Source organism: Peribacillus deserti (assembly GCF_002863585.1).
GTDB lineage: Bacteria > Bacillota > Bacilli > Bacillales > DSM-1321 > Paraperibacillus > Paraperibacillus deserti_A.
Genome location: NZ_PGUY01000065.1, coordinates 1 through 50,527, shown reverse-complemented (window position 1 = coordinate 50,527; position 50,527 = coordinate 1). Strand labels below are relative to the sequence as shown.

The following is a 50,527-nucleotide window of genomic DNA, read 5'->3' as shown; positions in this document are numbered from 1 at the left end:
GTTTTAAACCACCACTCCTCAAAGTGGGTGTTTGCAAAGACGATCCTGCATGTCCTCCCTGTCATGTAGACGAAGGCTTGTCATTCCTGCCTCGATATAAAACTCCCTATTACAGCTTAAAGGTTAAAACTTAATTATTCACAACGTACAAAGCAGCGTGTTTTTATATATTACTGCATTTCACAATAAAAGACAATGGAAAAATCATACTAATGAATGAATAAAGATCAGCCGCTGATAGCAGACTGATCTTTATTTGCCGCATATGCCGTATCATATAAGAAAGTTTTAAACCACCACTCCTCAAAGTGGGTGTTTGCAAAGACGATCCTGCATGTCCTCCCTGTCGTATAGACGGAGGCTTGTCATTTCTGCCTCGATATAAAACTCCCTATTACAGCTTAAAGGTTAAAACTTAATTATTCACAACGTACAAAGCAGCGTATACATATATCATACCCATATCGGGGAAAAAAATCAATGGCAATTTTTTTCTTTGCTCCTGCCTTCAATAGAAGGTGTGTCTACATAATAACCGATAAAATCATCTTCCGGCAATACTCATTTTTTACCATCATTTTTTCCGAAGAATAGATAATGTTCTGATCATTGATCCTGCAAACATAATCCCCGCACCTGAAAATAAAAGAATAAGAAATTGGTTTTTATTAATCATATCAAGCGGGTACAATATACTTAGCAGTATGAAAATCATCCCTGCAATTGATAAAGCCCATCCTAATTTTTTCATGCTGTTTGTTCCTTCCTTTTTTTAAAATATGTCTCGCAAAAAATACGGAGGGAAGTTATTATGAATTATTTGTCTGAACCTACTAGATCTCTATGTTCAAGAAACAGCCTAAGCCATTGCGAAGGTCTTTTGTAGGATTCTTGCTGATTTTCCCGGCTTGGAGTTAAATATAAGTACCAGCTTAGTGCCCTTTGAACACAGGCTAGCTGATCAGATATCCGTAGTGCCTTCTCGAGCTCTTCCATAGGCGCAAATCTTGTCCAAGGTTCTAAGTAATACGGTCTAAACTCATCCACTATCCCTAACCACTCCGCTTCTGTATCAATTAGCTCGTCCAGTGCATGCCAGAAGACTCTCGTGCTGAAAAAAGGGTGTGTAACGGAAGCGTCTCCCCAATCAAAGAAAACAAAGTTTTCATTTTTAGTCCGGATATTTCCAGAATGAAGATCACCATGGTCAATGGAAGCTGGCAAGAAATCCAATTGATCACACATGTCGAGAATGATAGGCTGCAGCTCTATGATTTTTTCTGTTTCTTTAATATCCAAGCCAGTATCACACATACTTCTCAAATACATCTCTATTTCTTTTTTAAGTTTTGGAATTCTCCTATCAGGAACCCCTATTGCGAGAAGATCATCAGTGGTGTCTGCTTCAGATGCCTGCAATTCAGAATACTCCTGAATTGCCCGCTGCCAGATTTTCTTATTCCTATTCCCTCGCAAAGGTTCTCCGCCAATATCTCTCATTAACAACCAGCCCGAGCTGTTATCCACAGATACACAGTCCGCTGTAAGGTCCGGATGCCGCCTGTGTAAATACTCTGTTAGTGCTGCTTCATGACAGGAGGCTTTGCTAACTGCCTTAAAGAATAAGTCCCCGTCAGTTGTGGGGATCCGTTCAATCAGGCAAAAGTCCGATGCCTTGACCTGGTCTAACTTGCCGCACGTTCGAATGTTTGCCGCGTTCATTTCTTTAAAAATCCACTCTCTAGATTGAGTGGAAAAATTCGGATGGAACCACTTTGCTCTATTTCGGGGAATATCTTTCTGTTCAGCTATCCAGCTTTCCAAGATATGTTTGGAGGCTTCACTTGGCAGAAGAATCCGCTGAATATCTTTAGCATCAGACCATTGACCCTTTCCTGCATCATAATCTATCAGCCTAGCCTCAAATATGGCCTGGGGATAGTCATTATCCCTCTTAAATAGCTGCCTGCCTATAGAGGTTTCGTATCCAAGCTGGGTGCGGACAGCACTTTGTAAAGGACCCACCATCTCTGCTTGAAGGAGTTCCGCATCCACTATAGGCAATACAAATCCGTTTTCAGTTGGTAAAACCAGCAATTTTGAATGTGAAGGATGAGAAATGAAAAGCATGATTTTCATAGTGCTTCCTCCTAAAAAGAGCGTAAAAAGATGTTAAACGAGCCATCTTCTAAGTATATGTATAAACAAGGGACGAAGCTGATATATGATTCATTTTACCAGCGGCAGACGGTAAAAGATACAAATGGCTTTAAGAAAATAATTGATTCTGTAGCTGCAAAGCTCCCAGGAAATTGAATAATCAGACAGTTGGCTCAGACATAATGGTCCAATAAAAAACGGAATCATAATCACCTGGATAAGAGGTATGATTCCGTTTTTTGTACTTATATTGAATTTTTTGTATATAGTCTTTTTTAGTTTGAGTCATTTTGGTGACCGGGTGGATTCCATTCCAGCTGCCCCGGCCCACTTCAGGATTTCTCAAGCCTTCCCGAACCAATTTATCCCGTTTCTTTTTCGCACGGCTTTTTGCCATCATCCTTCACTCCTTAGTGCTTTTATCCTGTATTATATATCACCAGTTAAAAGTTGTGTATGCGGAGAGAAGATTTTTTATCTAATGCACGGACTTAGGAGGAACTCCAGCAATCAGCCGTTCCCGAAATTTCCTGTATTGCATGAACATAGCTATTCTCCAAGGAACAATCATGCCGAACGCCAGGATCCAGAACATGCCGCTCAATTGTCCTAAGTCAATGGAAGCACTGAGAATAAATTTGGCGACAATCCGAATAATCAGCAATCCGATTAAGATAAACGCAAATGCTTTGGAACGCTTTAAGTAAATTTCATTATCTCGAATTTCAAAAGCCGACGTTTTAATCAGCAAAATGGAAAACAGCAATCCTACTGTTATTGCCTCCAGACATTCAGATGAGGTTACCCTGAACTCCGGGATAAAAAACATAAGTGCCCCTGTGCTCATAAAAATAGGCGGCAATATTATTTTTTTTGCAGACACGGGCCGTTTAGCAGCCTTCATTCTTATGAAGATGAAGAAAGAAGCCATTACTGCAGCTAATATGGAAGAAATGTAAATCATCAAGGTCTTTGTCACCCTTTACTTAAATATGCTTACTTCTTATATTATATTTCTATCTAAAAAAAGCAAGTGAACTTTAACTCATGGACATCAAAATCCCCTTCAGCCTTCTGAAGGGGGAGCCAAATGAATTAATTTAGCACACGATTAACGGCTTCCAGCACACGGGACTCGTCGAACGGCTTAACAATAAAGTCCTTAGCTCCAGCTTCAATAGACTCAACAACCATTTTTTGCTGTCCCATGGCGGAGCACATAATAATTTTTGACCCAGACTGGTTTTTCTTCAATTCCTTGACTGCCTCTAGCCCGCTCATTTCGGGCATGGTTATATCCATAATCACTAAGTCCGGAGACAAGTCTTTAGACAGTCTGACAGCCTCTCTTCCATTTTCAGCTTCTCCCACAATTTCATGGTTTGCCTTCGTAAGGATATTCGATAGAGTTATTCTCATAAATTTCGCATCATCCACAATAAGTATTCTGGCCAACGTAGTATCCCCCTCAAAACACCAAAGGATGTAAAGATTACATGATTCTGGTAATAAAGATATACTATTACTATATCGGACTTTTATACCATTTTCAATTAATTGTCAGCCTATTATTGAAATCGTTTTAAAACCCTTGAAAACCGCCAAATAGCGACGAAAGAGCGGAAGTCAGCCTAACCATCCAATTGAAAAATAGAATAATACCCATAGCAATCATGATAAAGCCGCCTGCTTTTACCATAGTATGGCTATGCCGTTTTATCCATTTCAATCTTCCTATGAAAAAAGATAAAATAAAAAACGGTATAGCAAATCCGAGGGTATAGGCAGTCATATACATCACTCCGGATCCTGGATTAGTACCAGCCAAACCAATGACAGCCATTAGGATCGGGCCCGTGCAGGGTGTCCAGCCGGCAGCAAAAGCAAGACCGATTAGAATTGAACCGAAGTATCCCCCGGGTCTGTTTTTAAATTCAAATTTCTTCTCTCTCATTAAGAAATCAAAATTGAATACTCCCATAATTACTAGTCCAAAAAACACCATTAAAATGGCTCCGATTTGCCTGATTAAATCATTATAATCGTAAAACCAGGTACCAATTATCGAGGATCCGAAACCCAGTGCAATAAATATGACGGAGAAACCGATTAAAAAAAAGATTGTATGTAAGAAGCTTCTCTTCCGCAGCATTGATTTTTCTGTTTTAATGTCACTGACACTCATCCCGGTTATATAGGACAAAAACGCCGGATACAATGGTAAGCAGCAAGGCGAGATAAAACTCAGAAACCCTGCCCCCAGCGCTATAAATATATTGATATCATTCATATCCACAACCCCTAATCATCTCTATCTTCCTATATTCTATCAAACTATGCATGGGACATTCTTGCTAAAATATGAAATTTATTTGTATTCCTTCGATATTGTATGAAGCCTTTGTATCCATTAGACTTAGTTACCCTCATTCTCTGACAGCATTTATCATTTGTACTTTTTTCCAACATGTTTTATACTACTATACATCATGAGTTTACAAATTTTTGGAAACCATACATAGATGGCTGATTAGAAAGGAATTTTTATCCGTGACTAAAGAAGACTTATTGTCCCTCATAGAAAATAAGAGATCGGAATTGATTCTCATCGGTTCGAAGTATGGTTTAAGTTCTCCTCTAGCTCTGGAGCGAAGCCAGGAACTGGACATGCTGCTCAATCAATACGATCGATATTCTGTACCAGAAGAACTTGTGAACAGCTAACACTTATTAACTTTCATAGAAGAAGCCTTTTCCGAAACCGGAAAAGGCTTTTATTATATTCAAACGCTGCTACGTATATAACGGTCCAGCCATAAGCTTAAGACCGACTGTTCTTTAGCCTGGCACCCTCTCCGGAGAACACCACTCCACAAAGGCTCCAAATAGTTAGACAGGCACTGCTTTCTGCTTTCTTCTTAATTTACTGCGTTTTCAATTTTATCTGCTAAGCCGTTTTGAAGCAGATACATCTTATAATAAAGCTTTTGCTGGGCAAGGAGTTCCTGGTGGGTACCCCTTTCTACTATTTCACCTTGATGAAGGACTAATATCTGATCTGCATCCTGTATGGTAGAAAGACGATGTGCTATAGCAATGGTCGTTCGGCCTTTCCGCATTTTTTCTAAGGCGAATTGGATTGCTTCTTCTGTTTCGGTATCAATATTGGCTGTTGCTTCATCCAGAACCAATATCTTTGGATTTGCAGCAATCGTCCTGGCAAAGGCAATGAGCTGCCTCTGGCCGCTCGAGAAGGTCGATCCACGTTCGACTACTTCATGGTCATACGTTCCCGGCAGCTTATCAATAAACGTATGTGCCTGGACAAATTGGGCGGCTTCCCTAATGTCCTGATCGGTAATGGCCGGATTATGCAGCCGTATATTATCTTTAACCGTTCCATAGAACAAGAATGCATCTTGGAGCACTAACCCCATTTGCTTTCTTAATTCTGTATCTGTGTAATCTTTTATCGAAACTCCGTCGATCAAAATTTCGCCCCGGTCAAATTCATAAAAACGCATCATGAGATTAATGATGGAGCTTTTACCACTTCCCGTATGACCGACCAGGGCCACCGTTTCTCCTCTGCGTGCTGTAAAGCTGATATTTTTTAAGACATCTCTTTTTCCGTCATAAGAAAAGCTTACATTTTTAAATTCTACTGCCCCGTCTTCAATGCTATGAAACCCTTGAACGTTTTGTCCTGGTGCCAGCTCTGTATCATCCATAATCTTAAAAACCCTGTGGCCGGCAATTATAGCCTGCTGAAAAAGAGACAGCCTCATCATTACCTGATTAAGTGGTTCGAAAAAACGGTCAATATAATTTATAAAGGCATAAATGACACCAATCTCTACTGGACTATTGAATGAAGTGATCCCGAAAAAGCTTAAAACAATAATCAATGCCAGTGCATAAATTAAATCAATAGCTGGGCGCAGCAGGAGTCCATCGACTTTGATATTCTTCATGCCGGCGTTAAAGTGTTTATCATTAACCTCTTCAAATTCTTTGCGAAGCCTTCTTTCCTGCCTGAGTACTTGGATAATCGACATACCCTGTAAGGTTTCATTGATCTTTGCATTCAGCTGGCTCAGCCTCTCCCGCATGTCGAGATAGTAAATGGAGCTGTATTTTCGGTATGCCTTCATTACCAGGAAAATGACAGGGAGAATCACCAGACAAAAGAAAGCCAGTTTCACATTTAATGCAAACATGGCAATGAAAATGCCAGTAAGCTGGAAAGCACTTTGAATGAATGTACTGATCACGCTGACAAACATATCCTTAATCGCTTCTGTATCATTGGTAATGCGGGAAACAAGACTTCCTCCAGGTGTTTTATCAAAGAATTTCATTCCCAGCGTTTGTACTTTTGAGAAAATATCTATTCTCAGCTGCTGAATGATGCTTAATGCAATCTGCTGAAACTTAAGAAGCTGAAAGTACAAAAAGAAAACCATGGCAGCCTGTATTCCCAAGTAAGCTGCTCCAAGCCCGATGAGACTCGAACGGTCCAAGTTTTTCGGAGTTAAATAATCATCAATGAAAATTTTAATGATAATGGGACTGAAAATATTTCCTAAAGTCATCATCAACAAGCAGAAAAATGCGATGAAAATTATTTTTTTATGCGGTTTTGCATAACTGAGCAAACGCATGAGAACTTTACGCTGCTCTTTTCCATTCAAGGAATAGCTCTCTGTATCCATCTTCACCCTCCATGCTCAACAAGCTCTTCAAGCTGCTGCTGTAAGTACATTGTTTTATACCAGCCGTCTGTTTGCATGAGCTCCTCATGAGTGCCCTGCTGGATCATTTCTCCCTCGTCTAGAACAAGGATTAAATTCGCATGCTGAATCGCACTTAGACGGTGTGCGGTAATGATGGTCGTTTTTCCTTCCCTGTTTTCTTTCAGGTTTTTCAGTATCGTTTCTTCTGTCTTGGCATCAACTGCTGACAAGGAATCATCCAATATTAAGACTTCAGGCTGCATAATCAAAGCACGCGCAATGGAAATCCTCTGTTTTTGCCCTCCAGACAGCGAAACGCCTCTTTCCCCTACAATTGTTTCATATCCATCGGTAAATTGCAGGATATCGTCATGTATATAGGCACTCTTAGCTGAATCTATAATTTCCTGATAGGAAGCCTGTGGAACAGCAAATGCAATATTGTCTGCGACTGTCGCGGAAAAAAGAAAATGATCCTGCGGAACATAACCAATTGAACTTCTTAGGTTTTCCAGCGAATAGTCATCAATGCTATGCCCGCCAAAGCTTATCTCGCCTGTATACCCATCAAATTCTCTGATTAAAAGCTTTAGGAGAGTTGTTTTACCAGATCCCGTTTTACCTACAATGCCTAAGGTCTGTCCGGGATATAAAGTAAAATGAATATTTTTAAGTACTGGCTGAAATTCATTGGGGTATGTAAATTTCTTTATATTAAACTGGATAGCGCCTTCTGCCTTTACTTGCAAGGAAGCTTCTTTTTCCGTTATATCCACTTTCTCATTAAGCAGGGCCATAACTCTGTCATAAGAGGCCCGCCCTCTTTCTACTATATTAAACAGCCAGCCAAACGCCAGCATCGGCCAGATCAGCAGTCCCAAATACGTTGTAAAAGAAACAAGCTGCCCAATCGTCAACTCTCCTTCAAGAACATATTTAGCACCAAATGCAACGGAAAGAAAGAATGAAATTGCAACGATTATGGAAATGGTGGGATCAAATAGTGCATCAATCTTCGCTACCGTCATATTCTTCTTCACGACATCTTCCGATTGCTTTTTAAACGATTCTATATCTTCCTTCTCCTGGCCAAACGTTTTTATCACCTTAATGCCATTGATGCTTTCCTGGGTTTTATCATTTAAATCAGAAAAGGCTTCCTGTGCTTTATGAAAACTCTTATGAAGCAGCGTACCATAATAGCTGGTAAGATAAGCCATAATCGGCATTGGAATCAAACAGATCAGTGTAAGCTTCCAATTGATAAAAGCCATAGCGACAATCACTGTACCACCCGTGGTTAATGAATCCACGAGCGTTAATACCCCTGACCCGGCTGTCTGCTGGATGGCCTGTAAGTCATTGGTAGCATGGGCCATCAGATCCCCGATTCTCCTTCTCTGATAAAAGGCTTGAGACATTCTCGTAAAATGGCTGTACAAACGATTTCTCATCTGCCGAGCCAGCTTTACAGCTGATCCGAAAATCATTATTCTCCAATAATATCGGAGAACATACATCCCCAAAGCTGAAGCTGCCAGAATACCAAGCCATTTAAAAAGACCCTGCATACTCAAAGTATCATTCTGAACTAAATCAACCACCACACCGATGATCCGTGGAGGAATCAGCTGCAAAAGTGCAACAAAAACCAGCAGAATAACCCCTGAAGCATAGGCCTTTCTTTCCTGTTTGAAGAACCATTGTAAATCCAGGAATATCTTCATCAATTGATTCCCCCAAACTACTCTATATGTTAAAAATAAACGCTTAACTAGTTTACCAAATTTCGGGATTTAGAGAAAGATAATTATGAATATTTCATGTATTTGGATCATACCGGTTGGAGGAGTCCGGCCTAATATGGAAGGGTTAATTTAAGTCGTTGAGCTTGTTAGTTGTAGTTAGAGTGGACTTCCTGGAAAATTAATAAGATCTCGTATCTGGGTGAAGGAGGAATGGATTAGCTTAGGCGCTTGGAATGCTATGGGGTCAGCTTATCGTCTATGGGTGGGATAAGTATAATAGGCGGGAGATCAATTAGTACCGGAACCGACCTAGATGTTGAATCCGTATAACTGCTGGGGACAGCAAAGAAGCGGTTGGATCTGCGCAGGTTTAGCTGCAGGCAGAATAATAGCTGTGGGATCCGCATAACAGAAAAAGAATCAGCATATAGCCTTTGGAATCAGCATAAGGCCCAGCAGATAAGCATATCGCTTTAGGAATCAGCATAATCCCCTCTGTATAAGCATAGGAAAGATAGACATAAGCATAAACCACCAAAAGATAAGCATAAATCAATAAAACATAATCATAAACCTGTGAAACATAAGCGTAAACCACTAAAACCAAAGCATAAATCTTTACAGAATACACTCTATCTACTATTTAGAGTCGGTTTTTCACCTCAAATTAGTACCAAATACCCCATCTGAACCATACAAAAGTGAATTATTAACTCACATATAACCCTTATAGTAACAAAAAAGCTGCCTGACATCACAATTATATCCAAAAGAATCATTGTCCCCACTCCATCAACAAACCGATTGTTAATTAATGGAGCAACAAAGAAATAAGAATCAAAATATTTAAAAAAAGGTGAATAATTTTCATTTTAAGTGTTGCAAACATTTGTTCTTATATGTTAAGATTAAATCAACAAATAAAGAGACAAGATCGTTTTGAATAACGGTCAAGCTATAATATAATCGAACCAAATCTACGCCGCAGGTTGTATTGCCGCGCCTATAGAAAAGGTTGTAGCGGCAAGCCTAGCAGGTATCTGGCTCGACTTAACGCATATGCTTACGTACTTTAGCTATGCTAATGAATGCTGATGACGCTATTTTGACACTTTGTGTCTGTTCTATATTCCGTAAAGGCTGAGGCACTCTATTCATTCTAGCTAGGGCAATTAACTTATACCCCGCCCCAGTACTTCAATTTTAATTCAACGTGAACATACACATATATATATCGAGCCCGTCTGCTGCCAGACGGGCTTTTTTTTGGCTAAACAGCTGTAACTTTACGGTTCCACAATATTGCGTAGTCTTTCAAGATGATCCCAGCTTTTCACTGGAATATTTATTATAGCCAAGTGGATTACAAAAAAAAATCAGCCTTTTCCATTTGTTTTGGAAAAGGCTTTTAATTTAGGGGGTATTCTTTGGTATAATACCCCTTCTTTCTTATTTTATCCTTAATTTTAAGATTTTTTTGTTTTTTATTCTATAGAAATTTCTAAAACTTTAGAAGGTTTAATATGATATGTTCGATCCATCCATTTTAAGTATACCTTTAATCATTATCTAAACTCTTTGATATATACATTCTAATGAATGTATTTGATGAGAGATTTCGATTACTGTATTTACCAAACCACCAGTAAAATTTACCGCATGACGGCCTGCCACAACACGCAAAAAAGCCACCAACTCCTGTCTTATAATAGGAGATAGTGGCTTTTATGATAATTTAGCATGCATTAGTAATACATAATGGTGATAGTAAAAGGGGTAAGGTTCATTGTTTTGGAACCTAAAATGCCTTTTATCTGCCATTTATGTCTAAGCTCTTGCTAAGCTCTTACATAGTCTTGGTATTACTTCCCAGTCTGCTTGTTCATTGCGCTCATCATCTGGTTGATTTTCTTCTGGGATGGTTTCATTCCCATTTGCATCATCATCATTTTGAGCATTTGTTCATTAATTGGCGGATTTTTCTTTAGGTAAGTCATCATATAGCGACGAGCAATGAAAAATCCTAGTGCTATCCCGGCAAGGAGTGCCACGATACCAACTAGTATTTCCGTCCACATACTATTTCCTCCTTCGTGTTGTCTATCAACAGTGTACTAGACCAAGGGTTATTATACAATATCCGAATAATAATTTCCTTCTTTTAAGCCGAATTTTCTTTCTTTGATTGGCTTAAGCCAGCCGAACTTCCGATTGGCCAGATCTAAGGCCAGGAAACTAGATTCCATTTTTCGTAAACATTCAAAGAATTCTGTTTCAGCTTCAAGAGAACCCTTTGCCTCTATTAACAATTGGTTATCATGCACACTCAGTGTGGCTGAGCTAAGGCCATTGTTCTTTTTTATACAATATACCCTTTTATTCTCACTAAAATCCCTCTTCTTTTTTAGCTGCTGATCTAGCGTTTTCTGCAGTCGAAGCAGCGGAAGAGGTTTTGTAATATATTGAATCTGTTTTCCTATAATTTCACGTAAATCACCTGAAGACTTGGAGTAATCCAAAAACAAATTATATAACTTAATTTCACGGCCGAAATAATGTCTGGCAACTTCATCGTCTATTAAATATAAGTCGTAAATTCGCACTCCAAACACTCCAATCACATTCTCTTTTATCTAGTATATATGCCAGGGAACAAAAGATATGTTGATTACCGGAGAAAAAACAATAAAACTTTGTCGAATTCTTACAATTCTGAAACTTTCTTTCATTATAAACGATTCTTTGACATTTTCCAATTCCAGACTAAAAAAGCCTGCTTCCCGAAACAGGAAGCAGGCAGGAGATATCTTAGTTATTTTGAATTAAAGCTTTCACTTTTGAAACTACATTTTCTACAGTGAAGCCATATTCCTGGATTACCTTATTACCAGGTGCAGAAGCTCCAAAGCGGTCAATGCCCAGGACATCGCCTTCATCGCCGGCATATTTATGCCAGCCAAAGCTTGAACCCATTTCAATGGCTAAACGTTTTCTTACAGCAGGAGAAATGACACTTTGTCTATATTCTTTTGGCTGTTCTTCAAAACGATCCATTGAAGGCATGCTGACTACTGATACATTGATGCCCTCTTCAGCCAATGCCTTTTGTGCGTCGATTGCAAGATTAACTTCAGATCCTGAAGCAATCAGCATTGCATCTGCCGTTTCCTTACCGGATGGCGAAATGACATATGCACCTTTCTTGACACCTTCATAGGCATTTTTATCTGTATCCTTGATGGTTGGAAGATTTTGTCTAGTAAGCACAAGAGCATGTGGCTTATCTGTGCTTTCCATGGACACTTTCCATGCAGCAGCTGTTTCATTTCCATCAGCAGGTCTGATAATAGAAAGACCTGGCATTGAACGAAGGGAAGCCAGCTGTTCTACAGGTTCATGCGTTGGGCCATCCTCACCGACGGCAACACTGTCATGTGTGAATACATAAGTTACCGGAAGTTGCATAAGTGCAGCTAATCGGATCGCAGGACGAAGGTAATCGGAGAATACAAAGAACGTTCCTCCAAATACTCTAACTCCGCCGTGAAGGGCAATACCGTTCATGGCAGCTCCCATACCAAATTCCCGGACACCGAACCAGATATTTCGACCTTCGTATGCACTTGGGAAGAAATCACCAGCGCCCTTGATCATTGTATTGTTAGACCCAGCTAAGTCAGCGGATCCGCCAATTAATGTCGGCATATTCTGTGCAATCGAATTTAGTACTTCTCCGCTTGAAGCACGGCTTGCAAGGCTCTTGCCTTCCTCGTACACTGGGATGGCCTGATCCCAATTTTCCGGAAGGTCACCTTTAATTGCATTTTCAAGCTGTGCAGCTAATTCAGGATGAGCATTTTTGTATTCAGTAAATTTCTGATTCCATTGTTCTTCTTTTTGTGAACCAGCTTCCACAATTGTCTTTTCGAAGTGAGAATATACTTCATCAGGAACATAGAAGTCTTCTTCGAATGTCCATTTATAGTATTCTTTAGTTAACTTCATTTCGTCTTCACCAAGCGGAGCGCCGTGAACTTTTGAAGTTCCTGATTTATTAGGAGAACCATACCCAATGACCGTCTTAACTTCAATTAGAGTTGGTCGTGAAAGATCACTTTGAGCTTCTTTAATAGCTCTTGCAATTTCATCAAGGTCATTGCCGTCGTTCACACGTATGTACTGCCAGCCATATCCCTTATAGCGTTGTTCAACACTCTCTGTCATTGATTTATCAAGTTCGCCATCAAGAGAGATATCATTTGAATCGTATAAAACAACAAGTCTGCCTAGCTGTAAATGGGCAGCCAGTGAAGAAGCTTCAGCGGAAACCCCCTCCATTAAATCTCCATCCCCACAAATGCTGTAAGTGAAATGGTCAATTACCTCGAAATTGTCCTTATTATAGGTAGCAGCCAAATGTCGTTCAGCCATCGCCATACCAACTGCCATGGCAATACCCTGGCCAAGAGGTCCAGTGGTAGCTTCTACTCCTGGTGTATGTTTGTATTCAGGATGCCCAGGTGTTTTGCTTCCCCATTGGCGGAATCCTTTTATATCGTCCATGCTTAAATCATATCCAGACAGGTGAAGCAGGCTGTATAGGAGCATCGAGCCATGGCCGGCAGATAATACGAATCGGTCTCTATTAAACCATTCCGGATTTTTAGGGTTATGATTCATGAATTGTGTCCAAAGGGTATAAGCCATTGGAGCGGCCCCCATCGGCAAGCCTGGGTGACCTGAATTAGCTTTTTCAATTGCATCAATTGATAATGTACGAATCGTATTGATGGAAAGTGCATCAATTTTTTCTATCATCTTCTAAGACTTCCTTTCCTATGTAAAACATTGTTTATTGTTTAATATTATAGTTCAGATAGGAGAAACACAACTAATAATACCTGAAACATAATGTAAGTCAAACAAAAAGACACCGCACCTATTTTATGTAAAAAAAAAGAATACATGCGGCCCTGTATCCTTTTTCTTTCTCTATTTTACAAGATTAGTGTAAATTTTTCTTATCTGCTTTAATCTGTTTAAGTTTTTCAGGTGTAACATCATTTCCTTCTGGGTCAATAACGGTCACATTTTCTAGCGTATTGGCCATAGATGCCCTGAAAGTCTCGAGATATTCCCGTCGCAGTGTAGATTGTTCCTTCGCTTCTTCAGTTGTTAAAGCTTCCTGCTTGGCTTTTTTAGCAAGCTGATTGATTCTAGCGAGTTTTTCTTTAGAAAGCATAATTCAGACTCCTTCATTGTTTGTTCCTTGATGATATGGTATACAAAGAAGGCCAAAATAACAAGCCATTTGAACTATTCACCGGTTTTTACCGCTTCTAAAAATCTCCTATGAACTGTTGCCCTTGAAATGTTATACCCAAACCCTTTTAGGGTAGCTGCGATTTCTTCATAGGTTAAGCCATTCCCCCTCAAGCGTATAATTTCTTCCACTGGGACTTCCTTTCGCTCCCGTCCACCTAGGTTACCTTGATTTTTAAGGTTTTTTTGGGGCTTGTACCCTTTTTCTACTGCCTCTTTCATACCCCTTTTGATTTTGAGGTTATGGATCTTCCTTTGATATTCCTCAACAATTGCTACAATCTGAAGGACCATGGAATCGGAATCAGAAACTTCCATTACTCCATTATGTGTCAGCGAATATAGAACCGCATCCTCTTTCAAAAGACAATGCAGCAAGGCTACTTTTGCATTTCCTCTCCCAAGCCTGGTTTCATCCTGAATCAGAACGGCGTCAGCCTGTTTATCTTTTAGAAAGGAAAGCATTTCGAATATTCCATCGCGGTCCAAATCGTATCCGCTCGCTTTTTCACTGATGATTTTTATCACTTGGAAACCAAGCCTGTCCGCAAGAGCCATCAGCTCTTTTTCCTGGCGTATTAGCGAAGTTTCCTGTTCTGCCTTTTCAGTACTCACCCGGCAGTATATGATTGCTTTCATTTAAATCAGACCTTTTTATGTAGTATCTTTAGCTGGTTATTGACTTGCCAGATTTCCGCTGCCCGCATCAAGGGTGAAAGGAATCATTATTTCATCTCCCGCACGGATTACGCCATTACTAATGTTGTTATTTTCTTCTATCCAGCTTATCATTTTTTCCATAGGAAGGTCATTTGTTTCGTATCTTTCGGCAATGGTCCACAGCGTATCTCCTTCAGCAACAGTAACTGTGGAAGATTTATATGTTTCTTCAGACTTTTGTAAAAAAACAAGAGAGAAAACAAAAATAATGGCTAAGAATGAAATAGTATAAGTATGATTTTTCCAAAGGTTTTTCATAAATACCCTCCCGAATGTTTGTTCGATGTAACCAAATTATAAGTCGAACACTTGTTTTGTGTCAAACAAAATATTCGAACTTATGTTTGTATCAGAATTCCTTACATGGTATAATCAGGACAAGAACATTTTATGATAGGGTGCGTGAAAAAATGACTAAACTTTCAAAGAGACAGCTTGATATATTAGATTTTATTAAGCATGAAGTAAAGCTGAAAGGATATCCGCCAAGCGTCCGCGAAATCGGGGAGGCTGTGGGACTCGCTTCCAGTTCTACTGTTCATGGGCATTTAGCAAGACTTGAAAGCAAAGGGCTAATCCGGCGTGACCCTACAAAACCGAGAGCAATCGAGATTTTGGAAATGGATGAGGAATCCCACATTCCAAAGATCAATGTTGTGAATGTTCCCCTTCTCGGTAAGGTTACTGCTGGTCTGCCGATTACAGCGATTGAGAATATCGAAGAATACTTCCCTTTACCTGAACATCTTGTTCCGCATGATGACCATGTTTTCATGCTTGAAGTAATGGGAGATAGTATGATAGAGGCAGGAATATTGGATGGGGACTACGTGATTGTACGCCAGCAGAAAACAGCGAACAACAGCGATATCGTTGTTGCTATGACAGAAGAAGATGAAGCCACCGTGAAACGTTTCTTCAAAGAAAAAGACTATATCCGCCTTCAGCCAGAGAATTCCTCCATGGAGCCTATCATCCTGCAGAATGTTACCATTCTGGGCAAGGTTATCGGGCTGTATAGACAAATTCATTAATAATTAATAGATTCATATAAAAAGCCTTTTCCTTGTTCGGAAAGGGCTTTTATTGTAACTATTCTAAATTAACCTACTACTGTAATGACGGCTCACGAAATATTTCAAGGGATCTTTCAGTTCCGGAGGGAAAACGCTCAGCTGGCGCAATACCTCTTCTGCAAATCCTATGTAATTAGATCCGGTAGCTGTTACTACATTCTTATCAACAACCAGCAAGTGATCCGCTTTATTACCCCAGTCCATTACAAATTGGTAATCTTTATCTGCCTCCGTTAAAGAAGCTGTGTAAGTTACTTTTTTTAGAATTCCTGATGCTCCAAGAAGTGCGGGACCTCCACAAATAGCCCCTATCAGTTTTTTACGCTGATAGAATCCTTGTATAGCTTTTTTATGGAAGCATTCTGCAAGATTTTAATAGGAGAACCTCCTGGAATGATAAGTGCTGTATACCGGGTTAGATCAATTTCATCTACGCGGTAATCCGCCATCACTTTCATACTCAGTCCCGCTTAAAGCTGTCAAAAGAATAGAAATTTCAAATTCAGCAAACAAATCATAAACCAGAAGCAATATCCTTTTCATAATAATAATTCCCTCCTTTTATGTTTATTAAAAACCTGAAAAACAAATAGGTTTTGTGCTCTCCAACATAAGAGTCAAGTCCTCCAAAAATTGTTCATCAGTCATAAAGGCCAATCCGTATTTGACCAATTTACTCAGACTGACAGCCCCCAGCATAATGGACGAAAAATTCTCCTATGGTGATTGAAACCTCCACATCAAATTCCTCAGACTCCCGTTAAGCTACCCCCCCTTCATCAAATTTAGTGAAGACAACAATCACGCCTTCCCCCATAAAGTCATCCCCTATTTTCCACTTGACGGACAGTGATTTACTGCCGAAGGTTCGACCTTTCATCGCCTGAAAGAATCCGCTTTATTTTTTTCCTGTTTTTGTAATAATTGAAATTTTTTTGAAACAAATGAAACTTTATCTAAGAAGCATCGTCTAATGATTTGTATAAACGAATATTTGTTAGGAGGAAATGGGATGAAAAAATTATTTACCTTTTTAATGGCGGCAGCAGCATTTTTAAGCTTCAGCATGGGGGCCTCCGCTTATTCAGCTTCAGGAAGCCTGACCGCCGATAAAGCGTTGAAACAGGCTTTAAGTGCAAGAGAGCATTATTGGAATGTCATGACAGGGCACAATCCTAAACTTAAAAATTCGACATGCACATCTAAAACCATGAAATTTAAAGGGACCGATTATCGTTTCCTATGCAGCGAATTTGACACTAAAAAAGAGCTGTATCAGTATCTAGGGGAAGTATTCACCAACAATGCAATCGATAAAGGATTTACCAAATACAAATTCATCGTATACAAAGGGAAAATTGCACAGCCAAATGCTGATGGCGGGAGTCTTTTAGAATGGAGTAAGGCTAAGGGTAAACTGATATATCAAAGAACGGATGTTAAGCAATACGAGTTTTCTGTTCCCGTACCCGTCAGCAAAAAGCCAGAAAAGGTAAAGGTAACCTATGTGAAAGTAAATGGACATTGGAAAATCAATGCCTTTGATGCTGTAAAATAAAAACCGCCGGGGTAAATCACTTGTTGTGATCTTCCCCGGCATTTTCTTATTACTGACTAGCCAGAGACCTGGGTAGTGTGTGCATAAAAATACACATTATTTGATATGCTAAGCGTAAAGGAATATTATGGAGGTAGGACATTACAAAATAAAGCTCAAAAAGGAGAACAAATGAAACAATTTAGAGTAGACTATTTCGTCCAAAAGCACGGAACAGAAGATATCCGGAACAGCATTATAGTTAACTCTGTTGAAGATGAGTATGAAATTGTAAAGCGCGGCAAGAAACAAATTACCAAAGTAGAAGGCGTACTTAGCCAGAATATATCCATCACTACAATCTCCCCTCTTGATTAAGACGGGGTTTTTGTTTTTACCTTTAACCGTTGGAAGGTGAAAGCAGATATATGGTGAATTTCAGCAAGACATTTAACTGAAACTGAAAGGCTGCCCTTACCAATGATGAAGGGTTAAACTCAGTTACAGTATTAGAGATATGGCCTTCATAACAGTGATGAAGGACTAAACACAGGTAAAGTAGTAGAGAAACGTCCTTCATAACACTGATGAAGGACTAAATCCAGGTAAAATATTAATGAAACGTCCTTCATAACACTGATGAAGGACTAAATCCAGGTAAAATATTAATGAAACGTCCTTCATAACGCTGATGAAGGACTAAACCTCAGAAAAATATTAATGAAACGTCCTTCATAACACTGATGAAGGACTAAATCCAGGTAAAATATTAATGAAACGTCCTTCATAACGCTGATGAAGGACTAAACCTCAGAAAAATATTAGATAAAAGTCCTTCATAACGCTGATGAAGGACTAAACCTCACTAAAATAGTAGAGATCCGCCCTTGATACACTTAGGAAGGACATAACCGTGCATGCAATCCCGCCAAGAAACTCATTTATCTGATACTTTCTTTATTGTCTAGCCGCGCCATGAGTTTGAGGGTTTCCTCGTAACCAGCAGGCTTATGCCTTTTTAGGTAAATATTCAGCTCGTTCCATCGTAATGCATGGTTTTCTTCCCTATATCGCCTTAGCTGCCGTTCCATTTTTTCGACCACACCGGCCAAGTTGCTGACGATATCGTAACAGGACTTATCTGAAAGATGTATGCTTTCATTTGTTTGGACATGGTAAACAATTAAATCGCTTCTTCGTTTTACATCAGGGTTAGAGATCGTGTACATATGTAAAACTCCATTCTTAAATAGATATCACGATTCTGCCCTCAAAATAAACACATTATTCAAATTCATTATTTAAAATATATACTCGCAACCATTTTTACCATTGTACACACAAACCCTCTTCAATAAAAAGACACCCATAACATAAATGGATGCATTAATTTAGAGCACTTTAAAATAGCCACTCTACAAATAGAATGCTTGGGAGTATCCATAGGTGATGACATCTCGTAATCCTTCTACGGATAAGTACATACTTGCTGCCTGATCTCTCCACAATTTTCTTGTTATACAATAGGAGATGGTAAACATTACGTTGTCTGTCCAGGCGTTTCTATCGCTTTCCCAGCCAAGCCTACATTTACCATACAATTTTAAAAAAACCCCCAACACGAAGAGAGTGTCGAGGGTCCTCTATCTTAATACATGGACATATATTGTTCGCGTTCCCAAGGATGAACTTGTGTGCGGAACATATCCCATTCAATTTCTTTTGCTTCAATGAAGTGCTCAAGTAAGTGCTCACCTAGAGCTGCTTTGATTACTTCATCAGATTTTAAGGCTTCTAACGCCGCAAAAAGTGTAGCAGGAAGATCGATAATGCCTTCCTCTAAGCGTTCTTCTTTATCCATAACATAAATATTGCGGTTAACTGGAGCTGGAGGAGTTAAATTATTTTTAATTCCGTCCAATCCAGCACTTAGAAGAACAGCCATCGCAAGGTATGGATTTGCTGCAGGGTCAACGCTGCGCACTTCTACACGTGTACTTAATCCGCGGGAAGCTGGAATACGGACAAGCGGGCTGCGGTTTCTTGCAGACCAAGCTACATAGCAAGGAGCTTCATAGCCAGGAACTAAGCGTTTATAAGAGTTAACAGTCGGATTAGTAACGGCAGTAAAGTTAGTTGCATGCTTAATGATACCTGCAATGAATTGGCGTGCTGTTTCACTTAATTCAAGATCAACGCCAGTATCATAGAATACATTTTCTTTTCCATTGAAAAGAGATACGTTACAATGCATGCCTGAACCATTCACTCCGAACAATGGCTTTGGCATGAATGTAGCATGCAGGCCGTGCTTACGTGCGATTGTTTTAACGACTAGTTTAAAAGTCTGGATGTTATCACAAGCTGTAATAGCATCTGCATATTTAAAGTCAATTTCATGCTGCCCTGGTGCTACTTCGTGGTGGGAAGCTTCGATTTCAAATCCCATTTCTTCAAGCTCAAGTACGATATCACGACGGCAGTTTTCACCAAGATCTGTAGGAGCAAGGTCAAAATATCCGCCTTTATCATTTAATTCAAGAGTCGGTTCGCCTTTTTCATCTAATTTAAATAAGAAGAATTCCGGCTCAGGCCCAACGTTGAAATTAGTGAAGCCAAGCTCTTTCATTTCACCAAGGATTCGTTTTAAGTTAGCGCGCGGATCTCCTTCAAACGGAGTGCCGTCTGGATTATATATGTCACAGATTAAACGAGCAACCTTTCCTTTTTCGGATGTCCAAGGGAAGACTACCCATGTGTCCAGGTCCGGAAATAAGTACATATCAGATTCTTCAATGCGTACAAATCCTTCGATAGAAGAACCATCGAACATCATTTTGTTGTCCAGCGCTTTTCCTAACTGGCTTACTGGGATTTCCACGTTCTTAATTGTGCCCAGGATATCAGTGAATTGAAGGCGAATGTATTTTACATTTTCCTCTTTAGCTAAACGCTCTACATCTTCGCGAGTGTACTTTGCCATGCTTTTTATTTCCTCCCCAAATTCTGTTTTTTACATAAGCATTTTATTATTAATGGAAAAACCGGGACATGTCTCCTTGACGAAGAGAAGACTTATACTTCCCCGCCTGCAATAATTCAGACCTGAGGAGATTTCTAAGCTCCTTCTCCGAAAGATCACGTCTTGGCTTTTCCTCTTGCTTAACCGCTTCAATCGCTGTGTTTTGTTCTTTAACTTCCATCAGCTTCTTTATGCCGGCAAGGTTTACTCCCTGCTCCAGCAATTCTTTAATTTCGAGCAGCCGGTCAATGTCGTTTAAAGAAAATAACCGGCGGTTCCCCTCTGTCCTTTGAGGGGTAATGAGTTCATGCTCTTCATAATATCGGATTTGGCGCGCTGACAACTCCGTCAATTGCATTACAGATCCGATTGAAAATATAGGCAAAGAACGTCTTAGCTGGCTGCCGCTCACCTGTTTATCCTCCTTTATGATGATTCTGGTTTTATTATATTCATTGTTAGCAAACATGTCAAACAAATGTTAGCTTTTCTTACATGAAAAATACATAAATTTTTTACCTTCACCTTTTCACTTAGAATCCTCTCATCATCTTATCCTTCTCTTACTATAAACCTATTTGCTTATTATTTAAAAAATTGGGGTCATTTATTCTAAAAGCCAGCCAGAACAGCGGACAATTAATTAGTTCAACTGCACTTTCAATTTTCTTTCCTGAGTGTGTAATAACGTTGTTAACATTAAGATCTTTATGGAACTGGTCTTGTATCAATGTTTCTAATGAGTTTTTAATTTATTGAAAAGCTCTGAATGAAATTGAGAGTATGATTATGGTATATCCCACGGCAGCTGCTGCAAATTCGGTAATTTGGTGGTAAGGATTCTTGAAGAACATTATCCGACACAGTGGCCTAGTAACAGTACGCCGCAAATGGGAAGCTGGAAAAGCTATTCATAACGGATTCCCTGCTAGCTTCATATTTTTAAAGAGGAATCACTGATTACGAAATAGGAGTTTGAAATCCCCATAGAATTATTGGCTGCGGCAATGCGGGGATGAAACGCTGAGGAATACGGAACATCAAAAAAAGAAGGCGAATTGCGTGGACAATCTGCTTTCATACTGGGTAAAAATCACCAAGTGTCCCTGAAATCAAATTTCGGAAAAATAATCTGAATAATGGACTCACAAGATCCTTAAAAAATATAGGTTAGCTGCACATCATCGGCCATCCACCTTGTCACCATCCTAAATACGATTCAAAGCAACACAGAGAATGTGGCCCTCGGGAAGCCAAACCAAGGTTATCCTTCCGTGAAGGTACTGGATGACATATTAGAAATTATAAAGGAAAAACAACTGCAAGTGAACGCTCTTTCGTATATAAAACAGCCGAGTAAAGCTTATGCTATACTCGGCTGTTCACTTTATTTGTCTTTCCCGCTGTGATAGTTGGTGTTTAAGAGATCAAAGATAATCTTGGCATTGTCTGTATTATCTATTAATCCTGCAAACCGTTGTTTCTCGGGTCCAAATGCGTATAGAGGTCTCAGGGATAATAAAAAGGACCTAGAAGGCCCTCAGCACGTTGGGGAAAATATTCGTGGTACTGGTTTTAGAACGGGAGTCCATCATTTGCACTGTTTCATGGTTATATGGACAGTTGCAGCGGCTCCTTTAATGAAAATAAAAAACGTACAATTACTCCTTTGCGGTTTAGTGTATTCTACTCCCCTTTGAACTTCATTGATTCCGCACGACTGCAAATCCATGGAATAAGGGCTATTTTTTAGTGAAAAGCCGCTTTTTCTGGCGGCTGTAATATACTTTTGATTCCTATTCTATAAATTCAGCTCGCAACTTTTAAGAACATACCGTTTATAGAAGCGGTTTTTACTAAATGGAAAGGAGGTAATATGATGCAGCAATGGTTTATGATTAACTTTATAGGATATATGCTTATGTTCTGACAGTTTACGCTTAAATATTTAGGCTTTATGCTGAAGTTCACCTCATGTATGCTTATCTCTTACTATGCCATGCTTATGTATGGTGCTTTATGCTTATCCAGCTGCCTTTATGCTTTCCCTTGATAAAATATGCTGATTGCTGAGCAAGAATCCTCATTCAATGACAGCAATCCGCTTCATAAAGAACATAAGAATGGCCGCCGAGACTTTCTCGACAGCCTGTCGACCTAGCCAGGTCTATCTACTCATCAAAAGTTATTTACATGTAAGTCCATTTATATAGAAGACTCTATATTGTTCATGATTCCTTTGGCTTTCCTTCCATGAAGTAGGTAGTATAAGCCCAGTGAAAATAATACTATTATTGACCCAATAGTAAAGATGGCTGAATAGCCAGTGTACGTTGCTATAATCCCCAATACAAATGAGCCGGCAGCGAAACCAGAATCAAATACTACAAAAAATGTAGCGGTGGCAATTCCCTTTCTGCTTGCAGGAGAAGAATGAACGGCAATCGTCTGGAAACAAGAAACAAGCGTTCCAAACCCCATTCCAATCAATGCACCGGCGAGCAATAGCATAAAGCTAGATGAGACCTGGCTTAGAACCCACACACCCAGTCCAAATAAGATAATACAAGGATAAATGACAAAATTTTCTCCGTACGCATCAAACCATCTACCTGTAAATGGACGTGAAATTAATAGAAAAGCAGCATAGATCACGAAGAAAAAGCTGGCTGCAGTGACTAGATTCAATTCTCTGGCGTAAACGGATATAAAAGATAGAACCCCTGAATATACAAATGATAATGCAAAAGCAACGAGTGCGATTGGAAGGGTCTTTCCCTCGAAGAAGTCCGATAATCTAATCGTTTTTTTCATAGAATCTTCAACCGCTTTATGTCTATTAGGCTGGGGCAGCTTCAGCATTAATGTACAAACGACAGCCAATACTGAAAAAATGGCACTGAATACAAACAGGGTCTCATATCCTGATGCTCCAATGATCGTAAGTCCCAGAAATGGACCAATAACCATGGCCAGATTCATAAATGTGGCATAGTATCCCATTCCTTCTCCCCGCCGCTCCTTTGGTATGATATGAGCAGCAATTGCTCCCGTCGCCGTGGTTGCCATCCCGAATCCAATGCCATGGATGACCCTCACAATCAGCATTAAAGCCATAGATTTTGCGGGAAAATAAAGAAAGGCTCCCATTAAAAAGATCACTACACCTATGAATAACGTTTTTTTCTGTCCAATGGTATCTAGCCATATTCCTGAAAACGGACGGAATATGATCGCCGACACTACAAAGATGGGTATAATGATGCCAATATTCTTACCGCTTCCGTGTAACTCATCTGTTATATAAATAGGAAGGGTAACAGTCAGCATATAAAAAATAAGAAAAATAAAGAAACTGGCAAAGGAAATACTCAAAAATTCCTTTGTCCAAAGCTTTGGTTTTGCCACGACACACTCAACTTTCTATTATTATTACTTTTCATGAAAATGATTGACTTTACTATTTAATAGCTGAATCTCCAATTCGTCAAGTATTTCTCACAGTTACGAAATTATGTGAAAACCGAAATAAAAGCCCTCCAAGGATGGAGGGCCATTATAGCTTTGTATATTCAACTGGTGAATAAACACTACGCCATTTTATCCTATAATGATTGGATTATTAAAAAGGGAATTCACGATATTTCTTCTGAACAGATACCCATTTTGTTGTTGTAAATTCTTCAATAAGCCAAGGGTTGCCAAATCGGCCGACACCTGAAGCTTTATTACCGCCAAAAGGGATATCAGGCTGTGCATTTACAGTTTGATCATTGATATGAGTTACACCGCTGTCAATTTGCAGTGCAAATTGTTCAGCTTTCTCTAAGTTTTGGGTAAAGAGGGCAGAGGAAAGACCATATTCTGTTTCTGAAGCAATTTTAATGGCTTCCTCGTCACTGCCAACAGGAATGATCATTGCAACCGGTGAAAATACTTCAGTCTGTGCAAGCTCCGAGTCATTTTTCACGTCTGTAAATACGTATGGTGTTAACACGTTGCCCACGCGCTCTCCTTCAAGAGCAAGCTTTACACCAGCTTTTTTAGCATTTTCAATAATTGCCTGCGCCTTTTCCAACTGTCTTTCATTTATAAGCGGACCAATTACAGTAGAAGGATCTTTTGGATCACCAAAAGGAAGTGCTTTTGCTCTTTCTACAAATTTAGCTGTGAATTCATCTGCTATGTCTTTGTGTACAATAATACGGTTTGTTATCATGCAGATTTGTCCCTGGTGAACGAATTTCCCAAATATAGCTGCATCCACTGCGCGGTCAACGTCAGCATCTGACAGTACAATGAACGGATTGTTTCCACCAAGTTCCAGTGCCACTTTTTTTAAGTTTCTTCCGGCAATTTCCCCTACATGACGTCCCACTGCAGTGGATCCTGTAAACGAAATAAATCTAGGAATCGGGTGTTCAAGCAGGTAGTCGCCTGTTCCATCTGTTTTTGGATCTGTTAGCAGCAAGTTTAGCACACCCGCAGGAAGTCCTGCTTCCTCAAATGCTTTTGTCAGAATAACACCGCCTGTAATCCCTGTAGCCACATCTGGTTTATGAACCACGGCATTGCCCAAAGCAATGGCAGGGGCGATAGTACGTACTGACAGATTCAATGGGAAATTGAAAGGAGAAATAGAAGTAATGACTCCCAGTGGTACCCGGTATACATGATTTTCTTTTCCTTCAATCATTCCAGGCACTTCTTTAACGATATTCACTTCATCAGCGAATTTAATGGCTTCCTCTAATTCTTCAAATGTGATTTGGAGAGCTATATTAGCAGAAAGGATGGTCCCCCCTGTTTCAGAAGTGTAAATGTCTATAATTTCTTCTTTATGTGCTTCCAGGTAAGCTATTACTTTGCGGATTACTTTCTTTCTTTCTTCGGGAGTAGTTTTAGCCCACTCTTTTTGCGCCGCTTGCGCAGTGGTCATCGCTTTATCTATATCTTCAATGGTAACTGTTTTACAGAATAAAGAGTTGAACGATCAAATGGGTTTTGGACGTCAATGGTCTTTCCTCCAGTTCCTTCAATCCATTCACCATTGATATATTGTTTTGTATAATCTTTAAAATTGACCATAAAAAAACTCCCCTTTTTTAAAAGCAATTAGTGCTTATCTTAGTGTATATGTTGAATTAACAATGTTGCTATATCAACTATTAGTTAAACTACTGCAACTTAGAACAGATGTGAGTATATAAAATCAAACAGGATCATTTTATTTGCCATCAAATTCCCCCAAGTAGTCTATTCACCGAAATATAAATGGATGTCGCCCACATTTAAATCCTATAACACAATGGTTGTTATAGCAACTTTAATGCCTCGTAAATTAATACCCCTAAAAATCCTTACTGTTTATTGGACATTCATCCGCATCTTTGTAAGGATTCTCCCTAATTCCTCAATTTCTTTTTCAGTAATTCCCTTGGTGACCAGCTGATTGAATTCTTCTGTAAGCGGAATGATTTTATCCCCCAGTGCCTTTCCTTCTTGAGTAAGTTTCACAATTAATGACCGCCGGTCGTACTGGCTGATGGTTCTTTTTATAAAACCCTTCTTCTCCAAATTCAAGACCATACGAGCAATATTGGTTTTATCTTTATCCAGTTTTTCAGCGATATCATTTTGAGCTAAGCCATCACGTTCCCAGAGAAGCATTAAAATCAAATTTTGTTCAGGGGCTAGATTAAAAGGAGCTAATTTATTTTTAATATAACTTGTTAATGTCAGATCGGTTTGATGGATAGCTATGCTTATATAATCTCCCCAAGATAATTTCAATGGACTCACCTCCAAAAGCTGCTGTCCAAAAAAGTGGAGAACATGCTTTTCCAAAATCTACTCATTACAGACAGGATATTAAACTCTGCCATTAAACCCTTTGAGTCTTTCTTGAAAGAGAGACACCGGTAAGGTAAAAGAAAATCAGCACCGAAAGGCCAGTCCTGCCTTTTGACGGAGATTTGCTTATGACCAAAGATGTCAGTTCACAGCTGGACATAATGAATTATATGTAAATAAAATATCATTTGTCAAACTAATCCATATATCTGATCAACCGTCTTCTTCAGGGATCATTATATGAGGAGAATATCATATGGAATTGATGTTTATATTGAGCAGTTGGCTGGTTTGGCCGCGGCCATAAAAGACGGTTAGATTCATAATAAAACTGATTCCAGTCCAATATTTACTGCTTCACTTATCCAAAGGAAAACTATGTACTTCCGCAGCTGGACGCTTCTCGTTTCGACCTCCCTTTCATTTTTACCAGCTAAACATTTTGTTGACAGGATATTTTTACATGATTATACTTGAAACGTATTAGTATCTATAGCAACTATCAGCAAGGTTTCTAATACAAAAAATATATAAACAACTATAATAGTTGCTACAACAACATCTCAACATGGAGGTAAAGATCAGCATGTCTAAAGTTTTATTTATCAAGGCTAATTCAAGACCTATCGAGCAAGCAGTAAGCGTTAAGCTTTACCATACTTTCCTTGAAAGTTATAAAGAATCTCATCCAGATGATACGATCGTTGAGTTGGATTTATTCAAAGAAAATCTGCCATACTATGGTATTGATCATATCAATGGAATGTTCAAATTATCAAAAGGTATGGAGTTAAATACTGAAGAACAAGCTGCTACAAACACAGTTAATTCGTATTTAGATCAATTCCTGGAAGCGGATAAAGTTGTATTTGCGTTCCCGCTTTGGAACTTCACGGTTCCTGCTGTACTGCATACATACTTAGATTATCTTGGACAAGCAGGCAAGACGTTCCGTTATACAGCAGAGGGTCCGGTTGGTTTAGTAACGGATAAAAAAATCGCCTTATTGAATGCACGAGGCGGAGTTTACTCAGAAGGTCCTGCCCAGAGTGTAGAGATGTCATTGAATTATGTTAACGCCGTGTTAGGCTTCTGGGGAGTAACAGATACTACAACAATCGTTATTGAAGGACATAATCAATTCCCGGATCGTTCAGAAACAATTATTGAAGAAGGACTAAAACAAGCTGCGACTGCTGCAAATTCGTTTTAATCCTTAAATATAAGAAGAGAGCTGCATCTATTACCTTGCAGCTCTCTTTTTTTGAATGCAGTATACTATAAAGCCGGCGGTCCAAATCCTGCGGTTATGGAAATCACGATTGCCTGCATCTCAGCTTTAATAGTGCCAATGAATCTTTTCCCTCGTATTCTTAAACACCTTAAAACCGATTTTCTCCAAAACCCGTTTTGACGCTTCATTGTCTGTATTACACGTGGCCACTGCTTCTTTGACATTGGGCTGGGATAACCCCCACTCTATGATGGCTTTACCCATCTCAGTCGCAAAACCATGGCCTCGAAAACCGGGAACAATGCTATAACCTAGATGAATGATCTGGTCTTTATCAGGCCCTCCCTTAAAGCCCATATCCCCTATCACCAATTGTTGGTTTTTATGTATGATCATCCCTTCCCAGGTGTTTTCGTGAGGATATTTAGTAAATCTCTCAATCTTATAAGGAAAAAATTGCTTATAAACATCTAAAGGCCATTCTTCTGATGTTCTATAGGGAATCACACGTTCCATTTCTTCTTTCCCTTTTAATACAGCTACAATCATTTCTACTGTAAGGGTAATCATCAGCAACCGTTCCGTATGAATAACAGGCAAATTATCCCCCCCTTATAAAGCAATCAACATTGGCAGATCATCAAGTGATTACCATCTGGATCTCTGAAATTAAAATAGTGGCCATATTCAATTTCTGTAAGTATATCCACTTTCTTTTCCTTCATATATTCATAGGATTGTTCAATATCTCCCGTGTTGAAATGAAATAAAGGAGTTTTTAATATATTTTCTTTTGAATATATTTTGCTGTCGAGGACAATTCCCGTTCCAGTCATAGGCATGACATAAATGTGACCAAACTGGATATCGCCAATTGGCTAAAGACCTAACAGCTCACAATACCATTTTCTTGCCTGTTCAATATTGCTTACTGGAATAAACACCGTACCGATTTGATTTAGAATAGGACTGGTCAAAGCATTCACCTCCAAGATATAAAACACTATAAAAATATTCGCTTTTATTTTTGACAATCCTTCTTCTTATTCCAAAAGCTCTGTTAAACATGGCTGTTGATTGCAGCTAGCAGGCACTCGCGGACCTTAGGGGCGGTCCGGGAGCCTCCTCGTCGTTGACGCCTGTGGGGTCTCCCTTGATAGAAAGGCGCAGGACGGTGACTTTCAAGGTAGTTCTTTTATAAGAACTGTGGTGAAGAGTCTGGTTAAAAGCCACATCTAAGAGAAAGTCAGACACCTGATAAAGAAGACTTGCTGATTGGCAAGCGACAGTGAAGACAGAAGCTTAGTCGCCCTTATGCGTTAGCCAGGCATAAGATGAGCGACAGAAAAAGGCCGCTTTTGCCTTTTGATGGCGATTGGCTTATGACCGAAGGTGTCAGTCCGGAGCTGGACAATACCCACTTTTCCCGCAGGAGTCTCGCATATCCGTTCCAATCAACATCGTGCAAAAATCAACAATGACCTTTAACATAGCCATTTCAAAAAAGAAAGCTGCCCTTAGTATAAGGCAGCTTAACCCGATCAATGTCCTTTCAGAAAAACAAGTCCACTATTCCAGTTTTCCAATCGAACGTCTTTAAAGGTTATATAATCTTTCTTCCCATCTGCGCCATGGCAAATAAAATACCATGCTGTAACGTCTGAAAACAGTCAAACTTAGATAAGTTAATGGAAGACTGAGAAATAAGTATGCTCAATTCAGATGATATTCCAACCAGAATCGTTTCAGTACCGATCAGTGATGCAGCAGAGCCGATTTTTTCAAGAAGACTTGCTGTATGATTGCTGATATCCTTATTTAAACCTGTTAAATCCAATATCAGATAATTAGCTTTATATGAAGGCAAGTTTTTCAGCGTTCTGACCACGAGTTCCTCTGAACGTTCCTCATCGTATTTTCCCAGTAATGGAACCACCACAATCCCTTCAAGGACAGGGATAATAGGTGAAGACAGTTCCTTGACGAGATCTTGTAATTCTTTTGTTTTTTCTTGAACAACCTTCTCTAATTGCTGAATTTGTTCAGACTCTTTTCTTCTTGATAATTCATGAATGTTCTTGGATACCGTAATGGAAGAAGGAAAATATTCAATTTCCGTATATTCATTTCCTTCTATCTGATAATGATTCACTTTGTACCACATGTTTTCGCCGAAAAGTCCTGAGAATATGCCTGCGTAATGTGCCGGAAGAAAGTTTCCACCCGTTTTCTTTCCTTGCGCCACATTAATCTTATATTCCCAGCTATCTTTGATAAGAGCGGTAAGGGTTTTGTTTTTGATGTTTAAACTTCTTATAACAGTACGGCCCCAGCCTGCAGAAGCATAGGTGTTGGTAATCATTTCTGCCGCTTCAGCAATGCTTACTTCCTTCATCTGCTCGAAGTATTCCCCTACCAATAATCCCTGGCGAAATCCGGTCGCTTCAAATACCAGACTAGAGGCTTCCTCACCTGAAATCTCTTCGATGGTATCAAAGAATGACCTCATAGCGGATGATATCCAAAATAAAACCGAATCCTGTTCTTCAAAAAGAAATCTGCCTTTTTCTAATTCCCATTTAAAAGACAAGCCGCCTACGTTAATTTCTGAACGTGAATCCAATACTATAATCTCCTTTTTTAGTAGAATAAAATGATATACGAATCACTCCCATTAGTTTAAATAGTGCAATCCTTTCAGCACACGCGGTAAATTCTAGGGTATATTTACGTAACATTCCTTATTCTATAGCTTAGAAGGCTGTTTGTCCAAAATGCAACTTATATTGGAGTCTGGTCCGAATGGGGTATAGTACACCTTTATCTAACTCAGGCCTGTTCCATCACATTCCCCTTTATTGAGGTATTAATAATGAGCTAAGCCTAATGATGCAATACAACATTATGGTGAAGCATTAATTTCAAAAGAGTTAGCCGCGGTTTTACATGGGTGTCCAGTCTGTAACGCGTCAGCTAAAGTTCGAAAAAGCTGTCTCTTTCTACTTTGCATATTCTCAGTGCAAAATTCCTATACCATTCCTTTTTCCCTCATTCCTGCGCCACTTTATGGAGGGAATGTTCTTTCCAGCTCTTAATGGCCTCTAAGCTTTCCCAATATGAAACCGTAATCCCAAGCCCCTCATCCCGTGCACTCTCTACCCCTAAAAAACCCTTTTGCTGAAATGCCAGCTCCACCATTGTTTCAGCCATTTTCCCATACCCTTTGTCACCAAGGGTCCTTTGGGAGGCAAAGATCACAGCATAGTAGGGCGGTGCCGGAGTTTTTGTTATTCCACTCAATTTCATTCACTCTCCCCATTTAACTTAGCTCGGCTGCAAGATGAATCTAAAAAACTAATCTTATGCGGGATCGCCCTGTGATGGGATTCTGTTCACCCTTACTTCACCCAATCAACACGATACGCAAATGAAACGCGATTTTAAAACGAATTGTGCTGTGGCACCCTATTTCCTTGTTAGCACGATCGTATACGTTACAATTCTTTTCTTCTGATTCAATTCTTTTCTTGCAATTCTTTTTAACGGCCCAATGCTAACGCTGAAGTCAGGCAGGAACCTGTACCACACTCATCTGATGACAGCCGACCCCTTCAATAAAATCGTTCAGCAAGTAGAATGAACTTCCTTCTTGCCGGCTGCTGCTAATCTCGCATATCACTATCAGTGATGGCATATATGCAAGTGTCTGTCAGCTTTTTTTTGTCTGCGGACAAGTCATCATTCCTAAGGATTCCTTCTAAGGTATATCCTAATTTTTCTGGGATAGACCTGCTTTTTAGGTTTTCAGATTCACACCGGATTTCTACCCGTTTACATTTGAGTTGATTCATGGCAAATCGGGTTAATTCCTTAATCGCTTCCGTCATATATCCTTTGCCGCTATGCCTTGTATCAAGCCAGTATCCTATTTCACACTTAGGAATGTCCCAGTCAATATTGTGAAAACCTGTTGAACCAATGAAGTTCTGTGTCTCTTTATGAAAGATCAGAAAGCGCAGGCTTTCTCTTTTTAAAAAGTTGATGTGAGCCTCCCTTAAATTGATTTCCGTCTCTTCAATCTCAGGAAGAGTCTGTGCAAAAGGCAGCCACTTTTTTAATTCATGATAAGACGCCCTGATTGCTTTGTTAACAGTCGCTCCGTCTCCATGTAGCCTTGGAGCTCTAAGGAGTAATCTTTCTGTTTCAAAATTCGTCGGAATTTCTATTAATAAGGGATTTTGAGACACAACCTTCACCTTCCGTTACCTTTTAATTTGGCTTTGTTAATTGTTCTAGCTGATTGCAGCTCTGTATATCCGTTCAATCCACTCGTTTGCAAAAATCAACAATGAAATATAATACAGCCCTTATTTTAGTAATAATAAGGCTCTATTCAAAAAGATTGTTGTTTTTTAATAATTTTTGTTACATCACCCCATTGTTAAATAGGTTGATTGGAGCGTAAGGTGCGAGACTCCTGCTGGAGCAGCGGGTATTGTCCAGCTCCGGACTGACACCGCGGGTCTAGCCAATCGCCATTAAAAGGCAAAATCGGCCTTTTACTGCCGCTCGTCTTATGCCTGTCAGGTGTCTGCTTTTCTTTTAGCGTTTTGCCTCTACTTAAAATGATCATCACTCAGCTTTTGGATGGATCTTATCTTGAAAAGCACCGTCCTCCGCTTTTAGATCAGGTGAGACCCCGCAGGCGAAGACGAGGAGGCTCACCGCCCGCCCCGCGGAAAGCGAGCATCCTGAAGCGGAAATCAACCTCTTGTTCAACAGCAACATAGTTTACGAAAACAGAAAATAATAAAAGCCCTCTCCCCAAGATGCATCGATCTTGAGGGCGAGAGCTGTGTCTTCGCGGTACCACCTCAGTTTGCTGATACGTCACCATATCAGCCTCTATGGGTATAAACATACATACCCTATCTCTATAACGGGATAACCCGTCTTACAATCCCTAATATTACATTAGCTTAGTAAGATACTCCGAGACTTTTTTCATTAAGCCGACTATTGCTCCTTTTCACCTACCGGAGCTCTCTTTGTATAATACATGCTTAATTACTCTTCTCTTCATCGCTTTAACCATTAATTGGAATTTTCTATATATTAAATTACACCTTGTTATCTTGTCAATGATTTCCTGTTTTACAATTTGATAAATACGGATGTTTATGGCCAGTACTGTCACAAGTTTGAAATAGGTTTGTACGGATGGTCCTTGTTAACTTCTTATAGTTTCAAATGCTATTTTAACATTTGAATAGGATTCAATTGCTGAAAAACTGACTCCAATCTGTACAGCTGCAGCGGCAATGTCTGGACGTATCCCGGTAAAAATAACACGTATTCCCAGCAGATGCAGTACTCGGTATACGTTTAATATATGGTTTGCTACAACTGTATCCATCTTGACAATTCCAGAGAAATCTAATAGTTGGCGGAATTACCCCCGTTTTTATTGTCATCCATGTAAAAAAAACCTCAATAGCACCTGCTGCGCCCATCAATATTTAATATTCTGTTTTCATAAAGAACACTTTGATCCCCATATTAATAAAAAAACCAGCCATTAATGACCAGTTCAAGAAATAGGTTATTCACCATGTGAATTTTCATTAAAGTAACTACAGGTCTCCTTAGAATGCATGTTTGTGTAACTATCATTCTATCCGACCGCTGCTGCTTATGTACTATCTCACATTTAAATAGATGTTAATCCGCTTATTCCTTTACTAATCCACCTCTCAAGGTGGTAACACCAAACTCCAAATAAGCCTTTAAACAGCTCAGCATAAATACCCAGCCCTCTTTATTGTCTAAAATTTGCAATATTGACTCATCATCCGAACCTTGAAATCCTTCTTCTATGATCTCAATGATGGTACTTGCATCATCTAGCTCTGCCAGACTAATCGTCACAATATGCCCTTCTCCATTTGCTCCCCATCTGAAGACAATTTTCTTATTTCTTTCAAGATCTACTATTTCCAAATCAGCCTGAGCATTATATTCTTCATAAGTGACTGTAATGGTCTTACCTTTTTCCCATCTGGCAGAACTTGAGGAGAACCAAAAATTGCCGATTTTTGCAGGATCGACAAAGGCTTCATAAACTTCCTTAGCTGGCTTCATAATTTGAAAACGGGTTATATTATCCATAACGATTCATCCCTTTATCATGTAATTGATAATTCGAACTATACCTCTAATCACCTTAAATGGGTCCTGCATCTTTCCGTGATTGGACCTTTAGAGAATGTTAATCCCCTTAATTATATCATTACTAAATCAAACGATTTTATATAGAATCATGCAGAATCAGTTTGTTTGATTCTCACCTTATCAGCAAGTCTTATGCTATTTCTCACATAACTAGGCAGGTTGGTATCCTCTATTATTTCATCCGTGGTTAACCAGTAGACATCGTCAACCTCATCCATACTCTTTGCAAACGCCTCACCTGAAAGGTGTTTACATAGGAAAACTATATCTACTACATGTGCTCCATAATCCGTAACAAAAGTGGTACTGTTAACGTACACAAGATCCGTTACTTCGACCCCCACTTCTTCATATATTTCGCGTTTAAGTGTCCTCTCTAAAATATCCGTAGAGTTTCCTTCTTGATCTACCTTCCCGCCGACAAGAGATAGAGTCCCACCCGCATGTTCTTCTTTTTTGCTTCGTAATATTAGCAGCCATTTTCCATCATTATATATGGCTCCTTCTACATTCACTACAAACATTAGATTTCCCCCTTAGTTCATTTCTTTCGAAAGCAGCCTTCAATATTCAATACTCTTCCCTTTAAGAGTACAGCCCAAAGACTTTTGGAACACATGCTTTACAAATATCAATAAAACACCCGGCTAAGCATTCTAATCCACCGGTTTATTTTTCTCCTCCTGCATCCAAGACTCTTTTATGTCTTACACTTCCCATCAGAGTAAGCAGCGCAGGTTTCAATAATACTCTTTATGAATATCTCCTTGTTCCCTGTGATTTGCTGAGTATGTATCTGCAAATCGATCCCATCTAATAGCTTCTTCTTTAGCCGAAGTTGGTTTCATAGCTGCGCCCCTCTCTTTTTATTGTCGCATTAACTATTTTACTGGTAAATATTTCATTACGGAAGGTTTATTTAGCGTAAGATTCTTATTGAGTTTCCTCAGAAAAAAAAGAACCCCAATATTGTAAATGGAGGTTCAAATGTGACTTTTAGTGCGTCTTATTTGTTTTTACTCTTTCCTTTCCAGGAATCCTTCAATGGTACTGTTCGGTTGAAAATATAGGATTCTTCTGAAGAATCCCTGTCTAAACAAAAATATCCATGCCGTATAAATTGAAAATGATTATCCCAGCTATCGTTTTTGATAGAGTCTTCTATGAAGCAATTTTGAATCACAATTTTGGACAGAGGATTGATTCTTTCTCCCCAGGGGATTTCACCATCTACATCTGAATCAGGCTCTTTTAATAACGGATTAAATAAGCGTACCTCTGCTTTTCTACAATGCCGGGCGGAAACCCAATGGATGGTTCCCTTTACCTTCCTTCCTGTAAAACCTGTTCCACTCTTTGTGTTTATATCATATGTACATTTCAGTTCAATTACTTCACCAGCCTCATTTTTAACGACCTCATTGCACCTTATAAAATACGCACCCTTCAACCGGACTTCGGAATGCAGGGACAATCGCTTGAATCCCTTAGCCGGAACCTCCATAAAATCCTCTTTCTCTATATAAATGACTCTTGAAAAAGGGACTTTTCTGCTTCCTAATTCTGGGTTTTCGGAGTTATTTTCAATGGGTAATAGTTCTGTCTTTCCTTCCTCATAGTTCGTTATCGTTACTTTTAAAGGATGCAGTACAGCCATTACATTTTTTGCTTTTGTTTTTAGATCGTTCCGCAGGGAATTTTCAAGCAAGCTATAGTCAACAGTACTTTGGTGTCTTACGAAACCGATTTGATGAACAAAATCCCTAATGCTCTCAGGGGTAAATCCCCTTCTTCTTAGTCCGCGTATGGTAGGCAGCCTCGGGTCATCCCACCCTTCAACTACATGACCTGACACTAATTCCCGTAAGTATCTCTTACTTGTGATGACACCTGTTACATTTACTCTCCCGAATTCTCTTTGTTTGGGTGCTTCAGTAATCTCCAATTGAGTTAGAACCCATTCATAGAGAGGCCGGTGGTCCTTAAATTCTATGGAGCAAAGAGAATGTGTAACTCCTTCAATCGCATCTTGTATCGGGTGGGCAAAATCATACATAGGATAGACACACCAGTCATGTCCTGTTCTGTAATGCTCAGCATGGATGATCCTGTATAAGACTGGGTCTCTTAAGTTCATATTTGGGGATGCCATATCGATCTTCGCACGTAACACCCTTGAAGCTGTTGGGAAATCACCATCTTTCATTCTTGAAAATAGATCCAGATTTTCATCAGCCGTCCTATTCCGGTAAGGACTATTAATACCTGGTTCGGTTAATGTACCTCTATATGAGGCTATTTCTTCCGGTGATAAGTCACAAACATACGCTTTTCCCCTTCTTATTAAAGCCGCTGCTGCATCATATATCTCGCGTGAGTAGTCAGACCCAAAGAATATCCTGCCGCCAGGAGTGTAGCCTAACCAATGGATATCTTCAATAATGGAATTTACATACTCTATATCTTCTTTCAAAGGGTTCGTATCATCAAAGCGGAGGTTAAAATGCCCATCATACTTCTTTGCGGCTGTATAGTTTATATGAATTGCATACGCACTGCCAATATGTAGATAGCCATTTGGCTCTGGCGGAAACCGGGTACAAATAGGCCTCTGAAAAGTCCCCTTATTAAAATCATTTTCAGTCAGCAGATCAAGAAAGCCATCACTAAGCCTGTTTTTATCCTCATTGCTCAACAACATAGATCCCTCCCATTATTTTTTTGAATTTTTTTCCGATGCAATAAAAAAATCCCACCCCCAAGACTTCCATAAGTCTTGGGGACGAGATTTCATATCGCGGTACCACCCCAGTTTATTAATATGTCACCATATTAACCTCTTTAGGTACGGTATTTATCTAAGGTCAAATACGTATACCCTAGCTCTATAACAGGAGCTCCTGTCACACTATCCCCCTAAAAACAAGTTCCAGCATGAGGCTCTGAGGCTTGGTTCAATAAACGCTTTCTTACTCCTTTTCAGCATGGGGAGCTCTCTGTAAAGAAATCATTTTATCTACTCTTCTCTTCATCGCAATTACCATATTTTACTTTTTCTTATAATACCAAGGCAAGACACTTTTGTGAATCTATTTTTTGTATGTATGACAAAAATATGTATCCTTTCCTATACAGCTTCGTTTATCATGGTCTTTTTAGTAATTTCTTTCGCAGCTCAGGTGATTATTCCCCTCATCCTTATGACTTTGCCATCCAATTCAGATTCTAGTTTTGTCATTCCATTTTTCAAGTAAAAAGATATCGCCTGAACATTGCTTGGAGATACACGAAGGTGATATTCGTTTATTCCACGGCGGCGGAAAAACCCGATGGCATAGGCATGGAGCTGTTTACCCAGGCCCTTTCCACGATTTTCTGGTATCAAATAATATACATGCAGTTATCCAATTTTTTTGCCTTTATATTCGCGGATTGTTAGTTCAAGCTGGCCGATGGGGGTTTCGTTCTCCATCAACAAGACAAAACCGTCAGAATCATGATTTATTTGTTCTACCAGCCAATTTATGTAGTCGTCATCCGTCCCGAAGTCCTGGTCTGAACCAAAGCTTACGGTAAAAGAATCCCGGCGGAATGGTACAACAACATACCGGTGTTTACATACATCTATAGGTACAAACTCCAAGTTTAAAATACCTCCTCTAAAGATGTTTTAAGCTTTCTTCAATAGCCTGCTGAAACGAAAAATAGGAAGATGGCTCTAGCACAGAGATCAATCGCGATCGACAGCCATATCCCTGCAATTCCGTGGCCAAAGACGATTCCTAACACATAAACCCCCGCTACCCGGATGACCCACATTCCCACTGCCGTACTATACAGAGGACTTTTCGTGTCTCCTGCACCCTGCAGGGCCCCTGCCATCACCAAACCGACCGCTAAGGCTGGCTGGGCAAAAGCATCAATTCTTAGCGCGGTGACCACCAGATCAATTGCACTTTGCTCAGTTGTAAACCATGCCGCAAACCAGGGGGCTAGGAAAAACAAGAGAATGCCAATGAAACTCATAAAAATGACTGCTATGTAAGTGGTGAGCATTCCATATTGATAGGCGTCTCTTTCTTTCCCTGCACCTAAGCTTTGGCCGGTCAGTGTCGCAGCAGCAATGGAAAGCCCGTATCCTGGCATATAGGAAAAGGTTTCAATATTTCCAGCGATAGTGTGGGCAGCATAGGTCTCTGTTCCAAGACGGACAATTAAACCATAATACACGATCTGTCCCAGCCGCATAATAAGCCGTTCAATGGCAGCAGGAGATGATAATAAAATGAGTGATTTATATTCACTGGGTGATTCAGCTTGCTTGTGTAAAAGTGAAAACGAAAAGGATGACTGCTTTATTTTGTAATACAGCATACCTGTTCCAAGAATCCGAACAATAACAGTAGCTAAGGCTGCTCCTGCCACTCCCATTCCGGGTATATGGCTGAAGCCAAAGATCAGGATATAAACCAGGCCGATATGGACCAGATTTATCCACCAGCTTACCTTCATGGGCGTCTTTGTGTCCCCTGCAGCCCGAAGAATGCTGCCAAAAATAAACATGAGGGAAATCAATATGGATGGCACACCGACAATGCGAAAATATATGGCTCCCTCTTTAAGGACCTTAGGCTCAGCTCCCATTAACTGGAGTAAAGGCTCTCTCGAAAAAGTAAGAGATCATGCCAAACAAGATCCCTGCCAAGGCAGAAAGGATAGTGGCTTGTCTCGCGGCTGCCCTAGCGGCTTCAATATTTCCAGCCCCTATACTTTTAGCGATAAGAGATGAAGCACCTATTCCTATCGCCATGAAAACCGCCATATAAATGACCAGTATGTTATTGGCTATCCCAACTGCCATTACTTCATCCAGTCCAAGTTTTGCAACGAATAGCGTATCTACAAAGCCTATGACTGTTTGTAAGATATTTTCAATCATGGCTGGAACCGCTTTGCGAGGATCACCTTTATTTTCTGCCTGTTCATTTTATGTTCAATTGCTGCTGTTTTGGCAGACATATCGTCCCCCCTAAGCTGATGTACTCTTCTACCCTTCTACATATTTGCTAATTTTCTATTTTTATTTGTTTCTAAGATTTGTCTATCTGTAGGTTTAGAGTAAAGAATACTCCTAACTTAATCCATCCTATATTTTTCGTTCAATATTATTTCAGCAATAATTGCATCCATATTTTCAGAAGTTTTATCGCTTGTGTCAAATTGATGTGGAGAGGCTAGCGATGACTCCTTAAATTCTTGCATGAGAATCAGGCAGCGCTCCCCCATCCTATTTTCCTCTATTCTACTATTATCTCTCTTGATCAATGTATCAGCATCTGTCCATAAAACTACGTACCTTACTTCAGCACTGATATCTTTTAATTTATTCTTCAGCCAATTTGCTTCAGAAGGAAATGTTACGAAATCAATGACAACATCATTGCCATATTGGATAAAATTCGCAGTCAGACTCAAGATATTATCCCAGATCAACGACACTTCTTCTTTACTTTCCCAGGGCTTTTTGCGACCATTAATATGCATATGACTGACATAATCACCGGAAATATAAGCACTGTGTGTTAACTTTTTTGCAAGCGCTGTTGCAGTAGTTGATTTCCCGACACCCGCCGGGCCTGATATGATATACACTTTTTGCATAGTTTTCCCCCCTGCTCGTATATATTTAATTCTATACATGTATGCAATACCCTTTTTAAAAGAAGGATTTTAAGGATTTATGTCGAACGGACATAGTTAGCGCTGTTCTTTCAAATGGACCAATATGTGCAGGTGAGTCTTTTAGTAATTGTATCTTGAAAATCTAGCTGCAGTTAATGATTGTAAAGTTAAAAAATATAGTTCTAATAATCTGAAGTAAAGTAAGGTGGAATCATGCTCATAACTCAGAAAGAAATCGTCAGTCAGAATGCAAACTATATAATCCGATCAGCACAAGAAGGAGACGCAAAAGAACTATCACAGCTAAGAGTGAAAATTGATGGCGAAACTGAAAATTTGGATAGGGAACCCGGTGAGGGATTTATCGATGAATACGGCTTTAGAGAGTTAATAAGGAATGATACCGAGGATAGCAGGAATTTATTTTTAATTGCAGAAGTAAATGGGAAATTAGCAGGGTTTTCAAGGTGTGAGGGAAATTCATTCAAACGGTTTTCTCATAAAGCGGAGTTCGGCATTGGCATTCAGAAGGACTATTGGGGTCTCGGAATCGGCAAACAAATGCTTCAGACTTCGATTGACTGGGCAGAAGCCAATGGTATAAAAAAGATAACCCTCGCCGTTTTAGAAACTAATGAAAAAGCAATTGCTTTATATCGCCGTTATGGATTTGAAATTGAGGGGGTACTAAAAAAAGATAAACGTCTTTCTGACGGAAATTATTACAACACGATCCTTATGGGGAGGTTCCATGACTAGCCTCGGCGTAAGTCCCGGTATTACCTGCCGACCTGATTTCTAAAGTAATCTAAACAAGTTGAGAATTATATTCTAGTAGAGTCAAAACTCATTCATTATTCTGGCATCCCCCTGGGTTTTAGCTGCTTCATGTGTGTAAGGTGATGTTGACTGCACGGAAAATCTACTGGTTTACATGGCAGAAGATCGGTGATATCATTCATTTCACTGAGGTCTCTCCTAGGATATACGGGCGTTTCTTACATAAAAGAATAATTGCTTTTAAACTGTTAAGGGATGGGTATATAATAAATACCAATAAAAAGAAAAGTTGCGAGGTTCTATGGATCAAAAACAACAAAGAGATCATGAAATAGATTTACTTAAAGACCAAATAACTCATTTAACAGCCAGGGTTCAAGAATTAGAGGAAATGGTCCATCAAATGTCGTTTCCCATAATTCCCTCCATCATTCCGAATACTATTCTCATTCCAATTACCGGTGAATTATCCCCCGAGCGTTTTGAAGTGATGATTCCCAAAATCTTAGAATACACAGCTGACAATCCTGTGGATTCAATAATAATTGACTTCACTGCAATATCTATTCGTGAAGTTACTTGTTTAAACATTTTAAGTCAATACGTCGGGGATTTGAATAGTGCATTAAAACTCATGGGAGTCCAGGTGCTGGTCGTAGGCTTCAATCCGCAATTCACACAGGAGCTGGTCAGATCCGGCCTTTCATTTATTAAAGAATTGAATGCATTCTCAACCTTTAGAGCAGCTCTCCAAAGCCTGGCGAAACAAAAGGGAATTTCCCTTGAAAAAACAAAATGATGAATTGGAGAAATTGATCTTATCCATAGTCAATTTCTCTTTTTTGGCTTCCTTTTCTGCAAAGTATTACATTCCCCTCCTAGCGAGTGAAATAAAGTGTCAACGCGGATAGATATTGGTAGATTCAATGCGTATTTTTTGACCGTGAAATAGAGAGGCGTTTTCAGAAATGCTTTGGTCATTTTATAATGAATCTCACTGAAGTGTGCAAAAGGGATTCAACTCGTGCCCCGTGAAATTAATTAAGGGGGTTACCTAACAATGAAGTAAATGACGATTTCACTGGCTACGATAAACCCGCCAACTGTTGGGCTGGCAAATAATGCTCTGTTCCACCCGGACTCTCGATTGGGTTCATTTTCTTTATCCTTTTTTCGACCATTGCCCATATTTCTGCCCTCCCTCACCGCTATAAACTAATCAAGGCAAAGTTTTTCTTATACACTGGAAGATATTCCCTCTATTTCATACGTTGGTTATTGTTTACTTTATAATGAAGCTCGGCAAACTGATTAAAACGCCTTATGTCTTTTAAAGTAAGTTCTATTCCAAGTTCATCTTCTTTAAACAAGGGAATACCTTTTCCGATTACTACCGGAGCCAGCGTAATGATGATTTCATCAAGAAGCTTTTCTTTCAGGAATGAGTGTAACAGCTCTCCTCCACCTACAAGCCAGATGGCTTTCCCTGCCTTTGTTTTCAGTTCATGCATAAACTCAGCTATGTCTCCATTAAAAAATGTAACATTCTCATTGTTTTCCATGGCTGTCCTTGAGAACACATAGCATTCTTTATTTATATAAGGGAAATTACCTTTTTCATGCAAAATAATCCAATCGTATGTTTTCCGTCCCATTAAGATGGTGTCTACAGTATCATAAAAACTTTTATAACCGTTATCTCCCTCACCTTCAACTTTAAATAACCAGTCTAAGGACTCGTCATTCCTTGCTATGTAACCATCTAAACTTGCCGCAATGTATAAGACTAAACTACGTTGATTTTCCACTGCTCCATTCTCCCTATCTATAAAGTTACGTTAACTCAGGTAACAAAGCACGTTTCCAATTGATAGAAACGTATTTAATAGCACAGCAAATCTCAGGAATTTCTTTACATTCGAAGAGATCAGCTATATTATGCCTATCACAATCAATGGTATAGAAAGTGCGAAAAAGGGCTAAGGTGTCCCTGTTACACCCAATGCAGGATTAAACGCAAACCCTGAAGCTGCTGTTACAATCCCTTAAGTCACCAAGATCCTCCTAGTCAAAAGAAGCCCTCCTCGAATCTAGCGTTTTATCGCATCGACAATAAGAGAAGGAAAAACCGGTGTTTCCCCCTGATTTCTAGGATCAAACCTTTTAGAACGAAAGATAACACCCTCATTGCCATCCCATTCACTGGTATGAAAATTACCTTCCTCATCGCAGTATTCCAGTAATCTAACTTCGTAGCCAGCCGATTCAAACATGGCAGACAGTATTTTATAATTATGTACAATCTTGTGACTTGCGGCAGGGTGATCTTTTGGTCCTGGTCCCCCAACCTTAACAATCTTTTGGTATTCATCATTTCTAAAAAATCCATCCGGGACTGCACAACGGATGTAACCTGAAGGTTTTAGGAACTTATAACAATGCTGCGCCGCAGCGATACCTTCTTCATACGTCAGATGCTCCCATACATGTTCAGCTAAAATAGCCGTTATTGAATTTTCATCAAACTTTTCATCCCAGGTTGTTAAATTTAATAAATTTAATTCATCCTCCTGTGTGTGCAGCCACCCCGGATTATTATTGTACTCTCCTGCACCAATCACAACTTTGATTTCCTCTTGTTTTGTCAACAATTGGACCGCCTCCCAATCTATCTTTAATTATTCTACGTGCACACTAGTTTTCCTCTGATATAAAAAGCTTAGGCTTTCTATATCTGCCTATAAAGCTTACCATGGAAAGTCAAGGTATTCCCATTTTTTTGAAAAGTTTCTCCTGGAACATCCAATTTTATAAAAGTGTAGTTGATTTAGCATTTTTTGTATTTTTAATATCTTTTTAAAAGGATTAGTCTGGTAAGATATAAGTAAAAAGGAGTTTTATTATGCTCGATCTGTTTAATTATAATTGGCAGGTACGAAATGATTGGTTTGCTTGGTGTGACCAGCTATCAATTGAAGATCTTTTACAAAAGCGGGCTGGCGGGCTGGGCAGCATTTTACATACCTTATTCCACGTAATAGATGGTGAACAGATATGGTTATATCAATTAATGAAAAATCCCGTAATTGAAAAAGATAAGGAATCTATTAAAAGCTTAGAGGAAGTTATCGCATTTTCGGAAATGACCAGGAACACTATCCAGCCTTTTCTAGCCGATTGGTCAGATGAAATGAATGAACAGGTATTAGTAAAGAAAAAAAGATCTGGAGATATAGTGTATTTTCCTTACAAGAAAGTATTACAGCATGTGATCAGTCATGAAATCCATCACATCGGCCAGCTGTCGATCTGGTCCAGAGAGATGGGGCTTGCTCCCGTTAATTCTGATTTAATCATAAGGACGTTTTAGCTTAGGAATAGAAAATGAAATCTTTAAATCAAACGAATAAAGCCTCCAAGTTGGAGGCTTTTGAATCCTGGCAGATCATTTGGTCCTCAAGGGAAGCCAGGCCAATACATCCTGGATAGCTTTGTCCCAGTAGCCCCATTCGTGATCACCCGGTCCAAACTCAGCAGTCAGATGGTAGTTCGTTTTTTCACATACCTCTTTAAAGCGCAGATTGTCTTCATATAAAAAATCCTCGGTTCCACAGCACTGATATAATAGCGGCTTTGGCTTATTTTCATGTGTTTTTTCCACTAATGAGAACAAATCATGTTCAGTTCCTGATATAGGTTCATCTCCATATATTAAATGGAAGACGTCCTGTGTTTTTGGCCTTTTTACGTGGCTCACTATATCGGTGACGCCAGACAAACTAGCAGCGGCAGAAATTTGGTCCGGCCGGTTTAATGCCCATTTGAATGCTCCATATCCACCCATAGATAGTCCTGCAGCAAAATTATCCTCTCTCTTATCGGATAATGGAAAAAACGATCTTGCAATAGACGGGAGCTCTTCCGTAAGAAATGTCCAATATTTGCTGCCATACTTCATATCTGTGTAAAAACTGCGATGAACCTGCGGCATCACAACTGCTAGTCCAAGCGGCGCCACATATCTCTCGATCGAGGTTCTTCTCGTCCATATGGTATCATCATCACTAAGGCCATGAAGCAAATAGAGAGTCTGGTGCTTAGCCCCCGTGATTTTGTTCTGCATTCCAATTTGACTTGAAGTCTGCTGCGGCAGAATGACCGTCATAGATGTACTAAGATTTAATACCTCTGAATAAAACTGACAATTTAGTAATGCCAATATGACCATCCCTTCTAAATTGATTCACCTTTAATTCTGGCCTTGCAAACTATAACTATAGGAACTGCTATTGGTAATGTTCAGTATCCATTTTAAACCATTTAAGAATGATAACAAAACAAATACCATTAGGGTAATCTAATGGCATCCATTATACTTTCTTAAACTTCTCTATACACCTCTAAGCCAATACTTCTAATCATCCTTACTTCTTCTTCAATATCCCTAAGTACTCCATCCAAGGCCCAACATCCGTCCTATATCTCTCGGCCATAACTCTGACAATTTGAGCAGTATGGGTTAAATCATGAACAACCCAGGCAGAAAGCAGTTCTCTTAGCTTTACGGTGCCAAACTCAGGGTGTGAGCCCGTTTTCTCAAGATACACTTCAGAATCTATCAGTTTCTGGAGTGTATCTATATTTTCCGCCCTAATCGAATTGAATTCAAACAACTGCTGTTTGATCGTCTGTTTATGGACCTGCTGCAGATGGGAAAAACGATCAAATGGCGGGAAGGGTTTCCCCTCCCCCTCTTGCAGGATCATTTCCATTCTCGGTATCCAATTATGTTTTTCTGCCTGAATCAGGTGCTCAACCACTTCTGTCACGTTCCAGGTTCCTTCACCTTCATTGCCCAGCAGCCACGCTTCGGATAAACCTGATAAATAATGCTCTAACGCTTTAGGTGTCCGCTCCAGTATTTCAATAGATTCTTTAAGATTAAAGTGCATTTCTTTCCTCCTTCCATCAGGGAGATGTGACTTTTGTTAGTGTGTTACTTTTAGGGAGCCTCGATTTGAATGATCACTTTCCCTTGAGCATGTCCTTCTGCAAAATATTTGAAAGCTTCTGGAACTTCATGTAAGGCAAAATGCTTATCTATAACTGGTTTTACCTTTCCCTTTTCAAGGAGGTCCTTTATATGCTGCAAATCTTTCTGGTTAGATCTTTGTAGGAAACTGTGCACCTTCTTATCCCCGCTAAGTGATATCCAGGGGCCCAAAGTCATTGCCTGAAACAATTGAGCCGATGATCCTCCTACATGGACAAATATCCCATTTGTTTTTAAAGCACGCCTATACACCGAAATCGGCTGGTATCCATTTGCTCCTATTATTAGGTCAAACCGGTCGTTCATTTTTGCGAAATCTTCCCTGGTATAATCGATCACAGAGTCTGCACCAAGGGATTTCGCAATTTTTACATTTCTCGTACTGCACACAGCCGTTACTTCAGCTCCAAAAGATTTGGCAATCTGTACTGCAAAGGTTCCCACCCCTCCGGATGCACCATGAATCAACACCTTTTGTCCCGCCTTTACCCTGCCTTTATCACGTATACTTTGAAGGGCTGTAACAGCCGCCATAGGCACCGCCGCAGCTTCTTCAAATGAAAGGCTGGCTGGTTTCAGTACTAACGCATGTTCGGGTACAGACACATACTCAGCAAAACCGCCCCAGCCACAGCGGGAAAGGTCACCCAGCACCTCATCACCAGGTTGAAACTGTTTAACGTTCGCACCCACCGATTCCACACGGCCAGCAATGTCGCCTCCGGGAATGGAGTATTTCGGTTTAAACAGACCAAAAGCAAAACGGGCTAAGAATGGTTCCCCTTTCAAAAGTACGAGATTCCCATAATTGATGGAAGCTGCATGAATATGTACCAGTACCTGATTGTCTTCGGGGACCGGCTTTTCAACTTCCTTCAACTCCAGTACATCCGGTGTACCGTACTTGTCATAAAATATGGCCTTCATCCCTCTCCCCCTTACCTATTAATGAACACAGAGAGCCCTTAATTCAAAGGATATTCATGCATTGAATATTCAAGACTTAAACCACAAACTTTATTGGCCTTCCCAGTATCGCCGCCCGAAAGTTTATATCTTTGATCATAGCTTGTATTTTGTAAAAATCGAGCCTGCCGCGAACATCCTGCCAACAATTCACTCAAAGTGTCTTTCAGGCTCATTCCTATTCTTAAGACTTTTTTCAGTATATCCCCGCTTGCCAATCCCCTTTCCTAAAGAACATACAAAAAGGGGCAGATAGATAGTTTCTGCCCATAAACATTTAATATATGATTAATGTTTTCCTTAAGTTTGTACATCGGAAATTAAGAAAATGCTCGACAGTATAACAATAAGCCCAACAATCATTCCAGTCGTTATTTGTTCATGCAGGAATACAACGGCCCATATCATACCGAACAAAGGAATTAAAAATGTAACACTTACTGTTTTGGTTGGACCGACATTTGTAATTAAGTAGTAATAGAGGATGTATCCCAGAGCTGTACTGAGGAGGGCCACACCAACAACCGACCATGCAACAGTAGGTGTAACCGCTGATGTTGATTCTGGCAGAGTAAATAAGGTAAAGGGAAAAATAAGCAGGCTGGCCCCCATTTGCTGCCCAAAGGCAACAGCCTGAGGCGGGATTTGACTAAAGTTCAATTTCGCATAAACTCCACCAAATCCATAGGATACGGTTGAAAGTATGGAAAATCCGGCAGCAGCCAAAACGTCTACGGTCAACGGTAACGGACTCCAACCAACCAATATAACCACACCAGAAATACCAATGAAGATACCCGCACACTTTTTAATGCTTACCTTTTCTTTCATCCAGCCCCAGACAACCAGCGCTGTAAATAGAGGTGTCAACGAATTAATGATCGCCATCATAGATGAGTTCAAATGAAGGGCTGCAAAAGAAACGAGTGTAAATGGAATGGCAGCATTCAGTGCACCGATTATTATATAGTGCCTCCAGTACTGTTTAAATTGAGTCGACTTGCCAATCACAAAGATGTAAATCAATAAAGCAGCAGCGGCAATGGTCACACGCCCCTGAGCAGTAAGAACCGGACCAATCGCCGGCGAAGCAAGACGTACAAATAAAAATGAAGATCCCCATAAAGCAGCTAACCCAAATAAAGAAGCTAATTCTTTCGTTTTCATCAAAATTTCTCCTCTTGTTGTAAATTTGAAACTGCAGGAGAATATACAGATTGAACAGAAACTTAGATTGCCTTACTAATATATTCATTTGTTTATGAACGGTTTCTTTTCCAATTTTTCTCCAGTCTTATGAAATCCTGATATGTGTACAAAGGTCAATCACTTTTTTATCTATACTTAGATTTTAATTACATATTCGGTTTTACTTCTAATCGATTTACATACAATCATGAAAACAGGAGAGAATCCATCGTTCTATTAATTTGGGTATTTCGTATGATATTAATGAGTAAATCGGATGGAGGTGGATAAATGAAAGCAATTGTATACACCAAGTATGGTCCCCCCGACGTTCTTCAACTTAAAGAGGTCGAAAAACCTTTTCCCAAAGAACATGAAATTTTGGTTAAAGTAAAAGCAGCAACCGTAACAGCAGCAGATATTCGGTCACGGAGCTTTACTGTTCCTAAAGCTTTTTGGCTGCCTGCCCGGCTCACACTGGGATTCAGACACCCCAAAAAAGAAATATTAGGGATGGAGTTGGCTGGTGTAGTGGAGAGGGTGGGGAAAAATGTCAAAAGGTTCAAAGCAGGTGACCAGGTATTTGCAGCCTCGCTTCAGGGTTTTGGTGCTTATGCCGAGTATAAATGCCTGCCGGAATATGGTCCAGTGTGTATTAAGCCTTCCAATATTACATATGCAGAAGCTGCAGCCATTCCAATTGGTGCCCGCACAGCCCTGTATTTCCTTAGAAAAGCTGATATTCAAAAGGGCCAAAAGGTTCTGGTTTATGGTGCTTCTGGAAGTGTAGGAAGCTATGCCGTTCAGATTGCCAGGTATTTCGGAGCTGAAGTTACAGGGGTGTGCAGTACCAATAATTTAGAATGGGTAAAATCACTTGGTGCAGATAAAGTCATTGATTACACAGCAGAAGATGTTTATAGTACTGACGAGACATACGATGTACTTTTTGAAGCAGTAAACAAGAGTACGTTTTCAGATTGTATAAAGCTGCTAAAGAAAGGCGGTACTTATATAAACATCACTGAACCGTTACCGAGTTTACGGATGCTGAAGACAAAATTGACAAGCACCAAGAAAATAATGTTGAGCCGGAACTCTCCTGAAACTTCAGAAGCTCTGAACTTCTTGAAAGAACTTGTTGAGGCAGGAAATTTAAAAGTGGTCATTGACAGATCCTATAAATTTGAAGAAATCGCGGAAGCTCATAGATATGTCGAGAAAGGACATAAAAAAGGTAATGTTGTCATAACAGTTGATCCTAATAACAAATCCTAAGTGAATCACTATAAGTTTGGAAAAAAGCTAGAGCGTTGACTTCTTTGGTAAACCATTTGATTCCATTCCAAAAATCCCTGCTTTTTATTCGAGAGCAGGGTTTTTTTTCTATTGAAATGTCTTGATTATTTCCATAGCTTTTCTAGGCAAATCTTATGTTAAAAACTCCTCTACTACTCTAACAAATTTTTCTGTTTCCTCCAGCTCAGGAAAATGTGCACTCTTTCCAAATATCACCATGCTAGAGTGAGGCAGTTCTCTTTGTATGATCTTAGAAATAGACAGTCCTGTATTCCTGTCAAAGGCTCCCGTCATTATTAAGGCGCGTTGTTTTATGTTCTTAAGATTATGCAGCAAAGGAGATCTGTTACTAGACTGCAAGACTTTCATCATCAGCCCTGTATTGACTAAATTGCTTTCTTCCCATAGTTTCCTGTTCACCTTAGCGATTTCCTGATTTTCAAATAGCAATAAATCTACTGTTTCGGCATCGACAATTCCCCATATCTTTTCGTAGAGCTCATCAATAGATAAACCTGCCTTGTGAAGAGATATAATTTTATTCAGGAGTTCATTATCCGCAATAGATATAAACCCGGATATCTGTACCATTTTTTGAATCCCTGAGCTTATCAGGCTTGGACCGGACAGGATTATCCTATTAATGTCAGCAGGAGCAGCATGAGAAAATTCAAGGGCTAATTCTCCTCCGAACGAATACCCTCATAAATCCACTGTTTCGACCCCTAACCATTTCTTCAATTCTATAAAATCTCAAATCAGTAAATCTATCGTATAGTCCTCATCCCAATCAGGCTTTTCCGATCTCCCACAGCCCCGCTGTTCGTAATAAACAACCGTTCTCTTTTTAGAGAGCAATGGTCCCGCCGTTCTTTCAAACGTATAATGGTTTCCTCCTGGACCACCATGTATGAGGATTAACGGAACGGTGTTATTTTCATCTCCGTCCACTTTGACCCAATGACTTATACCATTTAACATAATGGAATATTCGCCGTTTACCAGTGGCATCATTCTCCTCACCTCGCGTGGAAATTTTTTCCTGAATAATTTTAGGGTTTCCTCCTCCAGAATCCGACCGGATTATAGACATAAAAGAAGCGATCCCCAATTAAAGAATCGCTTGAAGTCCTATTGAATCCCACCTGTAGTTATTAAATTTATCAGCTTTTTTATGTGATAAAATTTGCCCTTTTGTTTCACTTCATCTGTTAACGGAACCAATTCGTACACAAAACTAACCTGTGTATTTGTGATGGTCTCATTGATTCCTTTGGAATCAAAAACTAAGCCAGATGAAACTGTAATGGATCCACTAGTCCTATCAGTAATCTCATCCGATGAATACGTGTACGTATGACCAATTCCTTCTGTAACTTCTTTAATGCCTACCAAATCCCCCACTTTAAGTGTCTCCAGCCAATTTGCACGATCTCCATTCATTGAATCCACTCCATAATCGTTATTTATATCATATAGTATACATTATCCCTTTGGTAAATTACCTTAATATGACATTTAACATTTTTCTTACAATGATGGAATGGACACCAATATCCTTATTTTACAGTTCCAAAATACTCTGGATATGACTGATTGTTTTTTTTATAGGCTGTTTTCGGCAAACTTTGTTGTTATTGAACAAGGGGTTGATTGGAACGTGAGGATGCTCGCGGACCTTAGGGGCGGGCGCCCGAGCCTCCTCGGCTTCGCCTGTGGGGTCTCACCTGATTGAAAAGCGGAGGACGGTGCTTTTCAAGAAAAGATCCATCCAAAAGCTGAATGATGATCTTTTTTAATTAGAGGCAAAACACTAAAAGAAAAGCAGACACCTGACCGGCATAAGACGAGCGGCACTGAAAGGCCGATTTTGCCTTTTAATGGCGATTGGCTTATGACCGAAGGTGTCAGTCCGGAGCT

At 39.7% G+C, this 50,527-nt stretch carries 52 protein-coding genes, 1 other RNA gene, 4 pseudogenes and 2 other annotated features; of the genes and pseudogenes, 10 read left to right on the top strand and 47 right to left on the bottom strand.

What is annotated here, in order from left to right:
- Nucleotides 1-252: 252 nt before the first annotated feature.
- The 3 genes from ssrS to CUU66_RS20315 all read right to left on the bottom strand — a co-directional run bounded on the left by ssrS (nucleotide 253) and on the right by CUU66_RS20315 (nucleotide 2,139).
- Nucleotides 253-447, bottom strand: a non-coding RNA gene (ssrS, locus tag CUU66_RS20320) — 6S RNA.
- A 127-nt stretch (nucleotides 448-574) separates the two neighbouring features.
- A complete protein-coding gene (locus CUU66_RS24430) occupies nucleotides 575-751 on the bottom strand; it encodes a hypothetical protein (RefSeq protein ID WP_180955374.1) in 177 nt (58 codons plus the stop codon).
- A 65-nt stretch (nucleotides 752-816) separates the two neighbouring features.
- Nucleotides 817-2,139, bottom strand: a complete 1,323-nt coding sequence (locus CUU66_RS20315) for a phosphotransferase (RefSeq protein WP_101645225.1) — start codon at nucleotides 2,137-2,139, stop codon at nucleotides 817-819.
- 30 nt (nucleotides 2,140-2,169) lie between these two features.
- On the opposite strand from CUU66_RS20315, the gene CUU66_RS24425 reads away from it, so the two are divergent.
- Nucleotides 2,170-2,316 (top strand): hypothetical protein, encoded by a 147-nt coding sequence (locus CUU66_RS24425; RefSeq protein WP_180955373.1) that lies wholly within the window; start codon nucleotides 2,170-2,172, stop codon nucleotides 2,314-2,316.
- 4 nt (nucleotides 2,317-2,320) lie between these two features.
- On the opposite strand, the gene CUU66_RS20310 is transcribed toward CUU66_RS24425, so the two are convergent.
- From CUU66_RS20310 to CUU66_RS20295, 4 genes are all read right to left on the bottom strand, one after another.
- Complete coding sequence (locus CUU66_RS20310; RefSeq protein ID WP_101645224.1) at nucleotides 2,321-2,557, bottom strand: hypothetical protein; 237 nt, start codon at nucleotides 2,555-2,557, stop codon at nucleotides 2,321-2,323.
- 81 nt (nucleotides 2,558-2,638) lie between these two features.
- Nucleotides 2,639-3,124, bottom strand: a complete 486-nt coding sequence (locus CUU66_RS20305; protein WP_101645229.1) for a CcdC family protein — start codon at nucleotides 3,122-3,124, stop codon at nucleotides 2,639-2,641.
- A gap of 131 nt (nucleotides 3,125-3,255) precedes the next feature.
- Nucleotides 3,256-3,615: a response regulator gene (locus CUU66_RS20300; RefSeq protein WP_101645223.1), complete on the bottom strand. Its 360-nt coding sequence runs from the start codon at nucleotides 3,613-3,615 to the stop codon at nucleotides 3,256-3,258.
- 127 nt (nucleotides 3,616-3,742) lie between these two features.
- Nucleotides 3,743-4,450, bottom strand: coding sequence for a cytochrome c biogenesis CcdA family protein (locus CUU66_RS20295; RefSeq protein WP_101645222.1), 708 nt, complete (start codon nucleotides 4,448-4,450; stop codon nucleotides 3,743-3,745).
- A gap of 260 nt (nucleotides 4,451-4,710) precedes the next feature.
- Between CUU66_RS20295 and CUU66_RS20290 the strand changes: the two genes are divergently transcribed.
- Nucleotides 4,711-4,884 (top strand): aspartyl-phosphate phosphatase Spo0E family protein, encoded by a 174-nt coding sequence (locus CUU66_RS20290; protein ID WP_101645228.1) that lies wholly within the window; start codon nucleotides 4,711-4,713, stop codon nucleotides 4,882-4,884.
- Nucleotides 4,885-5,078: 194 nt separating this feature from the next.
- Here the strand turns inward: CUU66_RS20290 and CUU66_RS20285 are convergent, their stop codons facing one another.
- The 8 genes from CUU66_RS20285 to yneA all read right to left on the bottom strand — a co-directional run bounded on the left by CUU66_RS20285 (nucleotide 5,079) and on the right by yneA (nucleotide 14,944).
- Nucleotides 5,079-6,875, bottom strand: coding sequence for an ABC transporter ATP-binding protein (locus CUU66_RS20285; RefSeq protein ID WP_101645221.1), 1,797 nt, complete (start codon nucleotides 6,873-6,875; stop codon nucleotides 5,079-5,081).
- Between the two features lie 2 nt (nucleotides 6,876-6,877).
- Nucleotides 6,878-8,623 (bottom strand): ABC transporter transmembrane domain-containing protein, encoded by a 1,746-nt coding sequence (locus CUU66_RS20280; protein ID WP_101645220.1) that lies wholly within the window; start codon nucleotides 8,621-8,623, stop codon nucleotides 6,878-6,880.
- Nucleotides 8,624-10,506: 1,883 nt separating this feature from the next.
- Nucleotides 10,507-10,722 carry a YneF family protein gene (locus tag CUU66_RS20270; RefSeq protein ID WP_101645218.1) on the bottom strand — a complete coding sequence of 72 codons (216 nt, stop codon included), beginning with the start codon at nucleotides 10,720-10,722 and terminating at the stop codon, nucleotides 10,507-10,509.
- Nucleotides 10,723-10,773: 51 nt separating this feature from the next.
- Entirely contained in the window at nucleotides 10,774-11,247 is a 474-nt protein-coding gene (sirA, locus tag CUU66_RS20265; protein ID WP_101645217.1) for a sporulation inhibitor of replication protein SirA, read from the bottom strand.
- A gap of 205 nt (nucleotides 11,248-11,452) precedes the next feature.
- Nucleotides 11,453-13,462 (bottom strand): transketolase, encoded by a 2,010-nt coding sequence (gene tkt / locus CUU66_RS20260; protein ID WP_101645216.1) that lies wholly within the window; start codon nucleotides 13,460-13,462, stop codon nucleotides 11,453-11,455.
- Nucleotides 13,463-13,649: 187 nt separating this feature from the next.
- Nucleotides 13,650-13,886: a DUF896 domain-containing protein gene (locus tag CUU66_RS20255; protein ID WP_101645215.1), complete on the bottom strand. Its 237-nt coding sequence runs from the start codon at nucleotides 13,884-13,886 to the stop codon at nucleotides 13,650-13,652.
- Between the two features lie 74 nt (nucleotides 13,887-13,960).
- Nucleotides 13,961-14,605: a YneB family resolvase-like protein gene (locus CUU66_RS20250; RefSeq protein ID WP_101645214.1), complete on the bottom strand. Its 645-nt coding sequence runs from the start codon at nucleotides 14,603-14,605 to the stop codon at nucleotides 13,961-13,963.
- A gap of 36 nt (nucleotides 14,606-14,641) precedes the next feature.
- A complete protein-coding gene (yneA, locus tag CUU66_RS20245) occupies nucleotides 14,642-14,944 on the bottom strand; it encodes a cell division suppressor protein YneA (protein ID WP_101645213.1) in 303 nt (100 codons plus the stop codon).
- A gap of 152 nt (nucleotides 14,945-15,096) precedes the next feature.
- Between yneA and lexA the strand changes: the two genes are divergently transcribed.
- Nucleotides 15,097-15,720 (top strand): transcriptional repressor LexA, encoded by a 624-nt coding sequence (lexA, locus tag CUU66_RS20240; RefSeq protein WP_101645212.1) that lies wholly within the window; start codon nucleotides 15,097-15,099, stop codon nucleotides 15,718-15,720.
- A 63-nt stretch (nucleotides 15,721-15,783) separates the two neighbouring features.
- On the opposite strand, the gene CUU66_RS25495 is transcribed toward lexA, so the two are convergent.
- Nucleotides 15,784-16,104: a DJ-1/PfpI family protein gene (locus CUU66_RS25495; protein ID WP_101645211.1), complete on the bottom strand. Its 321-nt coding sequence runs from the start codon at nucleotides 16,102-16,104 to the stop codon at nucleotides 15,784-15,786.
- A gap of 670 nt (nucleotides 16,105-16,774) precedes the next feature.
- On the opposite strand from CUU66_RS25495, the gene CUU66_RS20230 reads away from it, so the two are divergent.
- Together CUU66_RS20230 and CUU66_RS20225 are read left to right on the top strand one after the other, a co-directional pair.
- Entirely contained in the window at nucleotides 16,775-17,320 is a 546-nt protein-coding gene (locus CUU66_RS20230) for an IseA DL-endopeptidase inhibitor family protein (RefSeq protein WP_101645210.1), read from the top strand.
- Between the two features lie 171 nt (nucleotides 17,321-17,491).
- Nucleotides 17,492-17,677, top strand: a complete 186-nt coding sequence (locus CUU66_RS20225; RefSeq protein ID WP_101645209.1) for a hypothetical protein — start codon at nucleotides 17,492-17,494, stop codon at nucleotides 17,675-17,677.
- Between the two features lie 563 nt (nucleotides 17,678-18,240).
- Here CUU66_RS20225 and CUU66_RS20220 read toward each other — a convergent pair.
- The 6 genes and pseudogenes from CUU66_RS20220 to CUU66_RS20195 form a co-directional block, all read right to left on the bottom strand.
- Nucleotides 18,241-18,528, bottom strand: coding sequence for a hypothetical protein (locus tag CUU66_RS20220; protein ID WP_101645208.1), 288 nt, complete (start codon nucleotides 18,526-18,528; stop codon nucleotides 18,241-18,243).
- Between the two features lie 419 nt (nucleotides 18,529-18,947).
- Nucleotides 18,948-20,282 carry a type I glutamate--ammonia ligase gene (gene glnA / locus CUU66_RS20215; protein WP_101645207.1) on the bottom strand — a complete coding sequence of 445 codons (1,335 nt, stop codon included), beginning with the start codon at nucleotides 20,280-20,282 and terminating at the stop codon, nucleotides 18,948-18,950.
- Between the two features lie 49 nt (nucleotides 20,283-20,331).
- Nucleotides 20,332-20,733, bottom strand: a complete 402-nt coding sequence (locus CUU66_RS20210) for a MerR family transcriptional regulator (protein ID WP_101645206.1) — start codon at nucleotides 20,731-20,733, stop codon at nucleotides 20,332-20,334.
- A gap of 1,793 nt (nucleotides 20,734-22,526) precedes the next feature.
- Nucleotides 22,527-23,729 carry an MFS transporter gene (locus CUU66_RS20205; protein WP_101645205.1) on the bottom strand — a complete coding sequence of 401 codons (1,203 nt, stop codon included), beginning with the start codon at nucleotides 23,727-23,729 and terminating at the stop codon, nucleotides 22,527-22,529.
- A gap of 214 nt (nucleotides 23,730-23,943) precedes the next feature.
- A pseudogene (locus CUU66_RS20200) lies at nucleotides 23,944-25,409 on the bottom strand (aldehyde dehydrogenase family protein).
- 279 nt (nucleotides 25,410-25,688) lie between these two features.
- The gene (locus tag CUU66_RS20195; RefSeq protein ID WP_101645204.1) at nucleotides 25,689-26,114 is read right to left on the bottom strand and encodes a MarR family winged helix-turn-helix transcriptional regulator; all 426 of its coding nucleotides are present in this window, start codon (nucleotides 26,112-26,114) and stop codon (nucleotides 25,689-25,691) included.
- Between the two features lie 646 nt (nucleotides 26,115-26,760).
- Here CUU66_RS20195 and CUU66_RS20190 point away from each other — a divergent pair.
- Nucleotides 26,761-27,387: an FMN-dependent NADH-azoreductase gene (locus CUU66_RS20190; protein ID WP_101645203.1), complete on the top strand. Its 627-nt coding sequence runs from the start codon at nucleotides 26,761-26,763 to the stop codon at nucleotides 27,385-27,387.
- Between the two features lie 126 nt (nucleotides 27,388-27,513).
- On the opposite strand, the gene CUU66_RS20185 is transcribed toward CUU66_RS20190, so the two are convergent.
- From CUU66_RS20185 to CUU66_RS20120, 14 genes and pseudogenes are all read right to left on the bottom strand, one after another.
- The gene (locus CUU66_RS20185; protein ID WP_257968080.1) at nucleotides 27,514-28,008 is read right to left on the bottom strand and encodes a GNAT family N-acetyltransferase; all 495 of its coding nucleotides are present in this window, start codon (nucleotides 28,006-28,008) and stop codon (nucleotides 27,514-27,516) included.
- A gap of 23 nt (nucleotides 28,009-28,031) precedes the next feature.
- Nucleotides 28,032-28,385, bottom strand: a pseudogene (locus tag CUU66_RS20180) (VOC family protein).
- A gap of 626 nt (nucleotides 28,386-29,011) precedes the next feature.
- Complete coding sequence (locus tag CUU66_RS20175; RefSeq protein ID WP_101645202.1) at nucleotides 29,012-30,031, bottom strand: STAS domain-containing protein; 1,020 nt, start codon at nucleotides 30,029-30,031, stop codon at nucleotides 29,012-29,014.
- Between the two features lie 350 nt (nucleotides 30,032-30,381).
- A pseudogene (locus CUU66_RS20170) lies at nucleotides 30,382-30,708 on the bottom strand (antibiotic biosynthesis monooxygenase family protein).
- Nucleotides 30,709-31,070: 362 nt separating this feature from the next.
- The gene (locus CUU66_RS20165; RefSeq protein WP_101645201.1) at nucleotides 31,071-31,655 is read right to left on the bottom strand and encodes a GNAT family N-acetyltransferase; all 585 of its coding nucleotides are present in this window, start codon (nucleotides 31,653-31,655) and stop codon (nucleotides 31,071-31,073) included.
- Between the two features lie 592 nt (nucleotides 31,656-32,247).
- Nucleotides 32,248-32,500, bottom strand: a binding site (T-box leader).
- A gap of 138 nt (nucleotides 32,501-32,638) precedes the next feature.
- Nucleotides 32,639-32,836 (bottom strand): annotated as a pseudogene (locus CUU66_RS20155) (STAS domain-containing protein); the annotation flags it as partial.
- A 302-nt stretch (nucleotides 32,837-33,138) separates the two neighbouring features.
- Nucleotides 33,139-33,576, bottom strand: a complete 438-nt coding sequence (locus CUU66_RS20150) for an SRPBCC family protein (RefSeq protein WP_101645198.1) — start codon at nucleotides 33,574-33,576, stop codon at nucleotides 33,139-33,141.
- A gap of 149 nt (nucleotides 33,577-33,725) precedes the next feature.
- Nucleotides 33,726-34,163: an NUDIX hydrolase gene (locus CUU66_RS20145; protein WP_101645197.1), complete on the bottom strand. Its 438-nt coding sequence runs from the start codon at nucleotides 34,161-34,163 to the stop codon at nucleotides 33,726-33,728.
- A 482-nt stretch (nucleotides 34,164-34,645) separates the two neighbouring features.
- Nucleotides 34,646-36,340 carry a glutamine--tRNA ligase/YqeY domain fusion protein gene (locus CUU66_RS20135; RefSeq protein ID WP_180955372.1) on the bottom strand — a complete coding sequence of 565 codons (1,695 nt, stop codon included), beginning with the start codon at nucleotides 36,338-36,340 and terminating at the stop codon, nucleotides 34,646-34,648.
- Between the two features lie 74 nt (nucleotides 36,341-36,414).
- Nucleotides 36,415-36,680, bottom strand: a binding site (T-box leader).
- 134 nt (nucleotides 36,681-36,814) lie between these two features.
- Entirely contained in the window at nucleotides 36,815-37,024 is a 210-nt protein-coding gene (locus tag CUU66_RS25235) for a GNAT family N-acetyltransferase (RefSeq protein WP_308302521.1), read from the bottom strand.
- A 15-nt stretch (nucleotides 37,025-37,039) separates the two neighbouring features.
- Entirely contained in the window at nucleotides 37,040-37,282 is a 243-nt protein-coding gene (locus CUU66_RS25230) for a hypothetical protein (RefSeq protein ID WP_308302520.1), read from the bottom strand.
- A 38-nt stretch (nucleotides 37,283-37,320) separates the two neighbouring features.
- The gene (locus tag CUU66_RS20125) at nucleotides 37,321-38,283 is read right to left on the bottom strand and encodes an MATE family efflux transporter (RefSeq protein WP_257968079.1); all 963 of its coding nucleotides are present in this window, start codon (nucleotides 38,281-38,283) and stop codon (nucleotides 37,321-37,323) included.
- Entirely contained in the window at nucleotides 38,273-38,578 is a 306-nt protein-coding gene (locus tag CUU66_RS25065; RefSeq protein ID WP_257968078.1) for an MATE family efflux transporter, read from the bottom strand. Before CUU66_RS25065 ends, CUU66_RS20125 begins: the two co-directional genes overlap by 11 nt.
- A gap of 197 nt (nucleotides 38,579-38,775) precedes the next feature.
- A complete protein-coding gene (locus tag CUU66_RS20120; RefSeq protein ID WP_101645196.1) occupies nucleotides 38,776-39,300 on the bottom strand; it encodes an AAA family ATPase in 525 nt (174 codons plus the stop codon).
- Between the two features lie 234 nt (nucleotides 39,301-39,534).
- On the opposite strand from CUU66_RS20120, the gene CUU66_RS20115 reads away from it, so the two are divergent.
- Both CUU66_RS20115 and CUU66_RS20110 read left to right on the top strand, forming a co-directional pair.
- The gene (locus tag CUU66_RS20115) at nucleotides 39,535-40,080 is read left to right on the top strand and encodes a GNAT family N-acetyltransferase (RefSeq protein WP_101645195.1); all 546 of its coding nucleotides are present in this window, start codon (nucleotides 39,535-39,537) and stop codon (nucleotides 40,078-40,080) included.
- A gap of 322 nt (nucleotides 40,081-40,402) precedes the next feature.
- On the top strand, nucleotides 40,403-40,900 hold the full coding sequence (locus CUU66_RS20110) for an STAS domain-containing protein (protein WP_101645194.1): 498 nt from the start codon (nucleotides 40,403-40,405) through the stop codon (nucleotides 40,898-40,900).
- A 251-nt stretch (nucleotides 40,901-41,151) separates the two neighbouring features.
- Here the strand turns inward: CUU66_RS20110 and CUU66_RS24420 are convergent, their stop codons facing one another.
- The 3 genes from CUU66_RS24420 to CUU66_RS20100 form a co-directional block, all read right to left on the bottom strand.
- A complete protein-coding gene (locus CUU66_RS24420; RefSeq protein ID WP_180955371.1) occupies nucleotides 41,152-41,289 on the bottom strand; it encodes a hypothetical protein in 138 nt (45 codons plus the stop codon).
- Between the two features lie 71 nt (nucleotides 41,290-41,360).
- A complete protein-coding gene (locus tag CUU66_RS20105) occupies nucleotides 41,361-41,909 on the bottom strand; it encodes a dihydrofolate reductase family protein (RefSeq protein ID WP_101645193.1) in 549 nt (182 codons plus the stop codon).
- Nucleotides 41,910-42,191: 282 nt separating this feature from the next.
- Complete coding sequence (locus tag CUU66_RS20100; protein ID WP_101645192.1) at nucleotides 42,192-42,752, bottom strand: class I SAM-dependent methyltransferase; 561 nt, start codon at nucleotides 42,750-42,752, stop codon at nucleotides 42,192-42,194.
- Between the two features lie 251 nt (nucleotides 42,753-43,003).
- On the opposite strand from CUU66_RS20100, the gene CUU66_RS20095 reads away from it, so the two are divergent.
- Nucleotides 43,004-43,471 (top strand): DinB family protein, encoded by a 468-nt coding sequence (locus tag CUU66_RS20095; RefSeq protein ID WP_101645191.1) that lies wholly within the window; start codon nucleotides 43,004-43,006, stop codon nucleotides 43,469-43,471.
- Nucleotides 43,472-43,546: 75 nt separating this feature from the next.
- On the opposite strand, the gene CUU66_RS20090 is transcribed toward CUU66_RS20095, so the two are convergent.
- The 5 genes from CUU66_RS20090 to CUU66_RS20070 form a co-directional block, all read right to left on the bottom strand.
- A complete protein-coding gene (locus CUU66_RS20090; protein ID WP_101645190.1) occupies nucleotides 43,547-44,320 on the bottom strand; it encodes an alpha/beta hydrolase in 774 nt (257 codons plus the stop codon).
- A 205-nt stretch (nucleotides 44,321-44,525) separates the two neighbouring features.
- Entirely contained in the window at nucleotides 44,526-45,053 is a 528-nt protein-coding gene (locus CUU66_RS20085; RefSeq protein WP_101645189.1) for a DinB family protein, read from the bottom strand.
- Nucleotides 45,054-45,103: 50 nt separating this feature from the next.
- Nucleotides 45,104-46,081 (bottom strand): NAD(P)-dependent alcohol dehydrogenase, encoded by a 978-nt coding sequence (locus CUU66_RS20080; protein ID WP_101645188.1) that lies wholly within the window; start codon nucleotides 46,079-46,081, stop codon nucleotides 45,104-45,106.
- Nucleotides 46,082-46,119: 38 nt separating this feature from the next.
- On the bottom strand, nucleotides 46,120-46,338 hold the full coding sequence (locus CUU66_RS20075; protein WP_101645187.1) for a hypothetical protein: 219 nt from the start codon (nucleotides 46,336-46,338) through the stop codon (nucleotides 46,120-46,122).
- Between the two features lie 82 nt (nucleotides 46,339-46,420).
- Nucleotides 46,421-47,287 (bottom strand): DMT family transporter, encoded by an 867-nt coding sequence (locus tag CUU66_RS20070; protein ID WP_101645186.1) that lies wholly within the window; start codon nucleotides 47,285-47,287, stop codon nucleotides 46,421-46,423.
- A gap of 312 nt (nucleotides 47,288-47,599) precedes the next feature.
- On the opposite strand from CUU66_RS20070, the gene CUU66_RS20065 reads away from it, so the two are divergent.
- Entirely contained in the window at nucleotides 47,600-48,586 is a 987-nt protein-coding gene (locus CUU66_RS20065; protein WP_101645185.1) for an NAD(P)-dependent alcohol dehydrogenase, read from the top strand.
- Nucleotides 48,587-48,739: 153 nt separating this feature from the next.
- On the opposite strand, the gene CUU66_RS20060 is transcribed toward CUU66_RS20065, so the two are convergent.
- The 3 genes from CUU66_RS20060 to CUU66_RS20050 form a co-directional block, all read right to left on the bottom strand.
- Nucleotides 48,740-49,198, bottom strand: coding sequence for an alpha/beta fold hydrolase (locus CUU66_RS20060; protein WP_101645184.1), 459 nt, complete (start codon nucleotides 49,196-49,198; stop codon nucleotides 48,740-48,742).
- A gap of 162 nt (nucleotides 49,199-49,360) precedes the next feature.
- Nucleotides 49,361-49,621, bottom strand: a complete 261-nt coding sequence (locus CUU66_RS20055) for an alpha/beta fold hydrolase (protein WP_101645183.1) — start codon at nucleotides 49,619-49,621, stop codon at nucleotides 49,361-49,363.
- Between the two features lie 117 nt (nucleotides 49,622-49,738).
- Nucleotides 49,739-50,050: a hypothetical protein gene (locus CUU66_RS20050; RefSeq protein ID WP_101645182.1), complete on the bottom strand. Its 312-nt coding sequence runs from the start codon at nucleotides 50,048-50,050 to the stop codon at nucleotides 49,739-49,741.
- Nucleotides 50,051-50,527 lie beyond the last annotated feature (477 nt).

What these genes read in the sequence shown, in the direction of transcription:
- CUU66_RS24430 (WP_180955374.1), bottom strand. Translation starts at nt 751, where the DNA reads ATGAAAAAATTAGGATGGGCTTTATCAATTGCAGGGATGATTTTCATA.
- CUU66_RS20315 (WP_101645225.1), bottom strand. Translation starts at nt 2,139, where the DNA reads ATGAAAATCATGCTTTTCATTTCTCATCCTTCACATTCAAAATTGCTG.
- CUU66_RS24425 (WP_180955373.1), top strand. Translation starts at nt 2,170, where the DNA reads ATGTTAAACGAGCCATCTTCTAAGTATATGTATAAACAAGGGACGAAG.
- CUU66_RS20310 (WP_101645224.1), bottom strand. Translation starts at nt 2,557, where the DNA reads ATGGCAAAAAGCCGTGCGAAAAAGAAACGGGATAAATTGGTTCGGGAA.
- CUU66_RS20305 (WP_101645229.1), bottom strand. Translation starts at nt 3,124, where the DNA reads ATGATTTACATTTCTTCCATATTAGCTGCAGTAATGGCTTCTTTCTTC.
- CUU66_RS20295 (WP_101645222.1), bottom strand. Translation starts at nt 4,450, where the DNA reads ATGAATGATATCAATATATTTATAGCGCTGGGGGCAGGGTTTCTGAGT.
- CUU66_RS20285 (WP_101645221.1), bottom strand. Translation starts at nt 6,875, where the DNA reads ATGGATACAGAGAGCTATTCCTTGAATGGAAAAGAGCAGCGTAAAGTT.
- CUU66_RS20280 (WP_101645220.1), bottom strand. Translation starts at nt 8,623, where the DNA reads ATGAAGATATTCCTGGATTTACAATGGTTCTTCAAACAGGAAAGAAAG.
- CUU66_RS20270 (WP_101645218.1), bottom strand. Translation starts at nt 10,722, where the DNA reads ATGTGGACGGAAATACTAGTTGGTATCGTGGCACTCCTTGCCGGGATA.
- tkt (WP_101645216.1), bottom strand. Translation starts at nt 13,462, where the DNA reads ATGATAGAAAAAATTGATGCACTTTCCATCAATACGATTCGTACATTA.
- CUU66_RS20255 (WP_101645215.1), bottom strand. Translation starts at nt 13,886, where the DNA reads ATGCTTTCTAAAGAAAAACTCGCTAGAATCAATCAGCTTGCTAAAAAA.
- CUU66_RS20250 (WP_101645214.1), bottom strand. Translation starts at nt 14,605, where the DNA reads ATGAAAGCAATCATATACTGCCGGGTGAGTACTGAAAAGGCAGAACAG.
- yneA (WP_101645213.1), bottom strand. Translation starts at nt 14,944, where the DNA reads ATGAAAAACCTTTGGAAAAATCATACTTATACTATTTCATTCTTAGCC.
- lexA (WP_101645212.1), top strand. Translation starts at nt 15,097, where the DNA reads ATGACTAAACTTTCAAAGAGACAGCTTGATATATTAGATTTTATTAAG.
- CUU66_RS20230 (WP_101645210.1), top strand. Translation starts at nt 16,775, where the DNA reads ATGAAAAAATTATTTACCTTTTTAATGGCGGCAGCAGCATTTTTAAGC.
- CUU66_RS20225 (WP_101645209.1), top strand. Translation starts at nt 17,492, where the DNA reads ATGAAACAATTTAGAGTAGACTATTTCGTCCAAAAGCACGGAACAGAA.
- CUU66_RS20220 (WP_101645208.1), bottom strand. Translation starts at nt 18,528, where the DNA reads ATGTACACGATCTCTAACCCTGATGTAAAACGAAGAAGCGATTTAATT.
- glnA (WP_101645207.1), bottom strand. Translation starts at nt 20,282, where the DNA reads ATGGCAAAGTACACTCGCGAAGATGTAGAGCGTTTAGCTAAAGAGGAA.
- CUU66_RS20190 (WP_101645203.1), top strand. Translation starts at nt 26,761, where the DNA reads ATGTCTAAAGTTTTATTTATCAAGGCTAATTCAAGACCTATCGAGCAA.
- CUU66_RS20150 (WP_101645198.1), bottom strand. Translation starts at nt 33,576, where the DNA reads ATGGATAATATAACCCGTTTTCAAATTATGAAGCCAGCTAAGGAAGTT.
- CUU66_RS20145 (WP_101645197.1), bottom strand. Translation starts at nt 34,163, where the DNA reads ATGTTTGTAGTGAATGTAGAAGGAGCCATATATAATGATGGAAAATGG.
- CUU66_RS20135 (WP_180955372.1), bottom strand. Translation starts at nt 36,340, where the DNA reads ATGTTGTTGAGCAATGAGGATAAAAACAGGCTTAGTGATGGCTTTCTT.
- CUU66_RS20125 (WP_257968079.1), bottom strand. Translation starts at nt 38,283, where the DNA reads ATGGGAGCTGAGCCTAAGGTCCTTAAAGAGGGAGCCATATATTTTCGC.
- CUU66_RS25065 (WP_257968078.1), bottom strand. Translation starts at nt 38,578, where the DNA reads ATGATTGAAAATATCTTACAAACAGTCATAGGCTTTGTAGATACGCTA.
- CUU66_RS20120 (WP_101645196.1), bottom strand. Translation starts at nt 39,300, where the DNA reads ATGCAAAAAGTGTATATCATATCAGGCCCGGCGGGTGTCGGGAAATCA.
- CUU66_RS20115 (WP_101645195.1), top strand. Translation starts at nt 39,535, where the DNA reads ATGCTCATAACTCAGAAAGAAATCGTCAGTCAGAATGCAAACTATATA.
- CUU66_RS20110 (WP_101645194.1), top strand. Translation starts at nt 40,403, where the DNA reads ATGGATCAAAAACAACAAAGAGATCATGAAATAGATTTACTTAAAGAC.
- CUU66_RS24420 (WP_180955371.1), bottom strand. Translation starts at nt 41,289, where the DNA reads ATGGGCAATGGTCGAAAAAAGGATAAAGAAAATGAACCCAATCGAGAG.
- CUU66_RS20095 (WP_101645191.1), top strand. Translation starts at nt 43,004, where the DNA reads ATGCTCGATCTGTTTAATTATAATTGGCAGGTACGAAATGATTGGTTT.
- CUU66_RS20085 (WP_101645189.1), bottom strand. Translation starts at nt 45,053, where the DNA reads ATGCACTTTAATCTTAAAGAATCTATTGAAATACTGGAGCGGACACCT.
- CUU66_RS20080 (WP_101645188.1), bottom strand. Translation starts at nt 46,081, where the DNA reads ATGAAGGCCATATTTTATGACAAGTACGGTACACCGGATGTACTGGAG.
- CUU66_RS20070 (WP_101645186.1), bottom strand. Translation starts at nt 47,287, where the DNA reads ATGAAAACGAAAGAATTAGCTTCTTTATTTGGGTTAGCTGCTTTATGG.
- CUU66_RS20065 (WP_101645185.1), top strand. Translation starts at nt 47,600, where the DNA reads ATGAAAGCAATTGTATACACCAAGTATGGTCCCCCCGACGTTCTTCAA.
- CUU66_RS20060 (WP_101645184.1), bottom strand. Translation starts at nt 49,198, where the DNA reads ATGGTACAGATATCCGGGTTTATATCTATTGCGGATAATGAACTCCTG.
- CUU66_RS20055 (WP_101645183.1), bottom strand. Translation starts at nt 49,621, where the DNA reads ATGATGCCACTGGTAAACGGCGAATATTCCATTATGTTAAATGGTATA.
- CUU66_RS20050 (WP_101645182.1), bottom strand. Translation starts at nt 50,050, where the DNA reads ATGAATGGAGATCGTGCAAATTGGCTGGAGACACTTAAAGTGGGGGAT.